Annotated in this window: 54 protein-coding genes (2 of these 54 running past the window's edge); 41 read left to right on the top strand and 13 right to left on the bottom strand. The window is 63.7% G+C overall.

The window, feature by feature from the left end; genetic code table 11:
• The 5 genes from mpl to mtgA form a co-directional block, all read left to right on the top strand.
• Positions 1-45, top strand: the 3' end of a protein-coding gene (gene mpl / locus FQ755_RS35580; RefSeq protein WP_144162668.1) for a UDP-N-acetylmuramate:L-alanyl-gamma-D-glutamyl-meso-diaminopimelate ligase. 1,365 nt of this gene lie to the left of the window's left edge; 45 of the gene's 1,410 nt are visible here — the last part of the coding sequence; the start codon falls outside the window, past its left edge; it ends in the stop codon at positions 43-45.
• Positions 42-644, top strand: coding sequence for a YqiA/YcfP family alpha/beta fold hydrolase (locus FQ755_RS35575; RefSeq protein ID WP_144162666.1), 603 nt, complete (start codon positions 42-44; stop codon positions 642-644). The genes mpl and FQ755_RS35575 overlap by 4 nt, the downstream gene beginning before the upstream one ends.
• 138 nt (positions 645-782) lie before the next feature.
• Positions 783-2,921: a ribonuclease catalytic domain-containing protein gene (locus FQ755_RS35570; protein ID WP_144162664.1), complete on the top strand. Its 2,139-nt coding sequence runs from the start codon at positions 783-785 to the stop codon at positions 2,919-2,921.
• Positions 2,918-3,865, top strand: coding sequence for a shikimate dehydrogenase (gene aroE, locus FQ755_RS35565; protein ID WP_144162662.1), 948 nt, complete (start codon positions 2,918-2,920; stop codon positions 3,863-3,865). Before FQ755_RS35570 ends, aroE begins: the two co-directional genes overlap by 4 nt.
• Positions 3,866-3,870: 5 nt before the next feature.
• The gene (mtgA, locus tag FQ755_RS35560) at positions 3,871-4,590 is read left to right on the top strand and encodes a monofunctional biosynthetic peptidoglycan transglycosylase (protein WP_144162660.1); all 720 of its coding nucleotides are present in this window, start codon (positions 3,871-3,873) and stop codon (positions 4,588-4,590) included.
• Positions 4,591-4,628: 38 nt separating this feature from the next.
• On the opposite strand, the gene FQ755_RS35555 is transcribed toward mtgA, so the two are convergent.
• Positions 4,629-5,453 (bottom strand): hypothetical protein, encoded by an 825-nt coding sequence (locus FQ755_RS35555; protein WP_144162657.1) that lies wholly within the window; start codon positions 5,451-5,453, stop codon positions 4,629-4,631.
• Positions 5,454-5,780: 327 nt separating this feature from the next.
• Here FQ755_RS35555 and FQ755_RS35550 point away from each other — a divergent pair, with 327 nt between their 5' ends.
• The 12 genes from FQ755_RS35550 to pyrF all read left to right on the top strand — a co-directional run bounded on the left by FQ755_RS35550 (position 5,781) and on the right by pyrF (position 18,602).
• Positions 5,781-6,752 (top strand): glycosyltransferase family 2 protein, encoded by a 972-nt coding sequence (locus FQ755_RS35550; RefSeq protein ID WP_144162655.1) that lies wholly within the window; start codon positions 5,781-5,783, stop codon positions 6,750-6,752.
• A gap of 351 nt (positions 6,753-7,103) precedes the next feature.
• Positions 7,104-8,045, top strand: a complete 942-nt coding sequence (locus tag FQ755_RS35545; RefSeq protein ID WP_144162653.1) for an IclR family transcriptional regulator — start codon at positions 7,104-7,106, stop codon at positions 8,043-8,045.
• Complete coding sequence (locus FQ755_RS35540; protein ID WP_144162651.1) at positions 8,042-9,160, top strand: 2-dehydro-3-deoxygalactonokinase; 1,119 nt, start codon at positions 8,042-8,044, stop codon at positions 9,158-9,160. Before FQ755_RS35545 ends, FQ755_RS35540 begins: the two co-directional genes overlap by 4 nt.
• 35 nt (positions 9,161-9,195) lie before the next feature.
• Complete coding sequence (locus tag FQ755_RS35535; RefSeq protein ID WP_144162649.1) at positions 9,196-9,876, top strand: 2-dehydro-3-deoxy-6-phosphogalactonate aldolase; 681 nt, start codon at positions 9,196-9,198, stop codon at positions 9,874-9,876.
• The gene (locus FQ755_RS35530) at positions 9,873-10,667 is read left to right on the top strand and encodes an SDR family oxidoreductase (RefSeq protein WP_144162647.1); all 795 of its coding nucleotides are present in this window, start codon (positions 9,873-9,875) and stop codon (positions 10,665-10,667) included. Before FQ755_RS35535 ends, FQ755_RS35530 begins: the two co-directional genes overlap by 4 nt.
• A gap of 190 nt (positions 10,668-10,857) precedes the next feature.
• Positions 10,858-11,856 carry an arabinose ABC transporter substrate-binding protein gene (locus FQ755_RS35525; RefSeq protein ID WP_144162645.1) on the top strand — a complete coding sequence of 333 codons (999 nt, stop codon included), beginning with the start codon at positions 10,858-10,860 and terminating at the stop codon, positions 11,854-11,856.
• Positions 11,857-12,052: 196 nt separating this feature from the next.
• Complete coding sequence (gene araG, locus FQ755_RS35520; protein ID WP_144162643.1) at positions 12,053-13,582, top strand: L-arabinose ABC transporter ATP-binding protein AraG; 1,530 nt, start codon at positions 12,053-12,055, stop codon at positions 13,580-13,582.
• A 64-nt stretch (positions 13,583-13,646) separates the two neighbouring features.
• The gene (araH, locus tag FQ755_RS35515; protein WP_144162641.1) at positions 13,647-14,663 is read left to right on the top strand and encodes an L-arabinose ABC transporter permease AraH; all 1,017 of its coding nucleotides are present in this window, start codon (positions 13,647-13,649) and stop codon (positions 14,661-14,663) included.
• 42 nt (positions 14,664-14,705) lie between these two features.
• Positions 14,706-15,506: an SDR family NAD(P)-dependent oxidoreductase gene (locus FQ755_RS35510; RefSeq protein ID WP_144162639.1), complete on the top strand. Its 801-nt coding sequence runs from the start codon at positions 14,706-14,708 to the stop codon at positions 15,504-15,506.
• Complete coding sequence (locus FQ755_RS35505; protein ID WP_144162637.1) at positions 15,503-16,429, top strand: SMP-30/gluconolactonase/LRE family protein; 927 nt, start codon at positions 15,503-15,505, stop codon at positions 16,427-16,429. Before FQ755_RS35510 ends, FQ755_RS35505 begins: the two co-directional genes overlap by 4 nt.
• Before the next feature lie 209 nt (positions 16,430-16,638).
• A complete protein-coding gene (locus FQ755_RS35500; RefSeq protein WP_144162635.1) occupies positions 16,639-17,694 on the top strand; it encodes an aldose 1-epimerase in 1,056 nt (351 codons plus the stop codon).
• Positions 17,695-17,786: 92 nt separating this feature from the next.
• Positions 17,787-18,602, top strand: coding sequence for an orotidine-5'-phosphate decarboxylase (gene pyrF / locus FQ755_RS35495; RefSeq protein ID WP_144162633.1), 816 nt, complete (start codon positions 17,787-17,789; stop codon positions 18,600-18,602).
• A gap of 43 nt (positions 18,603-18,645) precedes the next feature.
• On the opposite strand, the gene FQ755_RS35490 is transcribed toward pyrF, so the two are convergent.
• Genes FQ755_RS35490 through thiL form a run of 4 tightly spaced genes read right to left on the bottom strand, consistent with a single transcriptional unit; the run spans position 18,646 to position 21,328 of the window.
• Positions 18,646-19,164, bottom strand: coding sequence for a cupin domain-containing protein (locus FQ755_RS35490; protein ID WP_144162631.1), 519 nt, complete (start codon positions 19,162-19,164; stop codon positions 18,646-18,648).
• 55 nt (positions 19,165-19,219) lie between these two features.
• Positions 19,220-19,720, bottom strand: coding sequence for a CinA family protein (locus FQ755_RS35485; protein WP_144162629.1), 501 nt, complete (start codon positions 19,718-19,720; stop codon positions 19,220-19,222).
• A 26-nt stretch (positions 19,721-19,746) separates the two neighbouring features.
• Positions 19,747-20,343 (bottom strand): phosphatidylglycerophosphatase A, encoded by a 597-nt coding sequence (locus tag FQ755_RS35480; protein ID WP_144162627.1) that lies wholly within the window; start codon positions 20,341-20,343, stop codon positions 19,747-19,749.
• On the bottom strand, positions 20,333-21,328 hold the full coding sequence (thiL, locus tag FQ755_RS35475) for a thiamine-phosphate kinase (RefSeq protein ID WP_144162625.1): 996 nt from the start codon (positions 21,326-21,328) through the stop codon (positions 20,333-20,335). Before thiL ends, FQ755_RS35480 begins: the two co-directional genes overlap by 11 nt.
• A gap of 165 nt (positions 21,329-21,493) precedes the next feature.
• On the opposite strand from thiL, the gene FQ755_RS35470 reads away from it, so the two are divergent.
• From FQ755_RS35470 to FQ755_RS35460, 3 genes are all read left to right on the top strand, one after another.
• A complete protein-coding gene (locus tag FQ755_RS35470; protein WP_144162622.1) occupies positions 21,494-23,833 on the top strand; it encodes an NADP-dependent malic enzyme in 2,340 nt (779 codons plus the stop codon).
• 380 nt (positions 23,834-24,213) lie between these two features.
• The gene (locus tag FQ755_RS35465; protein ID WP_144162620.1) at positions 24,214-24,630 is read left to right on the top strand and encodes a ribonuclease; all 417 of its coding nucleotides are present in this window, start codon (positions 24,214-24,216) and stop codon (positions 24,628-24,630) included.
• A gap of 7 nt (positions 24,631-24,637) precedes the next feature.
• Complete coding sequence (locus FQ755_RS35460) at positions 24,638-25,207, top strand: barstar family protein (RefSeq protein WP_186308751.1); 570 nt, start codon at positions 24,638-24,640, stop codon at positions 25,205-25,207.
• Positions 25,208-25,338: 131 nt separating this feature from the next.
• Here the strand turns inward: FQ755_RS35460 and FQ755_RS35455 are convergent, their stop codons facing one another.
• From FQ755_RS35455 to speE, 3 genes are all read right to left on the bottom strand, one after another.
• Positions 25,339-26,079 carry a 16S rRNA (uracil(1498)-N(3))-methyltransferase gene (locus tag FQ755_RS35455; protein ID WP_144162616.1) on the bottom strand — a complete coding sequence of 247 codons (741 nt, stop codon included), beginning with the start codon at positions 26,077-26,079 and terminating at the stop codon, positions 25,339-25,341.
• Between the two features lie 19 nt (positions 26,080-26,098).
• Entirely contained in the window at positions 26,099-26,512 is a 414-nt protein-coding gene (locus tag FQ755_RS35450) for a VOC family protein (protein WP_144162614.1), read from the bottom strand.
• 98 nt (positions 26,513-26,610) lie between these two features.
• Entirely contained in the window at positions 26,611-27,480 is an 870-nt protein-coding gene (speE, locus tag FQ755_RS35445) for a polyamine aminopropyltransferase (RefSeq protein ID WP_144162612.1), read from the bottom strand.
• A 322-nt stretch (positions 27,481-27,802) separates the two neighbouring features.
• On the opposite strand from speE, the gene tkt reads away from it, so the two are divergent.
• Together tkt and gap are read left to right on the top strand one after the other, a co-directional pair.
• On the top strand, positions 27,803-29,824 hold the full coding sequence (gene tkt / locus FQ755_RS35440) for a transketolase (protein WP_144162610.1): 2,022 nt from the start codon (positions 27,803-27,805) through the stop codon (positions 29,822-29,824).
• A gap of 99 nt (positions 29,825-29,923) precedes the next feature.
• Positions 29,924-30,934: a type I glyceraldehyde-3-phosphate dehydrogenase gene (gene gap / locus FQ755_RS35435; protein ID WP_144162608.1), complete on the top strand. Its 1,011-nt coding sequence runs from the start codon at positions 29,924-29,926 to the stop codon at positions 30,932-30,934.
• A 206-nt stretch (positions 30,935-31,140) separates the two neighbouring features.
• On the opposite strand, the gene fur is transcribed toward gap, so the two are convergent.
• Entirely contained in the window at positions 31,141-31,569 is a 429-nt protein-coding gene (gene fur, locus FQ755_RS35430) for a ferric iron uptake transcriptional regulator (RefSeq protein ID WP_144162606.1), read from the bottom strand.
• A gap of 162 nt (positions 31,570-31,731) precedes the next feature.
• On the opposite strand from fur, the gene FQ755_RS35425 reads away from it, so the two are divergent.
• From FQ755_RS35425 to FQ755_RS35385, 9 genes are all read left to right on the top strand, one after another.
• Positions 31,732-32,550 carry an outer membrane protein assembly factor BamE gene (locus tag FQ755_RS35425; RefSeq protein ID WP_144162787.1) on the top strand — a complete coding sequence of 273 codons (819 nt, stop codon included), beginning with the start codon at positions 31,732-31,734 and terminating at the stop codon, positions 32,548-32,550.
• Between the two features lie 109 nt (positions 32,551-32,659).
• Positions 32,660-33,457 (top strand): 4-hydroxy-tetrahydrodipicolinate reductase, encoded by a 798-nt coding sequence (gene dapB / locus FQ755_RS35420; RefSeq protein ID WP_144162604.1) that lies wholly within the window; start codon positions 32,660-32,662, stop codon positions 33,455-33,457.
• 82 nt (positions 33,458-33,539) lie between these two features.
• Positions 33,540-34,268 (top strand): MotA/TolQ/ExbB proton channel family protein, encoded by a 729-nt coding sequence (locus FQ755_RS35415; protein ID WP_260859024.1) that lies wholly within the window; start codon positions 33,540-33,542, stop codon positions 34,266-34,268.
• Positions 34,269-34,333: 65 nt separating this feature from the next.
• Entirely contained in the window at positions 34,334-34,774 is a 441-nt protein-coding gene (locus tag FQ755_RS35410; RefSeq protein WP_144162602.1) for an ExbD/TolR family protein, read from the top strand.
• Between the two features lie 152 nt (positions 34,775-34,926).
• Positions 34,927-37,518 carry a leucine--tRNA ligase gene (gene leuS, locus FQ755_RS35405; RefSeq protein WP_144162600.1) on the top strand — a complete coding sequence of 864 codons (2,592 nt, stop codon included), beginning with the start codon at positions 34,927-34,929 and terminating at the stop codon, positions 37,516-37,518.
• A gap of 106 nt (positions 37,519-37,624) precedes the next feature.
• Complete coding sequence (gene lptE, locus FQ755_RS35400; RefSeq protein ID WP_144162598.1) at positions 37,625-38,176, top strand: LPS assembly lipoprotein LptE; 552 nt, start codon at positions 37,625-37,627, stop codon at positions 38,174-38,176.
• A 24-nt stretch (positions 38,177-38,200) separates the two neighbouring features.
• Positions 38,201-39,301 carry a DNA polymerase III subunit delta gene (gene holA, locus FQ755_RS35395; protein ID WP_144162596.1) on the top strand — a complete coding sequence of 367 codons (1,101 nt, stop codon included), beginning with the start codon at positions 38,201-38,203 and terminating at the stop codon, positions 39,299-39,301.
• A gap of 61 nt (positions 39,302-39,362) precedes the next feature.
• Positions 39,363-40,634 carry a glutamate-5-semialdehyde dehydrogenase gene (locus FQ755_RS35390; RefSeq protein WP_144162594.1) on the top strand — a complete coding sequence of 424 codons (1,272 nt, stop codon included), beginning with the start codon at positions 39,363-39,365 and terminating at the stop codon, positions 40,632-40,634.
• 130 nt (positions 40,635-40,764) lie between these two features.
• On the top strand, positions 40,765-41,181 hold the full coding sequence (locus tag FQ755_RS35385) for a CopD family protein (RefSeq protein ID WP_144162592.1): 417 nt from the start codon (positions 40,765-40,767) through the stop codon (positions 41,179-41,181).
• 112 nt (positions 41,182-41,293) lie between these two features.
• Here the strand turns inward: FQ755_RS35385 and FQ755_RS35380 are convergent, their stop codons facing one another.
• On the bottom strand, positions 41,294-42,139 hold the full coding sequence (locus tag FQ755_RS35380) for a MurR/RpiR family transcriptional regulator (protein WP_144162590.1): 846 nt from the start codon (positions 42,137-42,139) through the stop codon (positions 41,294-41,296).
• 288 nt (positions 42,140-42,427) lie between these two features.
• Here FQ755_RS35380 and edd point away from each other — a divergent pair, with 288 nt between their 5' ends.
• The 4 genes from edd to FQ755_RS35360 all read left to right on the top strand — a co-directional run bounded on the left by edd (position 42,428) and on the right by FQ755_RS35360 (position 47,177).
• Positions 42,428-44,335 (top strand): phosphogluconate dehydratase, encoded by a 1,908-nt coding sequence (gene edd / locus FQ755_RS35375; RefSeq protein WP_144162588.1) that lies wholly within the window; start codon positions 42,428-42,430, stop codon positions 44,333-44,335.
• Positions 44,336-44,337: 2 nt separating this feature from the next.
• Positions 44,338-44,979 carry a bifunctional 4-hydroxy-2-oxoglutarate aldolase/2-dehydro-3-deoxy-phosphogluconate aldolase gene (gene eda, locus FQ755_RS35370; RefSeq protein WP_144162586.1) on the top strand — a complete coding sequence of 214 codons (642 nt, stop codon included), beginning with the start codon at positions 44,338-44,340 and terminating at the stop codon, positions 44,977-44,979.
• 304 nt (positions 44,980-45,283) lie between these two features.
• Positions 45,284-46,669, top strand: coding sequence for a GntP family permease (locus tag FQ755_RS35365; protein ID WP_144162584.1), 1,386 nt, complete (start codon positions 45,284-45,286; stop codon positions 46,667-46,669).
• A 10-nt stretch (positions 46,670-46,679) separates the two neighbouring features.
• The gene (locus FQ755_RS35360; RefSeq protein ID WP_144162582.1) at positions 46,680-47,177 is read left to right on the top strand and encodes a gluconokinase; all 498 of its coding nucleotides are present in this window, start codon (positions 46,680-46,682) and stop codon (positions 47,175-47,177) included.
• Between the two features lie 156 nt (positions 47,178-47,333).
• Here FQ755_RS35360 and purB read toward each other — a convergent pair whose 3' ends face one another.
• Both purB and FQ755_RS35350 read right to left on the bottom strand, forming a co-directional pair.
• Positions 47,334-48,722 carry an adenylosuccinate lyase gene (gene purB, locus FQ755_RS35355; RefSeq protein ID WP_144162580.1) on the bottom strand — a complete coding sequence of 463 codons (1,389 nt, stop codon included), beginning with the start codon at positions 48,720-48,722 and terminating at the stop codon, positions 47,334-47,336.
• A 139-nt stretch (positions 48,723-48,861) separates the two neighbouring features.
• A complete protein-coding gene (locus FQ755_RS35350; RefSeq protein ID WP_144162578.1) occupies positions 48,862-49,614 on the bottom strand; it encodes a glycosyltransferase family 2 protein in 753 nt (250 codons plus the stop codon).
• 311 nt (positions 49,615-49,925) lie between these two features.
• Between FQ755_RS35350 and FQ755_RS35345 the strand changes: the two genes are divergently transcribed.
• The 4 genes from FQ755_RS35345 to FQ755_RS35330 all read left to right on the top strand — a co-directional run bounded on the left by FQ755_RS35345 (position 49,926) and on the right by FQ755_RS35330 (position 54,488).
• Positions 49,926-50,882 (top strand): LysR family transcriptional regulator, encoded by a 957-nt coding sequence (locus FQ755_RS35345; protein WP_144162577.1) that lies wholly within the window; start codon positions 49,926-49,928, stop codon positions 50,880-50,882.
• 203 nt (positions 50,883-51,085) lie between these two features.
• A complete protein-coding gene (locus tag FQ755_RS35340; RefSeq protein WP_144162575.1) occupies positions 51,086-52,390 on the top strand; it encodes a Glu/Leu/Phe/Val family dehydrogenase in 1,305 nt (434 codons plus the stop codon).
• Positions 52,391-52,731: 341 nt separating this feature from the next.
• Positions 52,732-53,625, top strand: a complete 894-nt coding sequence (locus FQ755_RS35335) for a glutamate/aspartate ABC transporter substrate-binding protein (protein ID WP_144162573.1) — start codon at positions 52,732-52,734, stop codon at positions 53,623-53,625.
• Positions 53,626-53,762: 137 nt separating this feature from the next.
• A complete protein-coding gene (locus FQ755_RS35330) occupies positions 53,763-54,488 on the top strand; it encodes an amino acid ABC transporter ATP-binding protein (protein ID WP_144162571.1) in 726 nt (241 codons plus the stop codon).
• A gap of 128 nt (positions 54,489-54,616) precedes the next feature.
• On the opposite strand, the gene FQ755_RS35325 is transcribed toward FQ755_RS35330, so the two are convergent.
• Entirely contained in the window at positions 54,617-55,555 is a 939-nt protein-coding gene (locus tag FQ755_RS35325; RefSeq protein ID WP_144162569.1) for a class II glutamine amidotransferase, read from the bottom strand.
• Between the two features lie 168 nt (positions 55,556-55,723).
• Between FQ755_RS35325 and pyrC the strand changes: the two genes are divergently transcribed.
• Both pyrC and FQ755_RS35315 read left to right on the top strand, forming a co-directional pair.
• Complete coding sequence (pyrC, locus tag FQ755_RS35320; RefSeq protein ID WP_144162567.1) at positions 55,724-56,785, top strand: dihydroorotase; 1,062 nt, start codon at positions 55,724-55,726, stop codon at positions 56,783-56,785.
• Positions 56,786-56,793: 8 nt separating this feature from the next.
• Positions 56,794-56,908, top strand: partial view of a DUF3025 domain-containing protein gene (locus FQ755_RS35315; protein ID WP_313957491.1) — the 5' end (the start) only. 728 nt of this gene lie beyond the right edge of the window; 115 of the gene's 843 nt are visible here — the first part of the coding sequence; its start codon is at positions 56,794-56,796; the stop codon falls past the right edge of the window.

Here is a 56,908-nt window from a genome sequence, read left to right as displayed (position 1 = left end):
GCGCTGTCGGCGCGGCCGGCTTCATCCAGGCGAGGCGAGGCGTGATCCTTTATCTGCACGGTTTCCGCTCGTCGCCGAACTCGTTCAAGGCGCGCGTGATGGCGGCGCGGCTCGCCGCGCTGGGCCGCAGCGCGGAATGGTGCTGCCCGATGCTGCCGGTCTCGCCGCTGGCCACCATCGCGCTGGCCGAGTCGCTGGTGGCCGCGGCGGCGCCGCAACGGATCACCGTGGTTGGCAGTTCGCTGGGCGGTTATTTCGCCACGCACCTGGCCGAGAAGCATGGCTGGCCGGCGGTGTTGCTGAATCCGGCGGTCGTGCCGCAGCGTGATCTCAGTCAGTACCTCGGCGAGCAGCCGCTTTGGCACGGCGGCGGCAGTATCGTCGTCGAGCCGCATCATCTGGATGAGTTGCGCGCGCTCGGGGTCGCATCCATCACGCGGCCCGAACGCTATTATTTGATAGCGGCCACCGGCGACGAAGTGCTCGATTACCGCGAAATGCTGGCCCATTACCCGGGCGTGCGCACCACGCTGATCGAAGGCAGCGACCACGCGATCAGCGAGTTCGAGCAGCATGTCGACGACGTGCTGGCCTTTTGCGACGCAGAGGACCTGGAACCGCCGGCGCCGCGTGCGGCGACCTGATCCGCTGCACCCTTGATTCATGCCGCCCGCGCCCAGCATGCGCGCGCGGATCCACCACCACGAACACGTTGCCGACGCGCGGGCCGAATTCAACCGCCAGGCGCCGCGGCAGATGCAAAGTCAGAACGAGAGTATTGAGTGAACGTTTTCTTTGAGGAATCGGGCAGTTTCAAGGCGGGCAGCGTGCTGTCGCGCCAGGGCGATGCATTCCAGGTCGAGCTGCCGGGCGGCCGGCGCGCGAAGGTGCGCGCCAAAGACGTGTTGATCGAATTCGAAAAGCCGAGCGCTGGCGATCTGATCCAGCAGGCGGACGCGGCCGCGCAGGAGATCGATCTGGACTTCCTGTGGGAATGCGCGCCCGACGACGAATTCCCGTTTGCCACGCTGGGCGCCGATTATTTCGGCGCGTCGTTTGGTCCGGTGGAGCGGGCCGCGCTGGTGCTGCGCATGCACAGCGCGCCGGTCTATTTCCGCCGCAAGGGCCGCGGCCAGTATCAGCGCGCGCCGCAGGAGCAACTCAAGCTGGCGCTCGCCGCGCTTGAGCGCAAACGTCAGCAAGGGCTGGTGCAGGCCGGATACGAAGAAGAGCTGAAAGCGGGCCGGCTGCCGGAAGCCTTCGCCGGCAAGGCGCTGGGTCTCCTCACCAGGCCGGACAAGAACACCATCGAATACAAGGCGCTCGAAGCGGCGGCCGCCGCGCGCGGCATTTCGCAGGCGCGGCTGATGCTCGAATGCGGCGGCATTCCGTCGGCGCGCGCGCTGCATGAAGCGCGTTTCCTGTCGGAATTCTTCCCGCACGGTACGGGCTTCCCGGCGGTGACGGTCGGCGCGCTACCGGAGGATTTGCCGGAGGCTGATGTACAGGCCTTCTCGATTGACGACGTCACCACCACCGAAATCGACGATGCGTTTTCGGTCGAGCATCTGGCCGATGGCCGCGTGCGGATCGGCGTGCACATCGCGGCGCCGGCGCTGGGGATTACGCGTGGCGACGAGATCGATGCGATCGCCCGCACGCGTCTGTCGACGGTCTACATGCCCGGCGACAAGATCACCATGTTGCCGGATAGCGTGGTCGAAGCCTTCACGCTCGCCGAAGGCGGCTTGCGCCCGGCGCTGTCGTTGTATGTGATCGTCAACCGCGAAACCCAGGAGATCGTCGCCAGCGAGACCCGCGCCGAACGCGTGTTCGTGAAGAACAACCTGCGGCACAACACGCTCGACGAACTCGTCACCGAAGAGGCGCTGGCCGCCGGCAGCGGCGAGTATCCGCATAAGGACGATATCGCGGTGCTGTGGCCGTTCGCCCTCGCGCTGTTCGAAAAGCGCCAGCAGGCGCGCGCCGGTTACGGCCTGCGCCGCGAAGTGCAGCGTAATACGGACTTCAACTTCTACGTCGACGGCGAGCACATCACCATCACGCCGCGCCGCCGTGGCTCGCCGCTCGATACGATCGTCGCCGAGCTGGCGATTCTCGCCAATTCGTCGTGGGGCGCGTTCCTGCACGATCACGGCGTGCCGGGTATCTACCGTTCGCAACGGGCCTTCGGCGCGCCGGTCGGTCCGAAGCGCACGCGCATGCAGACCACCGCCGCGCCGCACGAAGGACTTGGCGTCGCGCAATACGCGTGGAGCACGTCGCCGCTGCGCCGCTACACCGACCTCGTGAATCAATGGCAGTTGCTCGCCTGCGTGCAGCATGGCGTCACGGCCAAGCTGGCGGCGCCGTTCAAGCCGAAGGACGCCGATCTGTTCGCCGTCGTCCAGGGCTTCGACGACACCTACTCGGCCTACGCCGATCACCAGCGCCGCATGGAGTACTTCTGGTGCCTGCGCTGGCTGAAGCAGGAGGACAAGAAGCAGGTGGTGGCGACGGTGGTGAAGGACGACCTGGTGCGGCTCGAAGAAATTCCGCTGCTGCTGCACGTGCCGGCGCTCGGCGTGCATGCACGCGGCACGCGTTTGCTGATGGAAGTGATGTCGATCGACGAACTGACCGTGGAAGCGTCCGTGCGGATGCTGCACGTGCTCGACGCGCCGACGGTCACGAGCGGCGCCGAGCCCGAGGAAGCCGAAGACGTCGAAGACGACGGCGGGGGCGAAGAAGAATTGCTCGACGCCGCGGACGATTCGGCGCAGAGCGAGGCGGAAGCCGAGGCCGAGACCGAGACCGACACCGAGGCGGGTACGGAAGAGGCCCCTGAGGAAAACGGCGACGACGGTGCGAACGAAGAAGACACGCCTGCGGGTCAGCAGGTGGAGGAGCCGGGTCAATGAGCCGGACTCCTTCGGCGTCTGCGTCGACGGCTTTGCCAGGCGTCACGCAGCAGACCCTGAACCAGACGACGGATCGGGCGATTGCCGCTGCCGGCCCGCGTGACCGCTATGCAGTGGTGGGCAATCCGGTCGCGCACAGCAAGTCGCCGTTCATCCACGCGCGCTTCGCTGAGCAGACCGGCGAGCCGGTCGAATACACGCATCTGCTCGCGCCCATCGACGCCTTCTTGCCGCAGGTGCGCGCGTTCGTCGAAGCGGGCGGACGCGGTCTGAACGTGACGGTGCCCTTCAAGCTGGAGGCGCACGCGCTGGCCACGAAGCTCTCGCCGCGCGCCGCGGCTGCGGGCGCGGTGAACACCTTGCGCTTCGAGCCGGGCGAGATCTACGGGGACAACACGGACGGCTTCGGCCTCGTGCGCGATATCGAAGTCAATCTGGCCACGCCGCTCAAGGGCGCCCGCATCCTGCTGCTGGGCGCGGGCGGCGCCGCGCGTGGCGTGGTGCTGCCGATACTGGAGCGCGCGCCGCATACGCTGACCATTGTCAACCGCACGGCGGCGAAGGCGAGCGAGCTGGTCGACCAGTTCGGCGCGGCGGCTCACGCAGCCGGCTGCCGCCTGAGCGGCGGCAGCGCGGCAGCCATCGAAGCGGGCGCATACGACGTCATCGTCAACGCGACGGCGGGCAGCCTGGACGCCGCCTTACCCGAATGCGACGACGGCGCGTTCGGCAGCGCCACGCTCGCCTACGACATGATGTACGGCGCGCAACCGACCGTCTTCATGCAGCACGCGCAAACGCTAGGGGCGCGCGCGGCGGACGGGTTGGGCATGCTTGTCGAGCAGGCGGCCGAGTCGTTCTACATCTGGCGCGGCGTGCGTCCCGACGGCGCGCCGGTGCTGGCGCAACTGCGCCAGATGCTGACGGCGCCGGGCGCGGCGTGACGGTGATGATGCGAACGAGGAAAGCCAGCCGGCCGGGACCGACCCGCTGGATCCTTTACGTGGGCGCGGTGGTTGCGATCGCCTGGATCGCGACACAGTTGTTCTACTTCGTGCAGATCGGCATCTGGAACTACGTGAATCCGCAGTCGACGGCGTTTATGCGCTCGGACGCCCGGCGTCTGGCCGACGATCGGCCTGATCTGTCGATTCAGCATACCTGGGTGCCATACGAGCAGATTTCGCGCAATCTCAAACGCGCGATCATTGCTTCTGAGGACGCGAACTTCGTCAACAACAACGGCTACGAAACCGACGCGATCCTGCAGGCGTGGGAGAAGAACAAGGCGCACGGCAAAATCGTGGCGGGAGGTTCGACGATTTCGCAGCAACTGGCGCGCAATCTGTTTTTATCGCGCCAGAAGAGTTACGTCCGCAAAGGCCAGGAGCTGATCATCACGTGGATGCTCGAGACCTTGATGGACAAGGAGCGCATCTACGAGCTTTATCTCAACTCGGTCGAGTGGGGTAACGGCGTGTACGGCGCCGAGGCTGCCGCTCACTATTACTACAAGACTTCGGCGGCGAAACTGACGGCGTCGCAATCGGCACGCCTCGCGGTCATGCTACCGAGGCCTCAATATTTCGACGAGCACCGCAACTCGCCATACCTGGCGCAACGCGCGGGCGTGATTAGCCGGCGGATGGGCGCGGCTGAACTGCCGTAACAAGCCGCCGCCGTGTTCGCGGCGTGTTCATATTGGCCTTACTGAACAGGCTCGCTGACGTTTTCCTGGGCTTGCGGTGCGCGAAAGCGAAGGCTGATTTCGTCCGACGCGCCATTCTCGTTATGCAGCCGAAAAGTGAGATCTTTGGTGTTGGCGGCCAAATGGAGAATCCCAATTGTGGCGTGCGGAAAGTACGGTTCGCAGAACTTACGAGTGCCAGGATCGATGTGAGGTAGTGCAAGGTGGCACAGCCAGTTGCAAATGGAAGGCAATGGATGCACAGGCAGTGACCGAGACCCTATAGCGTGGTTGAGAGCGGTCTGATCGCAGACCACGGTGCCGGCCGTTGCGTCTAACCCGTGTGCGAAACTTTCGGCCCAATGGCTCCAATGCGGCGCATCCCCTCTGAGGGCGAATACGCCGGCGTTATAGTAATTTCGAGCGCCGATCTGCTGCGCGGCATTGTCGCCGTAGTACCGGCGCAACCGGTCAGCTCGCCATGCGGAGGTGAGTGTCTTGTCGTAAGACCGGTCCAGCTCGGGCACGATGCTCAATGCACCGCTTGCCGCCGTGCGGGACAGCCATTCCAGAACGAATTGCTCCCGCACCCACGCGTCGCAATCGATCCAGATATACACGTCGTATCCGGGGAAATAGTCAGGAAGGAAAGGACGGGCGGTAAGCGCGCGCAGATGCGGCGCGCGCCCGCGCAGCGCTGCATCGACCGGTAAATCCCATTTGGGTTCGACAATGCCAATACCCTCGGAGCAAATCCAGGCGCGATTCTGAGCATTCAAACCGACATCGAGACATCCGATATCTGCCAAGGGCAACTGGTTTTCAAACAGGCTCAATGAGTTCACGAGCCCACGCAATAGAGGCATGAAAGTGTCGTCCGAGGCAGTGACTATTATCGTGCGCATTTTGAAAGGCATTTTGGTGTATAAAATACATTCATTATGGGGTTCTTGAAATTAATAATCTATGAGACGATTCTTAATCTGCTTTTTTGATTGATGAAGATATTGTGAGCGCCGGTTTGAAAAGCCTTCGAGACAAAGGTGGCGTACAATTAAATGTGGCTGAGCGTCCCGGAGCACAAGCGTTTTGCTTTTAATTTATGTTTAACAGCGATGCGTGGGGCGCTATTTATCATTCAATAAAAGTGAATTATATTTGGCATTATTATTATGTCGAGCATCAAAAGACCGGATGAAGCAGTTTCGCCGCCCATTCCCGCTATTTCAGTGGTCGTGCCGCTCTATAACCACGCCCAATACATCGAGTCGGCGCTCGACAGCGTTTTGTCGCAAACGTCTCCGGCCGACGAGATCGTTCTGATTGACGACGGTTCGTCGGACAATGGTTTCGAACTCGCGCAACGCAAGCTGGCCAACCTGCCGCATGTGAAGACTTTCCGGCAGGAGAACGCCGGAGCCCATACCACCATTAACCGGGCTATCGGGATCAGTCGCGGCGACTACATTGCCGTGCTCAACTCGGATGACGTATTCGCGCCGACCAAACTCGAACGTTGCCGGGCGGTGATTCGCGAGCGGCCCGGCGTCGGCCTTGTCGCGGGCAATCCCGGCATCATGGACGGCCAGGGCGTGCGGCTGAACTCGGGGTTTGCCTTCGACTGGATGCGGCGTGCGCGGCACTTTCTGGAGCAGACGAAACTACCGCAACTCGCCTTGCTGAACGAGAACTTCGTCGCGACGACATCCAACATGGTTTTCACGCGTGGACTATGGGACGAGGCTGGCGGATTCCAGCCTCTTCGCTATTGCCATGATCTCGATTTCCTGATGTTTGCCTGCGCCCATAGCGCGGTGTTCCTTGACCTCGAACATGAGCACATCGTCTACCGGGTACATGACAACAACACGATCTGGGAAGACCACGACAAGGTGCGCGTGGAACTCGCGGCCGTGATTGCGCAGGCGCTGTCCGCGTCCGGCCCGCGCTTTTTCTCGGCTGATCTGGGTGAGCAGGATCTGGCGGCCTACCTGCTGTTTTTGCGGAACCGGCGGTTGACCGAAATGCTGAGCTTCTTTCAAACCGTGCGACCGGCCTTTCCTTCCCGCACGGCCTTCTACGCCTATGCCGCGGATCCCCGCCACGCCTCGGCCTTCCGCGCCGCCGTGGCAGGCGGACCTTGACGCATCACCGGTCCCGTTCCAGCGCCTTCGTTCTCCTATATCCCAATATATGAGCGACACATTCACATATTGGAGATTCCCCGGGAAACGCCCTACAATTCGGAGCACCAAGCCCGTCAGGCACCGTCGCAAGGCACGCGAGAAGCGCTAGCCGGGCCGCCAGCGAGGCAAAAAAGGTCGCAGCAATCCCCGCACGAGCACCGTGCGGCCGGCGCAGACCATACGATCGGAGACAACCAGCCATGCCCATTACCGTCAGGCAGAAAGCACGCACTTGCCGTGCTCCGTCCCGTTTCTCTGGCCGCCACGCCGGCCCCGCGCGGTAACACCCCAACTAATCGCCCAATCGCCATGAATAAAGCGATGTCCACTCACGCCGCAGCCGATCCCGGCTCCGATGCCGTGGCCCAACCGCGCGCCCGCTCGCTCAACGGCGCGGCCGATTCCCGCGCATCCGGCGACGAAATCGCGCTGCCGAGCACGCTGCTCGACGTCACGCCGCAGCAAGCCGGCACGCAAACCCTGCTGCGCGGTCTCGCCATTCTCGAAGCGGCCGCCGCCGGCGTGCGCGATCTGCGCACCTTCGGCGCCGCGCTCGGCACGACTCGCAGCACCACGCATCGGCTCGTCAGCAGCCTGGTTCAGGCGCGCTATCTGCGTCAGGTGCAGGGCGGCTATCTGCTCGGCCCGAAGCTGATCGAACTCGGCACCATCGCGCTCGAACAGATGCCGCTCACCACCGTGGCGCGCCAGCATCTCGAATCGCTCGCCGAACAGACGCTCGATACGATCCACCTCGGCGTGCGCGACGGCGACGACGTGCTGTACATCGACAAGATCTCCGGCACGCGTGGCCTCGAAATGCGTTCGCGGGTCGGTCACCGGATGCCGCTGGCGTCGACGGGGATCGGCAAGGCGATGATGCTCGACCTCACGCCGGAGTCCTGGCAGTCGCTGTTCGACGCCTCGCGCCGTGCGCTCGCCGGCGTCAGTTTCAAGCCCGACAACCGTCCCGACATGCCGACCTTCATGCAGCGCATGACCAGCTATTCGGCCGGCGGCTACACCTTCGACCTCGAAGAAAACGAGGCTTCGATCCGCTGCGTCGCCGCGCCCGTGCGCGATGCGTCGGGTGCGATCGTGGCCGCGCTGTCGGTGGCGAGCACGATCCCGTATATGTCGCTTGAACGGATGGACGAACTGATTCCGGTCGTGCAGCGCGAAGCGCGCGCCATCTCGGAAGACCTCGGCTGGCGTGTGCCGCAGCCGGCGACGCGCAGGATCAAACGATGACGCAAGCGGGTTCTCCCATGCCGGTCGCTCAGGTCGCCGAAGTCTCAAACCTTGCACGCGAGGTCAATGCCGCCGCGGCGCAAACCCAGCCCGCCGGTTTCGATCAGGCCGCGTTGATCGCGCTCGACTGGGGCACGACGGCCCTGCGCGCCTATCTGTTCGACGCCGCCGGCAACGTGCTGGACACGCGCGAATCGACCGCAGGCATCATGAATTTGCCGCGTCCGGCGGCTGAAGGCGGTTTCGACGCCGCCTTTGAAGCCGTTTGCGGCGGCTGGCTCGAACGTGCGCCTCACGTGCCGATGATCGCCGCCGGCATGGTCGGCAGCGCGCAAGGCTGGCTCGAAGCGCCATACGTCGACGCGCCGGCGAGTGCCGATGCGCTGGTCGCGGGCATCGTCCGGGTACAGACCGCGCGCGGCGCGACGTTGCATATCGTGCCGGGCGTGCTCGAACGCGGCGAATTGCCCAACGTGATGCGCGGCGAAGAAACGCAGATTTTCGGCGCGCTCGGCGACGGCCCTGCCGCGTCGGACGACAGCCAATATGAACTGATCGGTCTGCCCGGCACCCACGCGAAATGGGTGGTGGTACGCGGCGGCCGGGTCGAGCGCTTTTATACGTTTATGACCGGCGAGGTGTTTGCCGCGCTGCGCGACCACACGATTCTCGGCCGCACGATGGTGACGCCCGATCATCTGGATACCGAAGCATTCCTGCGCGGCGTGAATATCGCGCGCGAGAAAGGGCCGGCCGGCGTGCTGGCGACGATCTTCAGCACGCGCACGCTCGGCCTCACCGGCCAGCTTGGCGGCCAGCAGCAGCCCGACTATCTGTCGGGTCTGCTGATCGGCCACGAGCTGTCTGGCCTCGACGCGGTGCTCGCCCAGCAGCAGACCGGCCTCGCCGGGCACGCGCTGCGCCTGATCGGCAATGAAGCCTTGTGCGCGCGCTATCAACTGGCGCTCGGCCAGTTCGGCTGTACCGGCACGGCGCTGGTCAAGCGCGCCACCGAACACGGCCTGTGGCGCATCGCGACGCAGGCAGGATTGGTCACACCCGTGGCAACCGCGGCAGTTAAGCCGGCGGCGCCCGGCGCCGCGCGCGCCAGCTAAGGCGCCGCCGCGCACGACACAGACAAGGAACCGACATGCAACCTCACATCAATCTGCCTGCTCCCTATTCGCCCCACGCGGGGTTGATGGCGGCCTTCGACGCGTGTCCCCTGATAGCGATTCTGCGCGGTGTCACGCCCGCCGATGCCGCCGATCACGGCCAGGCGCTGTACGAAGCGGGCTTTCGCATCGTCGAAGTGCCGCTCAATTCGCCGCAACCGTTCGACAGCATCTCGGCGATCCGCAAGGCGCTGCCGGCCGACGCGATCGTCGGCGCGGGCACGGTGCTGCATCCGAGCTTCGTCCACGACGTGAAGTCGGCGGGTGGCGAACTGATCGTGATGCCGCATAGCGACGCGGATGTGGTGATCGCCGCGAAGGCGCAAGGGCTCGCCTGCTCGCCCGGCGTGGCGACGCCGAACGAAGCGTTTCTGGCGCTGAAAAACGGCGCCGATGTGCTGAAGATGTTCCCCGCCGAACAGCTCGGCTGCCAGGTCGTCAAGGCATGGCGCGCGGTGATCGCGGCGGAAGTGCCGCTGGTGCCGGTCGGCGGCATCACGCCGGACAACATGGGGCCGTTTCTGAGCGCCGGCGCGAATGGTTTCGGGCTCGGCTCGGCGCTGTACAAGCCGGGGCAGAGCCCGGCGACCACGGCTTCGCATGCACGGGCCTATATCAACGGCCTGCGCATTGCCCGGGCAGGCGCGAAGAAATGAACCGGCTCGCCAACAAGGTCGCGTTGATCACCGGCGCCGGTCGCGGCATCGGCGCCGCTATCGCGCTGGCGTTTGCGCGCGAGGGCGCGGCGGTCGTGCTGGCGGAACTGGATCTTGAAACCGCGCAACGTACCGCGCGGGATATCGAAGCGGCGTGCTCGCAGGCAGGCATCGACGGCGCAAGAGCCCTCGCGGTCCAGACCGACGTCACGCAATCCACCTCGGTGCAGCACGCCGTGAGCGAAGCGCAAAGCGCGTTCGGCGCGCTCGACGTGCTGGTGAACAATGCGGGCATCAACGTGTTCTGCGATCCGTTGACGATGTCCGACGACGACTGGCGCCGCTGTTTCGCCGTCGATCTGGACGGCGTCTGGAACGGTTGCCGCGCGGTACTGCCGGGAATGGTCGAACGTGGCGCGGGCAGCATCGTGAACATCGCCTCGACACACGCGTTCAAGATCATTCCGGGCTGCTTCCCGTACCCGGTGGCGAAGCACGGCGTGATCGGACTGACGCGCGCGCTCGGCATCGAATACGCGCCGCGCAATGTGCGGGTCAATGCGATTGCGCCGGGCTACATCGAAACGCAGTTGACGCACGACTGGTGGAACAGCCAGCCCGACCCGGCGGCGGCCCATCAGGCAACCCTGGATTTGCAGCCGATGAAACGCATCGGCCGCCCGGAAGAAGTGGCGATGACGGCGGTGTTCCTCGCGTCGGACGAGGCGCCGTTCATCAACGCAAGTTGCATCACGGTGGATGGCGGGCGCTCGGTGCTGTATCACGACTGAGCCACCGTCTGCAGAAACAGGGCGGCGCACCGTGGAAAGCGCGCCGCCGTGCAGCAAATACAAGCGTAGCGCCATCGAGCGCCGCGCACAGTTTCAGCCGGTTGACGCGCTGGCCGCGTGTGTCAGGACCGGATAAGAAGACGCGGCCGATACCTTCTCGTTATCTACTAATTAGTCAGGAGACTGCAACATGAAACGTAGAATTTTCCTCACGCTGGCAGCCGCAGCAGCAGGTGTGCTGTTCAACGCCCCGGTCGTTCAGGCCGCGGACGAGGTCAAGATCGGCTTCCTGGTGAAGCAGCCGGAAGAGCCGTGGTTCCAGGACGAATGGAAGTTTGCTGAGATCGCTGCGAAGGAAAAGGGCTTCACGCTGGTGAAAATCGGCGCACCCTCGGGCGAGAAGGTGATGAGCGCGATCGACAACCTGTCCGCACAAAAGGCACAGGGCTTCATTATCTGCACGCCGGACGTCAAGCTCGGACCGGGCATCGTCGCCAAGGCGAAGGCTGACGGCCTGAAGATGATGACGGTCGACGACCGTCTCGTCGACGGCGCGGGCAAGCCGATCGCTTCGGTGCCGCATATGGGCATCTCGGCGTTCAACATCGGCAAGCAGGTGGGCGAAGGCCTTGCTGCGGAAATCAAGAAGCGCGGCTGGGACATGAAGGACGTGGGCGCGATCGACGTGACCTACAACCAGCTGCCGACCGCGGTTGACCGCACGGGCGGCGCGACGGAAGCACTCGTGGCGGCCGGCTTCCCGAAGGCCAACATCGTCGAGGCGCCGCAAGCGAAGACCGATACGGAAAACGCGTTCAACGCCGCCAACATCGCGCTGACCAAGAATCCGCAGTTCAAGCACTGGATCGCTTACGGTCTGAACGACGAAGCGGTGCTGGGTGCCGTGCGTGCAGCGGAAGGCCGTGGCTTCAAGGCTGACAACATGATCGGTATCGGCATCGGCGGTTCGGACTCGGCTCTGAACGAGTTCAAGAAGCCGACCCCGACGGGCTTCTACGGCACGGTCATCATCAGCCCGAAGCGGCATGGCGAAGAAACCTCGACGCTGATGTACGACTGGATCACGCAAGGCAAGCAACCGCCGGCGCTGACGCTGACGACCGGCATGCTGGCGACGCGTGACAACGTCGCGGACGTGCGCGAAAAGATGGGCCTGGCGTCGAAGTAAGCCGTCAGGGCAAGGCAGCGGGCCGGACAGCCGGAGTTTGATGCCGGCGGTCCGCTCCGTCTGAGGCGGCGCGCGCAGGACGTGGATGAAATGCGCGCGCCGGCAGGTGCAACATCAGTTGAGACAGACCGTCGTGCCGGCAAGCGGCAGCAAGCCGTCCGGTGCCTGCGGTTCACAGGATGCAACAGGAGGCGAAGTGTCAGCGACGCTGCGTTTTGACAATATCGGTAAGGTCTTTCCAGGCGTGCGTGCGCTCGACGGCGTGTCCTTCGACGTGAACGTCGGCCAGGTGCATGGCCTGATGGGCGAGAACGGCGCGGGGAAATCGACCCTGCTGAAGATTCTCGGTGGTGAATATCAGCCGAATTCCGGTCGCCTGCTGATCGACGGCAATGAGGTGCGCTTCGGTAGTGCGGCCGCGTCGATTGCTTCGGGAATCGCCGTGATTCACCAGGAACTGCAATACGTGCCGGATCTCACGGTCACGGAAAATCTGCTGCTCGGCCAGTTGCCCAATTCGCTCGGCTGGGTGAACAAGCGCGAAGCCAGGCGCTTCGTGCGCGAACGGCTCGAAGCGATGGGTGTGGCGCTCGATCCGAACGCGAAGCTCGGCAAGCTCTCCATCGCCCAGCGGCAGATGGTGGAAATCTGCAAGGCGCTGATGCGCAACGCGCGCGTGATCGCGCTCGACGAACCGACCAGTTCGCTCTCGCACAGCGAGACCGAAGTGCTGTTCAAGCTGGTGCGCGATCTGAAGGCCGACAACCGGGCGATGATCTACATCTCGCACCGGATGGATGAAATCTACGAACTCTGCGACGCCTGCACGATCTTCCGTGACGGCCGCAAGGTGGCGTCGCATCCGTCGCTTGCCGAAGTCAAGCGCGAGACGATCGTGGCTGAAATGGTCGGCCGCGAAATCTCCGATATTTACAGCTACAAGCCGCGCGAACTCGGCGAAGTGCGCTTCGCCGCCAAGGCGATCGAAGGCCATCCGCTCAAGGAACCGGCTTCGTTCGAAGTGCGGCGTGGTGAGATCGTCGGCTTTTTCGGTCTGGTGGGCGCGGGCCGCAGCGAACTGATGCACCTCGTGTACGGCGCCGACAGCAAGAAGAACGGCGAGATTGTGCTGGACGGCAAGACCATCAAGGTGCGCAGCGCCGGCGAAGCGATTCGCCACGGCATCGTGCTGTGTCCGGAGGACCGCAAGGAAGAAGGCATCGTCGCCATGGCGACCGTGTCCGAGAACATCAACATTAGCTGCCGGCGCCATTACCTGCGCGGCGGCTTCTTCCTGAACCGCAAGAAAGAAGCGGAGACGGCGGACCGTTTTATCAAGCTGCTGAAGATCAAGACGCCGAGCCGCCGCCAGAAGATCCGTTTTCTCTCCGGCGGCAACCAGCAGAAGGCGATCCTGTCGCGCTGGCTCGCGGAGCCCGATCTGCGCGTGGTGATTCTCGACGAACCGACGCGCGGCATCGACGTCGGCGCCAAGCACGAGATCTATAACGTGATTTATCAGCTGGCCGAGCGCGGCTGTGCAATCGTGATGATTTCGTCTGAATTGCCGGAAGTGCTCGGCGTGTCGGACCGGGTCGTGGTGATGCGGCAAGGCCGCATCTCCGGCCAGTTGCCGCGCAGCGAGGCCAACGAGCAGGCGGTGCTGAGCCTCGCTTTGCCGCAAAGTTCGACCGACCCGGAAACCGTCGCCGCGCAGGCGGCCTGAATCTGACCGGACGCAAGTCCCCAATAACCCGTCAGCCCGTGACGAAAACGGGAGGAGTGATCAAATGCAAGCCAGAGAAAACCTCGCGCAGCAGGCCGCCAAAAGTGCCGCCGAAGCGCTGATTCCGCAGAGCAACGACAAGCAGAAATGGTGGCAGCAAGTCACCGACTACAGCCTGATCGTGATCTTCGCGATCATGTTCATCACGATGTCCCTGACCGTCGATCACTTTTTCTCGATCGAAAACATGTTGGGGCTCGCGCTGTCGATTTCGCAGATCGGCATGGTCGCCTGCACGATGATGTTCTGTCTCGCCTCACGTGACTTCGACCTGTCCGTGGGTTCCACGGTCGCGTTCGCCGGCGTGCTGTGCGCGATGGTGCTCAACGCCACCGGCAATACCTTCATCGCCATCATCGCGGCGGTGGCGGCCGGCGCGGTGATCGGCTTCGTCAACGGCGCCGTGATCGCGTACCTGCGCATCAACGCGCTGATCACCACGCTCGCCACCATGGAAATCGTGCGTGGCTTCGGCTTCATCGTCTCGCATGGCCAGGCGGTGGGGGTGTCGTCGGATACGTTTATTGCACTGGGCGGCCTTTCGATGTTCGGCGTCTCGCTGCCGATCTGGGTGACGCTGCTGTGCTTCATCGTGTTCGGTGTGATGCTCAACCAGACCGTGTATGGCCGCAATACGCTGGCGATCGGCGGCAATCCGGAAGCGTCGCGTCTGGCCGGTATCAACGTCGAACGCACCCGCGTATACATCTTCCTCGTGCAGGGCGCGGTGACCGCGCTGGCCGGCGTGATTCTCGCCTCGCGGATCACTTCGGGTCAGCCGAATGCGGCTGAAGGCTTCGAACTGAACGTGATCTCCGCGTGTGTGCTGGGCGGCGTGTCGCTGCTCGGTGGCCGCGCGACGATTTCCGGCGTGGTGATCGGCGTGCTGATCATGGGTACGGTCGAGAACGTGATGAACCTGTTGAACATCGACGCGTTCTATCAGTACCTGGTGCGCGGTGCGATCCTGCTTGCCGCCGTGCTGCTCGACCAGTTGAAGAACCGCGGCTCGCGCGATTGATGCGCGGCGCCTGAAATATCTGCTTTTCTGAGGAAACGAACGATGTCGTCACCGGCCAATGCGAACGCCCGCCAGGCGGACAACGTCTATGCACGCTATCCGAGTCTCGAAGACCGGACCGTGCTGATCACGGGCGGCGCGACCGGCATCGGCGCGTCGTTCGTCGAACACTTCGCGGCGCAGGGTTCGCGCGTCGCGTTCTTCGATATCGACGCCAGCGCCGGCGAGGCGCTCGCCGATGAACTCGGCGATTCGCGTCACAAGCCGCTGTTCCTGCCGTGCGACCTGACCGACATCGACGCATTGCGCAAAGCGATCGCCGACGTCAAGGCCGCGCTCGGCCCGATCGAAGTGCTTGTGAATAACGCGGCCAACGACAAGCGTCACAAGATCGAAGAGGTGACGCCGGAGTCGTTCGACGCGGCGATCGCCGTGAACATCCGTCATCAGCTGTTCGCGGCGCAAGCCGTGATGGACGATATGAAAGCGGCCGGCCGCGGCTCGATCATCAACCTCGGTTCGATCAGCTGGATGCTGAAGAACGGCGGTTACGCGGTCTACACGATGTCGAAGTCGGCGGTGCAGGGGCTCACGCGCAGTCTCGCGCGCGATCTCGGCCACTTCAATATTCGCGTCAATACGCTGGTGCCGGGCTGGGTGATGACGGAAAAGCAAAAGCGTCTGTGGCTCGACGATGCGGGCCGCCGCGCCATCAAGGAAGGCCAATGCATCGACGGTGAACTGTTGCCCGACGATCTGGCCCGCATGGCGCTCTTCCTCGCCGCCGACGACAGCCGCATGATCACGGCGCAGGACGTCATCGTCGACGGAGGCTGGGCGTGAGCGCGACGGGCCGGATCACGCGCGCCGCGCTGCTGGTCGACGCGAAGTGCACGCTCGGCGAAGGCGCCACCTGGTGCTCGCGCAGCGGGCGCTTTTACTGGACCGATATCGAGGGCGCGAAACTCTGGCGCTACGATCCGCGCGACGGCAGCCGCATCTCCTGGCGCATGCCGGAGCGGCTCGCCACCTTCGCGCTGTGCGCCGATCCGCATTACCTGTTGCTCGGACTCGCCAGCCGCCTCGCCTTCTTCGACCTGGCGACGGGCGAGACCCAGCATATCGTCGATGTCGAGCCGGGCATGCATACGCGTGTCAACGACGGCCGCTGCGATCGTCAAGGGCGTTTCGTCTTCGGTACGAAGGATGAGGGTTCGCCCTTGCGCGCGGTGGGCGGGTTCTATCGTCTGAATCGCGATCTGTCGCTCGAACGTTTGCCGTTGCCGGCGCCCGCCATTTCGAACAGCATCGCGTTCAGTCCGGACGGCACGACGATGTATTACTGCGACTCGCCGACCCGCGAGATTCGCGCGTGCGATTACGCAGCCGACGGCACGGTCGCCCGCGACCGTCTGTTCACGACACTCGCCGACGCAACCGGCGAGCCCGATGGCTCGACCGTCGACCGCGACGGTGGCCTGTGGAATGCGCAGTGGGGCGGCGCGCGCGTGGTGCGCTACGGCGCGGATGGCGCGGAAACGGCGCGCGTGACGGTGCCGACCGCGCAGCCGAGTTGCGTGGCGCTCGGCGGCGACCGGCTCGGCACGCTTTACATCACGAGCGCGCGCACGGATCTCGATGCCGCCGCACTCGCCGGCGACCCGCATGCGGGCGGGGTATACGTGGCTGTTGCTGGCGCGCGCGGCTTGCCTGAGGCCGTCTTCCAGGGTGGACCCGCCTTTCGCAACATGAGTGAGTTGAGCTAACTTTCATACGGCACGCGAATGCGCGCCGCGGTGCTTGAGCAACTGGGCCGCAATGGGCCCGGCAACATGACCCACGCGCGTAGCGTGCTGCGGCACGCAAGCGCCGACCGATTCCAGATTCAAGGACACAAAGAGGCGGCCAGGCAAGGCGCCCGTATAACATCCGGCGGTCATGCCGGAACGTCCCTCGCCTCTCGATGGAGCCTGATATGACTGTTGCGAATCTCGTTTCCAGTTCGCCCACCACGCCCACTTCACAGACGCGTCGCGCCCGGCTCGCTGCCGCCGCCAATCCGGTGCTCGCGGGCCCTAGCACGTCGGCGGTGGCCGTCGGCGAGGGCAGTGCGGGCGAGTTCGCGTGCATCACGCTGGCCAATGCGCAATTGCGGCTCGACGTGGCGCCGTCGCTGGGGGGCGGGATTACGCGCTTCGACTGGCGCAGCGACGGCGCGCTGGTGCCGATTTTTCGCCGCTGCGGCCATATCGCCGCCGACACCGATCCGAACCAGTTGGCCTGCTATCCGATGCTGCCCTATTCGAACCGCATCGGCGGCGGACATTTCGGCGTGGGCGGACGGCGCATCGACGTGCCGCGCAATCGTGCCGCCGAACCGCTGCCGATTCACGGCGACGGCTGGCTGGCACACTGGCAGGTTGCCGCAAGCGACCAGGACAGCGTGCGCCTGACGCTCGACCGCAGCGACGGCAAGCCGTATGCCTATCGCGCGACGCAGACTTACGCGCTGGAGGGTCCGAGTCTCGTGATCACGCTCGAAGTCGAAAACACGGGGCGCGATGCCTTGCCGTTCGGGCTCGGCATCCATCCGTTTCTGGTGCGTGACGCGCAGACCGAATTGTCGGCGGCTGCGGCGGGCCTGTGGCTACAGGGCGACGACTGGCTGCCGGTGCGTCATGTGCCGGCGCCGCCGGCCTGGCAGTTCGGCGTGGCGTATCCGCTGCCGGAGACGATCGTCAATCACGCCTTTACCGGCTGGAGCGGGCAGGCGGCGGTGGTGTGGCCCAAACGCCGCCTGTCGCTGACGATCGCGTCGGATGCCGATTACTACGTGCTCTACACGCCGCCCGGCGCGGATTTCTTCTGCTTCGAGCCGGTCGATCATCCGATCAATGCGATGAATCTGCCGGGCGGCGCGGCGACCCACGGCATGACGATGCTGGCGCGCGGCGAGCGCCTGAGCCGCTCGTTCCGGTTTACGGTGGAGCGGACCGGTTTGCGTTCATCGGCGGGCGGCCGGCGGCAATGAGCATGGCGGTACGGCGTGCAGCGGCATGCCGTCGTGGCGAGGACGGGTAAAATACGCGCCACTTCCCCTATCGACCCGCCGCGAAACCCATCATGTCCACTTTCATCCAGACCCTCAACGACGCCTGGCAGCGCACCCACTCGCTGCTGTGCGTCGGCCTTGACCCCGAGCCGGCGAAATTTCCGGCCGCGCTCGCGGGCCGCGCCGACGCCGTCTTCGAGTTTTGCCGCACGATCGTCGACGCGACCGCGCCGTATGCGTCGTCATTCAAGCCGCAGATTGCCTACTTCGCCGCTCATCGCGCGGAAGATCAGCTCGAACAGTTGATCGCGCATATTCATCGGAATCATCCGGGCGTGCCGGTGATTCTGGACGCGAAGCGCGGCGATATCGGCAGCACCGCCGAGCAATATGCGCGCGAGGCGTTCGAGCGCTATCAGGCGGACGCGGTGACGGTGAACCCGTACATGGGTTTCGATTCGATCGAGCCGTATCTGGAGCATCCGGGCAAGGGCGTGATCGTGCTGTGCCGGACTTCGAACCCGGGCGGCTCGGATCTGCAGTTTCTCGACACGGCGGGACGACCGTTGTATCAGGTGGTCGCGCAACTGGCGGCCGATAAGTGGAATGCCAGCGGCCAGCTCGGCCTCGTGGTGGGCGCGACATTCCCGAAGGAGATCGAAGTCGTGCGCGGGATCGTGGGCGACATGCCGTTGCTGATTCCGGGGATCGGCGCGCAGGGCGGCGACGTCGAGGCGACCGTGAACGCGGGCCGCACGGCGGCGGGCACCGGCATGCTGATCAACTCGTCGCGCGCGATTATTTATGCCGGCAAGGGCGAGGACTTCGGTGCTGCCGCGGCGAAGGCGGCGCAGGAGACGCGGGATCGGATCAACGCGTATCGGTGAGGGTGGGGCGGCGGCGTCCGATTGGCTGCCAGTCCATGCTGTTTTAAGCGGGCCGGGCCGCCGGTCCCAATCGCGCAATCATCTCAGCCTGTGCGGGATACGCGCGCGCTAGCGCGTCGGCCCCGGCCAATTCAAATTCGCTGAACTCGAATCCCGGCGCCACCGTGCAACCCACCAGCGCGAACGTCGCCGGGTCTTCGCACTCCGCCGCGAACCACAGGCCGGCCGGCACGACGGCTTGAAATACGCTACCAGGATCGGTCAGCGGATTGCCTAGCCGATGCGTGACCAGTTCGCCCGCTTCGTCGAGCATGTGTACCAGAAGCGGCGCGCCGGCATAAAAATGCCAGACTTCGTCCGATTTGATCCGATGCCACGCGGAATGCGCGCCGTCGCAGAGCAGATAGTAAATTGCCGTCGACGCCGCGCGCGTTTCTCCGCCGCCTTCGCGTTTCACCAGCGCCGCCGAGCGATACGTCTCGCGAAAAAAACCGCCCTCGGGATGCGGTTGCAGATCGAAGCGGCGAATCAGATCGTCTTTGGCAAGGTCGGGCGTGGACATGTGGGTGCGGAAGGTGGGTGCGAGAGGTGGGTGCGAAAACCAGCCGCCAGTCGCCTCACCGCTCGCGCCCGTCGAGCAACGTCAGTATGCCGCGCAGTGCATGCGCGGTGGCCTGGGTGCGGATTTTTTCACGGTCGCCCTTGAACACCTTGGTTTCGACGGCCGTATGCAGACGGTTGCTCCAGCCAAACGAAACGGTGCCCACCGGCTTGCTCTCCGTGCCGCCGCCAGGACCGGCCACGCCGGTAATCGACAGCGACACCTGGGCCCGGCTATTGCGCAGCGCGCCCTCGGCCATCGCGCGGGCGACGGGTTCGCTGACCGCGCCGTGCTTGTCGATCAGATCGGCCGGCACGCCGATCATCTCGCTCTTGGCCTGATTCGAATACGTGACGAAGCCACGCTCGAACCAGTTGCTGCTGCCCGAGATGTCGGTGATCGCCGCCGCGACCATGCCGCCGGTGCACGACTCGGCGGTCACGAGCATCAGGCGTTCGTCGCGCAGCCGGTTGCTCACCCGGATAGCGAGTTGATGGACGACGGAATCGGTAGCCATGCGTAGGTCCGGGAAACGTGAGGCGGTCAGACCGCCATGCGCCACAACGCGATCACCAGCAAGGTGAAAAACGCCGCGACCAGATCGTCGAACATGATGCCAAAACCGCCTTTGAGTCTGCGGTCGAAGTAACGGATCGGCGGCGGTTTCACCATGTCGAAGAAGCGGAACACGACGAATGCCCATGCCTGTCCGGTGACGCTCACCGGCGTCACCATCACCAACACCAGCCAGAACGCGACGACCTCGTCCCACACCACCGGGGACGGATCTTCGATGCCGAGCCTGGTGGCGGTGAAGCCGCTGATCGAAATGCCGGCCACGAAACCCACCGCGATCAGCACGCCCCAGTCGAGCACGGTCAGATAGCGGTTGAGCAGCGCGAACGACGCCCAGCCGAACAGCGTGCCCATCGTGCCCGGCATGATCGGCGAGAGGCCGCTGCCGAAGCCGAGCGAAATCATGTGCAGCGGATGCGACAGCATGAAGCGGGCGGTCGCGCGGCGCGGCGGCGAGGGGCGCGGGTTGGGGGTGTGGCCCGATGGGCCACCGTGCGACGGACCGGTGGCCGGACGGCTGCCCTGAAAATCGTCGGCGGGGCCGAGCGCGGATTCAGTCTGCATGAAAGTGGTCGAAGCCTTGCAAGGTCAAGGTGAGCGGATGGCCGGCTGCATCGAGCCAACGGATGGCGGGCTGCTCCGCAGTCGATTGGCGAGCACTCATTGTACCGATGCGGGTGAGCGGAATATTCACTTCGCGACCCGCGGCTTGGACGTCCGCGCGGCACGCGGCGGGCGCCGTGAAGCACAGTTCGTAGTCGTCGCCGCCGGCCAGCGTGCAGCGGCGCTGCACCTCGACCGGCAGACGGCGTAGTGCGGCCGAGCGCGGCACCGCGTCGACGTCCACCTGCGCCTGTAGATTTGAGCGTTCCAGAATGTGCAGCAGATCGCCGGCGAGGCCGTCGGAGAGATCGAGCGCCGCCCGCGCGATGCCGCGCAGCGCAAGGCCCAACGCGACGCGCGGTTCGGGGCGTTCGAGGGCGCGGCGAAATGTCGCAGCATCGGCCGCGTCGGCGCTCCACTCGCCGCGCTGCACGCCGAGGCCGGCGCGGGCGTCGCCGAGCGTGCCAGAGATCCAGATGTCGTCGCCGGGTTGCGCCGCATCGCGCCGCAGTGCCTGGGCAGGCGGCACGCTACCGAACACGGTAATGCACAGATTGAGCGGCCCGGCGGTGGTGTCACCACCGATCAGGGCGCAATCGTAGTGCTCGGCCAGTTCGAAAAGCCCGTTGCTAAAGGCCGCGAGCCAGTCTTCACTAGCCTGCGGCAGCGCGAAGGCCAGCGTGAATGCCTGCGGCCGCGCGCCCATCGCGGCCAGATCCGACAGATTCACCGCCAGAGCTTTGTGGCCAAGCGCATAGGGATCGACATCTGTGAAGAAATGGCGGCCTTCCACCAGCATATCCGTCGAAATGGCCAGCATCTCACCCGGACGCGGCGCGAGCAGCGCGCAGTCGTCGCCGATGCCCAGCGAGCCGTCGTCGCGGGCGCGTGCGGCGCCGGCGCGGCGCGCGAAAAAACGGTCGATCAGCGAAAACTCGGAAAGCATGGTTTGGAGTCCGTGCACGGAAAAGCGTCTAACGGCGTGCATTGTAGGGTGAAAATGCTGCGTTGCCGCATTTTCTCGCTAAAGGCGATTTGCCGCCGTTGGCACTGTTTTGGTCTCGGCACCTGTGCCCCGATTGAAGGAATCGCGTCAGGGATTGGCGCTACAATGCCGTCGAGTACCTATTCTAATCCGCCCTCCCAAGCCCGCCTTATGTCGAATCCCGTCAATAGCAAACTCCGCGAAGCCGCTCTCGATTATCACGAGTTCCCGACCCCCGGGAAGATCGCCATCGCGCCGACCAAGCAGATGATCAACCAGCGCGACCTCGCGCTGGCGTATTCGCCCGGCGTGGCGTTCGCGTGCGAGGAAATCGTCGAGAACCCGCTGAATGCCGCCCGTTTCACCGCGCGCAGCAACCTGGTCGGCGTCGTGACGAACGGCACGGCCGTGCTGGGTCTCGGCAACATCGGCCCGCTTGCCTCGAAGCCGGTCATGGAAGGCAAGGCGGTGCTGTTCAAGAAGTTTGCCGGCATCGACGTGTTCGATATCGAGTTGAACGAGTCCGATCCGCACAAGCTGGTCGAAGTAATTGCCGCGCTCGAACCGACTTTCGGCGGTATCAATCTGGAAGACATCAAGGCGCCGGACTGCTTTATCGTCGAGCGCGAATGCCGCAAGCGCATGAAGATTCCGGTGTTTCACGACGACCAGCACGGCACGGCTATCGTCGTCGCGGCGGCGATTACCAACGGCCTGAAGGTGGTCGGCAAGGACATCCGCAACGTCAAGCTGGTCTCGTCGGGCGCGGGCGCTGCGGCGCTGGCCTGTCTGGATCTGCTGGTGGACATCGGCCTGCCGCTCGAAAACATCACCGTGACGGATCTGGCCGGCGTGGTCTACAAGGGCCGCACCGAGTTGATGGACCCGGACAAGGAGCGCTTTGCCCGCGAAACCGAAGCCCGCACGCTGGCCGAAGCGATCGGCGGCGCGGATATTTTCCTTGGCCTCTCGGCTGGCGGCGTGCTCAAGCAGGACATGGTCAAGCAGATGGCGGACAAGCCGCTGATCCTCGCGCTGGCCAATCCGAATCCGGAAATCCTGCCGGAACTGGCGCTCGAAGTGCGTCCGGACGCCGTGCTGTGCACCGGCCGCACGGATTACCCGAATCAGGTCAACAACGTCCTCGTGTTCCCGTTCCTGTTCCGCGGCGCGCTCGATGCGGGCGCGACTACCGTGACGCGCGAAATGGAAATCGCCGCGGTCAATGCGATTGCGGAACTGGCGCGCCAGGAACAGAGCGACATCGTCGCCACGGCTTATGGCATTCAGGACCTGTCGTTCGGGCCGGCTTATCTGATTCCGAAACCGTTCGATCCGCGTCTGATCGTCAAGGTTGCGCCGGCCGTGGCCAAGGCCGCGATGGATTCGGGCGTCGCCGAGCGCCCGATTGAGGACATGGAGGCTTACGAGCAGCATCTGCAGCAGTTCGTCTATCACAGCGGTACGACGATGAAGCCGATTTTCCAGCTGGCGCGCGGCGTCGAACCGGAGAAGAAGCGCATCGTATTCGCGGAAGGCGAAGAAGAGCGCGTGCTGCGGGCGCTGCAGATCGTCGTCGACGAAAAGCTGGCCAAGCCGATCCTGATCGGCCGTCCCGCCGTGATCGAACAGCGCATTGCGCGTTACGGCCTGCGTCTTGTCAACGGCCAGGATTACACGGTGGTCAACACCGACCACGACGAGCGGTATCGCGATTTCTGGCAGTCGTATCACAAGCTGATGGGGCGCAAGGGTATCAGCGCACAGATGGCCAAGCTCGAAATGCGCCGCCGCACGACGCTGATCGGCGCGATGCTGGTGAACAAGGGCGAAGCCGACGGCATGATCTGCGGCACGGTCAGCACCACGCACCGCCATCTGCACTTCATCGACCAGGTGATCGGCAAGAAGGCCGGCTGCAACGTCTACGCGGCGATGAACGGTCTGGTGCTGCCGGGCCGGCAGATTTTCCTTGTCGACACCCATGTCAACGTCGATCCGACCCCCGAGCAACTCGCCGAGATCACCATCATGGCGGCCGAGGAAGTGCGCCGCTTCGGCATTGAGCCGAAAATCGCCCTGCTGTCGCATTCGAGCTTCGGCACCAGCAACGCGCCGACCGCGCAGAAGATGCGCGATACGCTCGAGATCCTGCGCGAACGCGCGCCGGATCTGGAAGTTGACGGCGAAATGCACGGCGATGTCGCACTCGACCAGAACCTGCGCCGCGAGGTGATGCCGGAATCGACGCTGGAAGGCGACGCAAACCTGCTGGTGATGCCGAATATCGACGCCGCCAACATCTCCTACAACCTGCTGAAGACGGCGGCCGGCAACAACATCGCGATCGGCCCGATCCTGCTGGGCGCGGCCAAGCCGGTGCATGTGCTGACCGCTTCGGCCACCGTGCGCCGGATCGTCAACATGACAGCCCTGCTGGTCGCGGACGTAATCGCCGCGCGCTAAGCGCAATTCAGGCGCGGCTCAACCCGCGCGTCATCACGACAATCACCCGGCAAAAAAAAGGCGTGCCCGCAACGGGCACGCCGCAGGGCGAACAGGGGATTGTCACCCTAAAAGGCTTGAAACGACGGTTTCCACCTCCGAGGCTTCCGGAGTCGAGCGAACCAGTTACGCTCATTTCCGATCTCAACCGCCGAGCTAATTTTAGCTCGAACGAGATAAAATAATCTGTCAAGAGTTGTCAATTCTGCGTGGACGGGGTTTCGCCGCAACGCCGGAACCCGTCGTTCGCCGGACGAACGTTGATTCCAGGGGCCATTAGCGATACCCTTACGTCTTTCATGGTCGTCAAACTCGTGATCTAACAGCGGGAATCCTGCTTCATGGCACGCAAGTGGCTCCGCAGCGGCGTGCTCATCGGCGCCCTGGCGTTTGGCAGTTTGTGCGGGAGTGTGGTCAGCGGCGCGTATGCGCGCGACTATTCGTCCCCCAGCGACAGCAGCAATCAGGTGCAGGGCACCATCGCGGTGGCGCAATTGCCGCGTGAAGCAGTCAATACGTTGAACTTGATTGCCGCAGGCGGGCCTTACCCGTATGAGAAGGACGGCATCGTATTCGGCAACCACGAACGGCTGCTGCCGCCGCACCGGCGCGGCTATTATCACGAATACACCGTTCCTACGCCGCGTGCCCACGATCGCGGCGCGCGTCGCATTGTCTGTGGGGGTCCGCTACAGCGGACCGATAACTGCTTTTACTCGGACGACCACTACACGAGTTTTAATCGTATTGTTGAATGACATCGGGATGAACGGCATGAGCGACAACGTCTACGCGCACGACTCCGGAGTCGCGACGGATCTTTTCGCGGCCGGCGACGGCAATCTGTTTCAGCGCGTCATGCAGATGCGCACCGCCGGTGACGGACGGGATACCCAGAGCGAAGCCAGCACTGTGCTTTCATCGAACGAGGGGCCTATGAGTCTTTTCAAGACCGTACGACCGAACATCGTACAGTCGATCCGCGCATTTCGCGTTCAGGATCTCGCTGACGAAGCCAGCCAGCTGGGCCAGCATTTCCTGTATGCGCATTGCGCGAATGCGCAGTCGAAGCAGGAAGTCCTCGAAACGATTGCGACTTCATTTCTGTTTCCAAAGCATTTCGGCAAAAATTACGACGCACTCTACGACTGCCTGACCGACCTGGTCGCCAAGGCCGGCGCGCAGCCCGGCTTCGTGATCGTGCTGGAGGCGCTGCCGGTGGCGCAGAAATTCGACAAGGAAGGCCGCGAGACGCTGCTCGACGTGTTCCGCGAAGCGGCGGAATTCTGGGCCGAGCGTAAGGTGGCGTTCCGGGTGTTTTATTCGTTCGCCTGAGCCAGGTGAGAGCGGCCTGGTCCGATACGGATAGTTGAACCAGGTAAAAGCAAAAGGCCCGCCAAATCGGCGGGCCTTTTGCTTTTGGGTAACGCGGCGAGCGGGCGGATCGAGGGCCGGCCTTACCAACCTTACCAACCGCCCCAGCGTGCGGCCAGCGCGGCTAGCACGGCGATCCCGGCGGTTTCCGTGCGCAACACGCGCGGCCCCAAACCCACGGCGGAGAAACCGTGGCTGGTGGCCGCCGCTTCTTCCGCCGACGAGAACCCGCCTTCCGGTCCGATCAACAGCAGGACGCGGCCTGTCGGCGCCGTGGCGGGCAAGGCCGAAAAGCTGATGTTCGCGCGCGGCGACAGCAGCAGGCGCAACTCGCCTTCTTCCGCTTCACGCGGCAGCGCGCCAAGCCACGTGGCGATTTCACGTACCGACGCGATGTCGGGCATGCGATTGCGCCCGCATTGTTCGCACGCGGCGCGCACGATGCCTTGCCAGTGCGCGTGGCGGCGTTGTGCCCGCTCGCCCGACAGCCTCACGACACTGCGCGTGGTGGTAAGCGGCACGAAACTGGATGCGCCCAGCTCGACGGCCTTTTCGATCAGCCAGTCCATTTTGTCGCCGCTGGCAATGCCTTGCGCAAGCGTCAGGCGATACGGCAGTTCCACCTCGATATCGCGGAATTCGCGGATCTTGACGGTGCTCGAGCGGCGTTCGACTTCGATGAGTTCGGCGCTATATTCGCCGCCTTCGCCGTTGAACAATACGATCGAGTCGCCGGCCTGCAGACGCAGGACATGGACGTGCCGGGTGACGTCATCGGGAAGCTGCAGGATGTCGCCGGGTTTGAAGGCGGTACCGACGAAGAAGCGGGGCATCAAAAAAATACTCATTGGTTCACGAAAGGTGGCGAGCGAGTGCCCAGCGGTAACCGTCCAGATCTTCGACCTGGGCAAAGCGGTCACCCCAGAACTGATCCTGCGGCTCACTCAGCGATTTCGCGCCGGCCACGAGGGCCCGCGCATAAACCGAGTCGACATCGTCGACATAAACATAGAACGATTGCGGCGCAATCGCGCCCGCGCTTTTGGGTGTCTTCGCCGTCGAGCCGAACGCGCCTTCCGGCGCGAACATCACGATCAACTGGCCTTGATAGACCATTTCGACGTGCATGACCACGCCGTCGTCCTGGACACTCTCGCGCACCTCGAAGCCAAAGGCCGCCTCGAAGAACGCGATCGCGGCACGTGCGTCGCGAACCGTCAGATAAGGGGTCAACCAGGGCACACCGGCTGGGCGAGAGGCGGTCATGGAGTTCTCCGGATCTAGGGGACGGCGGGCGCGTGCAGCTTGGCCAGGGGCCGGCGCATTGACGCCGCGCTGACCGAATCGCACATTCTGCCGTCGCGTTACCGTGATGGCTTTAAGAATTGACTTAGTTTATCGCGCACCACGCGAGAAGCCGAGAAGAGTCCGGCATGGGCGTCGGCGTCGTACCACGCGAGGTCCTTGACTTGCCGGGCCGTGAGACGTCCGGCGAGCTCGGCCGGGGCGAGCGCCGCCGGGTCGAGCGTGTCGCTGGCGGTGGCCATCGTCCATAGCGAGCCGTATAGCGGCACGAACGCGCTCATCGTGCGGACCACCGCGAACGCCTCGTTCAGCCCGTCGAGCAGCGTGGCGGCCCGCGCGGCATGGTAGTACGGCGCGCCCAGATGCATCGACAAAGCCGCGCCGGGGCGCATCACGCGTTTGAGCTGCGTGTAGAACGCGCCCGTGTAGAGGCTGGCGGCCGGGGAGTCGGGCGGCGTCAGGTCGAACACCACCAGGTCGAACTTCTGCTGGGCGGTGGCGACGAAATCGGCGGCGTCGCCGATCACCAGTTCGACGCGCGGGTCGTCGAAGGCGCCGCCATGCACCTGCGGCAGATATTCGCGGGTCAGGCGCACGACCTCGGCGTCCAGCTCGGCGACGACGATTCGAGTGATCTCAGGATGCCGCAGCAGCTGCCGTGCCGTGCCACCGTCGCCGCCGCCCAGCACCAGCGCGCTATGCGGCGCCGGGTGAGCCAGCGCGGTCGGATGCACCATGCATTCGTGATAGATGAACTCGTCGCCGACGGAGGCCATGGGGCGGCCGTCGAGCGTGTAAAGCCGCCCGAGTTGCGGGGTGTCCCAGACTTCGATCAATTGATGCGCGGAGGCGTGGCTCGTAAGGCGCCGCGCGTTTGGGAAGCCATACAGGGCGTACGGAGTCGGCTGGAATAGCAGCGGAGCGCTCAAGGTCGGCGGTGCGCGGGCGGGCGCAATCGGTTGGCGATGTGTCGATTATAAAGTCGAAGCCGGGGCCGCCTCAGCAGCGCGTGGGCTGCTGTAGCAACGAGGCTGCAAGCCGCGCCGCAACCCCTGCGGATCATGCGGTTTCCGGGCTGGAAGGCCACAACCATCTGTTAGAATATGACGCTTTGCAGCCTTGTCCGTTTGCTCTGCCCGTATCGCGTCTCCAGGCGCCGCACCGTGCGCCCTAGCAGACTGAGACTGCCCGCCGAGCTTCCGGACCCGCCGCCCGCGCCCCGCTTTTTGGACTCGTTCTCCGGAACTCGACATGACGACCCCGTCTCCCGCTCCCACCTCCCTGATGGCCAATGCGATCCGCGCGCTGGCTATGGATGCTGTTCAACAAGCGAACTCCGGTCACCCGGGCATGCCGATGGGCATGGCCGAGATCGGCGTTGCCCTGTGGTCGCGCCATCTGCGCCACAACCCGAAGAACCCGCAGTGGGCTGACCGCGACCGCTTCGTGCTGTCCAACGGTCACGGCTCGATGCTGCTGTATTCGCTGCTGCATCTGACCGGCTACGACCTGCCGATCGAAGAGCTGAAGAATTTCCGTCAGATGCATTCGAAGACGCCGGGCCACCCGGAATACGGCATCACGCCGGGCGTTGAAACGACCACCGGCCCGCTTGGCCAGGGTCTGGCCAATGCAGTCGGCATGGCGCTGGCCGAATCGCTGCTGGCAACGGAATTCAACAAGCCGGACGCGCAGATCGTCGATCACCACACCTACGTGTTCCTCGGCGACGGCTGCCTGATGGAAGGCATTTCGCACGAAGCCTGCTCGCTCGCGGGCGTGCTGAAGCTGAACAAACTGATTGCGTTCTACGACGACAACGGCATTTCGATCGACGGCGAAGTGGTGAACTGGTTCCACGACGACACGCCGAAGCGTTTCGAGGCTTACGGCTGGAACGTGGTGCCGAACGTGATCGGCCATGACGTCGAAGCCGTGGACGCCGCCATCAAGAAAGCCAAGCTGTCGGACAAGCCCACACTGATCTGCTGCAAGACGGTGATCGGCGAAGGCGCGCCGACCAAGGCCGGCAGCCACGATTCGCACGGCGCGCCGCTCGGCGAGAAGGAAATCGCCGGCGCGCGTGAGAAGCTCGGCTGGAAGTGGGCGCCGTTCGAGATCCCGGCGGAAGTCTATGCGGCATGGGACGCGAAGGAAGCGGGCGCGCAGAACGAAGCCCAGTGGAACAAGGCCTTTGCAGCATACGAAGCCAAGTATCCGCAGGAAGCCGCTGAGTTTAAGCGTCGCATGGCGAAGCAGTTGCCGGCCAACTGGGCCGAGAAGGCGCAGGCCATCATCGCCGGCGCGAACGAGCGCGCGGAAACCATCGCCACGCGCAAGGCATCGCAACAGGCTATCGAAGGCCTCTCGACCGTGCTGCCGGAACTGCTCGGCGGCTCGGCCGACCTGACCGGTTCGAACCTCACCAACTGGAAGGCGGCCAAGCCGGTGCGCGTCAACGCGGAAGGCCGCGCGGCGGGCAACTACGTGAACTACGGCGTGCGCGAATTCGGCATGAGCGCCGCCATCAACGGCATCGCCGTGCACGGCGGCTTCAAGGCCTTCGGCGGCACGTTCCTGACGTTCTCGGACTACAGCCGCAACGCGCTGCGCGTCGCCGCGCTGATGAAGGCGCCGTCGATCTTCGTGTTCACGCACGACTCGATCGGCCTCGGCGAAGACGGCCCGACCCACCAGTCCATCGAACACGTCGCCAGCCTGCGCCTGATTCCGCATCTGCAGGTCTGGCGTCCGGCTGACACCGTCGAAACGGCGGTGGCGTGGACGCAGGCTGTCGAACATCACGGCCCGTCGGTGCTGATCTTCAGCCGCCAGAACCTGCTGTTCTCGGAACGCACGGACGCGCAGATCGCCAACGTCGCCAAGGGCGGCTACGTGCTGCGCGACTGGAACGACGAGATCGTCGCGCGCAAGATCATCCTGATTGCGACCGGCTCGGAAGTCGAACTCGCGCTGAACGCGGTCGAGCCGCTGGCGCGCGAAGGCATCGCGGCACGGGTGGTGTCGATGCCGGCCACCACCGTGTTCGACCAGCAAGACGCCGAGTACCGCGAACGCGTGCTGCCCAAGGGCGTGCGCCGCGTGGCGATCGAAGCGGGCGTGACGGATTTCTGGCGCAAGTACGTGGGTCTGGAAGGCGGGGTGGTCGGGATCGACACGTTCGGCGAATCGGCCCCGGCTGGCGTGTTGTTCAAGCACTTCGGCTTCACCGTCGAAAACGTCGTAGCGACGGCCAAGGCCGCACTCGGCTGATTGGGTGTCGGGTCCCGCCGCGAGCGTCTTTCGCCCGGCGGCGCCCGGCCCAGCAGAGCCAAACATGGACGTATTTTTTCAGCCATCAGGAGATAGACCATGACGATTCGCGTCGCAATCAACGGCTACGGCCGGATCGGCCGCAACACGCTGCGCGCCTTCTATGAAAACGGCAAGAAGCACGACATCCAGATCGTCGCCATCAACGACCTGGGCGATGCCAATACCAACGCCCATCTGACGCAATACGACACGGCTCACGGCAAGTTCCCGGGCGAAGTCTCGGTGGACGGCGATTACCTCGTCGTCAACGGCGACCGTATCCGCGTGCTGGCGAACCGCAACCCGGCCGAGCTGCCGTGGGGCGAGCTGAACATCGACGTGGTGCTGGAATGCACGGGCTTTTTCACGACCAAAGAGAAGGCCAGCGCGCACATCAAGGGTGGCGCGAAGAAGGTCATCATCTCGGCGCCGGGCGGTAAAGACGTGGACGCAACCATCGTCTACGGCGTGAACCATCACGTGCTGAAGGCATCGGACACGGTCATTTCGAACGCATCGTGCACGACCAACTGCCTGGCACCGCTCGTCAAGCCGCTCAACGACAAGATCGGCCTCGAAAACGGTCTGATGACCACGATCCACGCGTACACGAACGACCAGGTTCTGACGGACGTGTATCACGAAGACCTGCGCCGCGCGCGCTCGGCCACGCACAGCCAGATCCCGGCGAAAACGGGTGCGGCATCGGCCGTCGGCCTCGTGCTGCCGGAACTGAACGGCAAGCTGGACGGCTACGCGATTCGCGTCCCGACCATCAACGTGTCGATCGTCGACCTGTCGTTTATCGCGAAGCGCGACACGACGGTGGACGAAGTGAACTCGATCATGAAGGAAGCGTCAGAAGGCTCGCTGAAGGGCATCCTCGGCTACAACAAGGCGCCGCTGGTGTCGATCGACTTCAACCACAACCCGGCTTCGTCGACTTTCGATTCGACGCTGACGAAGGTGTCGGGCCGGCTGGTGAAGGTGTCGAGCTGGTACGACAACGAGTGGGGTTTCTCGAACCGCATGCTGGATACGACGGTCGCGCTCATGAACGCGAAGTAATCTGCGTCATTGTTGCCGCGCCTGATTCGATCCGGTCCGGCATCGGCAGAGACAGGAGCCGCTCTTCGGAGCGGCTTTTTTTGCGCTTTTGCACCTTGACGCAAAAAAACCCGATCTGCTTTCGCCGATCGGGTTTCCGTTTCGCGTTTCCGTTTATTACGTCCGCACTTGCGCGCCGTCAGCTACCCGGCCATAGTGCCCGTCAATCAATGTTTGCGATGCGGGCAGTTTTCCTTGGTGCAGACGCCATACAGCGCCAGCGCGTGTTCCTGCAGCTTGAAGCCGCGTTCTTTCGCAATGGTTTGCTGACGGCTTTCAATTTCCTGATCGAAAAACTCCTCGACCAGGCCGCAGTCGATGCACACCAGGTGGTCGTGGTGGGTGCCTTCGTTCAGTTCGAACACGGCTTTGCCGGATTCGAAATTGCTGCGCGACAGCAGCCCGGCCTGCTCGAACTGCGTGAGCACGCGGTAGACGGTAGCGAGGCCGATATCGAGCTCTTCGTGCAGCAGGTTGCGATAAACGTCTTCAGCGGTCAGGTGACGCACCGGGCTGTGCTGGAAAATCTCCAGAATTTTGAGGCGCGGTAGGGTCGCCTTGAGGCCGATATTTTTGAGATCGGTTGGATTGGTCATGGCAAGGGATCCCTAGAGTACAATGCAGGGTTCTAATAGTAATGTGTTTACGCTGTTCAGGTCATCTTCGATGCAACGAAACTCGCGCGGCTCGCTACAGGCAGGGCCCGCACGGTGAGTGAAATGATTTCAAAATCTCTACTGATCTACCGGGGGAGCCGCATGCGGGGTACCTTGATTGCTGCAGCGACTATCGCGGTTCTTGCCGGATGCTCGACATACGATAGCGTGACGCAGCGAATCGCTCAAAGCATAACGCCGTATCGGATTACCGTGGTGCAGGGCAACTTTGTTTCGGCAGAGGCAGCAGCCCAGATGCAGGTCGGCATGTCGCGCGATCAGGTTCGCCAGTTGCTCGGCACGCCGCTTCTCGCCGACATGTTCCACGCAGACCGCTGGGATTATGTGTTCTATTTCAAGCGCGGCAATACGAGTGTCGTGCAGCAGCGCGATTTCGTGGTGAATTTCACGGGCGACCGCGTCGCCAACTGGACGGGCGGCGAAGACCTGCCGTCGAACCTCGAACTGCTTGCCGAAATCGACGGCGACAAGCGCGGCAAGAAGGCCTTTGCAGCAGCGGCAGCCGCCGCCAGTGCGCCGGCCGCCGCTTCGGGCGCCGCTGCAGCTGCCGCGGCCACGCCGCCGGCGGGCGGGGCAGCCACGGCCGGACAATCGATGGACGCGAACGCCGAAGCCGCCCAGGCAGCCAACCGCGCCACCGACGCCGTGCAGGCGCCGAGCGGCAAGATCACGCCGTCGGTGCGGGCCGGCACGCCGACCGCGAACGGTGGCGTGGTGCCGCAAGGCGCCACTTCGCCAGGTGCGCCGCAGTTCCAGTTCACGCGTCCGCCGCCGCCCACGGTGCCGGGCGTGCCGCAAGACAATCCGGTGGGTCCGGCAGGCTCGCAGAGCAACAACGGCCCGACCTACAACGCACCGTTGACGTCGTCCGCTTCGGGCACCCCGGGAACGGGCAGCTAATTCAGCTGTCCCTGACAATGACGGGCCGCGTGCAGAGCGCGAGCCCGTCATTTGTGTTTTTTCCGCCATATCGCGGCGCCTTGTGCGTCGCCTTTTGCACGTGAACGCCATGAACATTGCCATTGCCGGTGCATCGGGCCGTATGGGCCGGATGCTGATCGAAACCGTCCTGAACGATTCTGGCGTCAAACTTTCCGGTGCGCTCGTGCGCGCCGGTTCGCCGCATCTCGGCCAGGACGCCGGGGCATTTCTCGGCAAGGAGACCGGCGTCCTGCTGAGCGACGATATCGAGCAGGTATTCGCCCAGTCCGACTATCTGATCGACTTCACGCGCCCCGCCGGCACCCTCGCGCATCTCGAAGCGGCGCTGCGTCACGACGTCAAGCTGGTGATCGGCACCACCGGGTTCGACAACGAGCAGAAGGCGCAACTGCGTGCGGCCGGCGAGAAAATCGGCGTCGTATTTGCCGCTAACATGAGCGTGGGTGTCAACGTCACGCTCAAGCTGCTCGAATACGCCGCGCGCCATTTCGCGACCGGTTACGACATCGAGATCATCGAGGCGCATCATCGGCATAAAGTGGACGCACCGTCCGGCACCGCGCTCGCCATGGGCGAGGTGATCGCCGGCGCGCTCGGCCGCAATCTCGACGAATGCGCGGTCTATGGCCGCGAAGGCGTGACCGGCGAGCGCGATCCGTCGACCATCGGCTTTGCGGCGATCCGTGGCGGCGATATCGTCGGCGACCATACCGTGCTGTTCGCGGGCATCGGCGAGCGCATCGAGATCACGCACAAGTCGGCGAGCCGCTTGTCTTATGCACAGGGCGCGTTGCGCGCCGTGCACTTTCTCGAAGGCCACGCCAACGGCTTTTACGACATGCAGGACGTGCTCGGCCTGCGCTGAGCGCGCTTGCGTCCCGCGCGCGCCGCATCCGCTCGCGGCGCGCTCCGCTGCATCAGGCCATACTTTCCGACGGCGAGGTCCAATGGCAGGCACCGGCATTCTTCACTACCTGCAATCCAGCGACTCGATCACGCATGCCGTAGCCTATGTGCTGGCGGCCATGTCGGTGGCGAGCTGGTGCTTTCTGATCGTCAAGGGCTGGATGCTGAGCCGCGCGAAGCGCCAGGCGGCGCGCGCGATCGGCCAGTTCTGGCAGGCTCCCACGCTCTCCGAGGGCGTCGCGGTGTTGCGGCGCGCGGACAGCGAGCGGGTCTTTACGCCGCTCGCCGAGGCCGCCTTACATGCTTCGGAAGTGGACATCCCCGGCGCCTTGCTGGCGCGCGTCGAACCCAGCGAACGCGTGCTGCGCGCGCTGCGCCAGGCGCTTGTCGGGTCGCAACGGCGTCTCGAGTTTGGCCAGGTGCTGCTGGCATCGGTGGGCAGCACCGCGCCGTTCGTCGGCTTGCTCGGCACCGTCTGGGGCATCTATCACGCGCTCGGCAGCATCGCCGCGAGCGGCCAGGCGATGATCGAAAACGTCGCCGGCCCGGTCGGCGAGGCGCTCATCATGACGGCCTTCGGGCTCGTGGTGGCGATCCCGGCGGTGCTCGCCTATAACGTGCTTGGCCGCATGGTGCGGCAATTGTCGGAGGAACTGGACGGCTTCGCGCACGATCTGCACGCCTATGTTTGCGCGCCCGCGTCTACGCCCGCTGGCATGCCCGCAGGCGCCGCAGCGCAGGTGAAATCGGCGCAGGCCAGTTCGGTCTAGGTTTCAGCCGGTTTTCAGCTTCTTTCCCAGCTTCACCCCAGCGTCAGTCAGCGAGGAGGATCGACATGGCATTCGGCGGACTCGAAAAACGGCAAGCCGCGGCGCCGATGGCGGAAATCAACATGACGCCGCTGATCGACGTGATGCTGGTGCTGCTCGTCATCTTCATCATTACCGCGCCTTTGTTCACGCACGCCATCCGGCTCGATCTGCCGAAAGTTGCCGCCGCGCCGGTGCGTCAGACCCCGCAGACCATTTCGCTTTCCATCGACGCCGCCGGCAAGATCTACTGGAACGGCGCCGCGCTGACGCTCGAGCAGATGCGCGCGCGCTTCGTCGAGGCGGGCAAACAGCCGGAACAGCCGGAGATCCAGCTACGCGCCGAGCGCTCCACGCGCTACGAGGTCATCGCCCAGGTGATGGGCGCGGCACAGCAGGCGGGGCTCGAACGGCTCGGCTTCGTGACCGATCCGCCGCCGCCCGTGGCGAACCAGTCAAGCCACTGAAGCGCCGCCGCCGTGCCGCGCGGCGCACGGCAGACCCTCCGGCGAACGGTATAATCAGCGTTTTCCCCTGCCAGCGGGGAAACCACGCCATTTCATCAAGCAGAGCACCAGGCCCGGTGCGAAAGCACCGAACCCAGCGATCCCATCACACCATGCACGAAAAATACGTTCCCTCCGACGTCGAAGCCGCCGCGCAAGGGCAATGGCGCGCCGTCGACGCCTATAAGACAACGGAAACCACCGACAAGCCCAAGTTCTACTGCGTCTCGATGCTGCCGTATCCGTCGGGCAAGCTGCACATGGGCCACGTGCGCAACTACACGATCAACGACGTGATGTACCGCTATCTGCGGATGAACGGCCACAACGTGCTGATGCCGATGGGTTGGGACGCCTTCGGCATGCCGGCGGAAAACGCCGCGATGGCCAACAACGTGCCGCCGGCCAAGTGGACCTACGACAACATCGCGTACATGAAGAAGCAGATGCAGTCGATGGGCCTCGCCATCGACTGGTCGCGCGAAGTTACCACCTGCAGCCCCGATTACTACAAGTGGAACCAGTGGCTGTTCCTCAAGATGCTGGAAAAGGGCATCGCGTACAAGAAGACCGGCACGGTGAACTGGGACCCGGTCGACCAGACCGTGCTCGCCAACGAACAGGTGATCGACGGACGCGGCTGGCGTTCGGGCGCGCTGGTGGAAAAGCGCGAAATCCCGATGTACTACATGCGTATCACGCAATACGCCGACGAACTGCTGAACGACCTTGAAGGCCTCGGCTGGCCCGAGCGCGTCAAGATCATGCAGCAGAACTGGATCGGCAAGAGCTTCGGCGTGAACTTAGGCTTCCCGTATGAAATCGACGGCGAGCAGAAGGTGCTGCGCGTATTCACCACGCGCGCCGACACGGTCATGGGTGTGACCTTCTGCGCAGTCGCCGCCGAGCATCCGCTCGCCACACGTCTCGCGCAGGACAAGCCGGAACTGCAGGCCTTCATCGAAGAATGCAAGCGCGGCGGCGTCGCCGAGGCCGACGTGGCGACGATGGAAAAGAAGGGCATGGGCACCGGTTTCTACGTCACGCATCCGCTGACGCAGGAGCAGGTCGAAGTGTGGATCGGCAACTACGTGCTGATGAGCTACGGCGAAGGCGCGGTGATGGGCGTGCCGGCGCACGACGAGCGCGATTTCGCGTTCGCGAAGAAATACGCTTTGCCGATCAGGCAGGTAGTGGCGCTCGAAGGCAAGGAATACTCGACCGAGGCCTGGGAAGAATGGTACGGCGACAAGAACGGCACGCTGGTCAACAGCGGCAAGTACGACGGCATGACCTACACGCAGGCTGTCGACGCAATCGCCGGCGACCTGAAGGATCTCGGCCTCGGCGACAAGCAGGTCACCTACCGTCTGCGTGACTGGGGCGTGTCGCGCCAGCGTTACTGGGGCACGCCGATCCCGATTATCTACTGCGACACCTGCGGCGACGTGCCGGTGCCGGAGCAGGATCTGCCGGTGGTGTTGCCGGAAGACCTCGTGCCGGACGGCACGGGCAACCCGCTCGCGAAGTCCGCAGCATTCGTGAATTGCACATGCCCGAAGTGCGGCGCGCCGGCCAGGCGCGAAACCGACACCATGGACACCTTCGTCGATTCGTCGTGGTACTTCTACCGTTATGCCGCGCCGGACGCGAAGACCATGGTCGACGCCCGCACCGACTACTGGATGCCGATGGACCAGTACATCGGCGGCATCGAACACGCCATCCTGCACCTGCTGTATTCGCGCTTCTGGGCGAAGGTGTCGCGCGATCTCGGCATCGTCAAGTTTGGCGAGCCGGCCAGGAATCTGCTCACGCAGGGCATGGTGCTTAACGAGACGTACTACCGCGAAAACGAAGCGGGCAAGAAGACCTGGTACAACCCGCTCGACGTCACCGTCACGCACGACGACAAGGGCCGCCCGCTCGGCGCCACACTGATCGCCGATGGTCAGCCGGTGGTGCTCGGCGGGGTCGAGAAAATGTCGAAGTCGAAGAACAACGGTGTCGATCCGCAGGTGCTGATCGACCAGTATGGCGCCGACACGGCGCGTCTGTTCGTGATGTTCGCCGCGCCGCCCGAGCAGCAGCTCGAATGGTCGGGCGCGGGCGTGGAGGGCGCGAGCCGCTTCCTGCGTCGCGTGTGGGGCTTCGGTCATGCGAACGAAGCGGCGCTGCGCGAGCGTGCTTCGTTCGACGCTGCGCAACTCGCCGAAACGGACAAGGTGCTGCGCCGCGAGATCTACAGCGTGCTGAAGCAGGCCGATTTCGACTATCAACGTCTGCAGTACAACACGGTGGTGTCGGCGGCAATGAAGATGCTCAACGCAGTCGACAGCGCCAAGGGTGCGCAGCCCGCGGTGCTGCGCGAATGTTATGGCGTGCTGCTGCGCGTGCTGTACCCGGTCGTGCCGCACGCCACCTTCCAGTTGTGGCAGGAATTGGGCTACGCCGACGAATTCGGCACGCTGCTCGACGCGCCGTGGCCGAAGGTCGACGAGAAGGCGCTCGAACAGGCTGAGATCGAACTGGTGCTGCAGGTCAACGGCAAGGTGCGCGGCGCGGTGAAGGTGGCCAAGGACGCGCCGCGTGACGCCATCGAGCAGGCCGCGCTCGCACACGAGATGTTCGCCAAATTCGCGGAAGGCAATGCGCCGAAGAAGATCATCGTCGTGCCGGGCCGTCTCGTGAACATCGTCGTCTGACGGTGCGGCCGGAAATGAGCCGGATGCCGCGCCCGAAGGCAGTAAAGCGCGGCGGCGCCCGGATCGGGTACGGGATTCAGGAATTCACTGCGAACCAGGAGCCAATGTGACTCGCAGATCGTTTTTGACGCTGGCTTGCGGGGTGATGGCGCTGTCCGCCTGCGGCTTTCAGCTACGCGGGCAGCAGAACTATCCGTTCAAGCGCCTTGCGGTGGTCGGTGCGCCGGCGGACTTCGCGGGTCGTTTAACTCGTATGGTCCAGGGCGGCAGCGACACCGTGATTGTCAACTCGACGGCCAATGCCGACGCCGTCCTGCACGTGTCAGAAAGTCTCGGCAATTCCGTCCTGGCAATAAATTCCCTGGGCGTCGTGGAGGAGTATCAACTGACCTATGCGCTGGGCTACACGCTGGTCAGTTCAGACGGCACGGTGCTGATTCCGAGCAGCCTGATCGAACTGAATCGTGCGATGACCTACAGCGACCAGTTTTCCCAATCGAAGAGCGCGGAAGCAACCCTGCTGTACGCGGACATGCGCAACGACGCCGTCGACCAGTTGACGCGCCGCCTGGGCGTCGTGCGCTCGCTGCATCCCGGGCCGGGTGAGGCGGTGCCGGCGGTCGCGCCGCGCGCGCCGCTGCCGCCGCCGCCGCTTTGATGCCGATCTCGGTGAGCTGAATCCATGCAACTGCGACTTGACGCGCTCGAAACGCACCTCGCCAAGGGACTCGCCGGCCTGTACGTCGTGTACGGCGACGAGCATCTGCTTGCGCAGGAAGCGGGCGACCGTATCCGCGCGGCGGCGCGCGCGGCCGGTTATACCGACCGCACCGTTTTCACGGTGGAGCGCGGCTTCGACTGGAGTTCGCTGCTCGGCGCGAGCCAGTCCATGTCGCTGTTCGGCGACAAGCAACTGGTCGAACTGCGGATTCCGTCGGGCAAGCCCGGCAAGGAAGGGGCGGACGCATTGAAGGCGCTCGCCGCCGCGGTGAATCCCGATGTCCTGACGATGATCACGTTGCCGCGCCTCGATTCGGCCACCCAAAAGGCCGCCTGGTTCACGGCGTTGTCCGAGGCGGGCGCCGCGCTGAAGATCGATCCGGTCGAGCGCGCGCAATTGCCGAATTGGGTCGGGCAGCGGCTGTCGCAGCAAGGTCAGCGCGTCGCCGCCGGTGAGGAAGGGCGGCGCGCGTTGCAGTTCATCGCCGAGCGCGTGGAAGGCAATCTGCTGGCCGCGCATCAGGAGATCCAGAAGCTCGGGCTGCTGTATCCGTCCGGAGTGCTGAGTTTCGAGCAGGTCCAGGACGCCGTGCTCAACGTCGCGCGCTATGACGTGTTCAAGCTGAACGAGGCGATGCTGGCGGGCGACGTGGGCCGGCTCGCGCGCATGCTCGACGGTTTGCGCGGCGAGGGCGAGGCCGCGGTTCTGGTGTTGTGGGCGGTGGTCGAGGAAGTGCGCACGTTGTTGCGGATCAAGCGTGGTGTCGCCGCCGGCAAGCCGCTCGCCATGCTTACGCGCGAGAACCGCGTATGGGGGCCGCGTGAGCGCCTGATCGGGCCGGCGTTATCGCGGGTGACCGAGGCGGCGCTGGAGAAGGGGCTGGCGCTGGCGGCCAGGCTGGACCGACAGGTGAAAGGCTTGTCGGGCGGCACGCCGGGCAATCATCGCAACGATCCGCCGCCTGATCCATGGGACGGCCTGTTCGAACTGGCGATGACGGTGGCGTCGCCTGGCAACGCCGGTGCCGCGCGAACCGCGCCTAGCCGGCTTACAATCTCTTGATCTTTCGCTCATTCTGCCTGTCCGCCGCGCATCGAAGACGCGCGACACCACGAGAATCACCATGGATATCGACCAGTACATGACCGACCTCGGCCGCCGCGCGCGTCACGCTTCGCGCGCGATGGCGCGGGCGTCGACGGCGGCGAAGAACGCGGCGCTCGAAGCCATCGGCGGCGCCATCGAACGCGAGGCGGCGCAACTCAAGCAAGCCAATGCGCGCGATCTCGCCCGAGCCCGCGAGAAAGGCTACGACGCTGCGTTTATCGACCGCCTGACGCTATCCGACAAGGCGCTGAAAACGATGGTCGAAGGCCTGCGCCAGGTCGCCGCGCTGCCGGATCAGATCGGCGAGATCAGCAACCTCAAATTTCGTCCGAGCGGCATCCAGGTCGGCCAGATGCGCGTGCCGCTCGGGGTGATCGGCATCATCTACGAATCGCGTCCGAACGTGACGATTGACGCCGCCGCCCTGTGTCTGAAGTCGGGCAACGCCACCATCCTGCGGGGCGGCTCGGAAGCGCTCGAATGCAATACCGCGTTGGCGAAGCTGATTGGCGAAGGGCTCGAGAAAGCCGGGTTGCCGCAGGATGCCGTGCAGGTGGTGGCGACGTCGGATCGCGCCGCCGTGGGCAAGCTCATCACAATGACGGAATACGTCGACGTGATCGTGCCGCGCGGCGGCAAGAGCCTGATTGCGCGTCTGATGGAAGAAGCGCGCGTGCCGATGATCAAGCATCTCGACGGCATCTGCCACGTGTATGTCGACGACCGCGCGGATGTCACGAAAGCGCTGACCGTGTGCGACAACGCGAAGACGCATCGCTACGGCACCTGCAACACGATGGAAACGCTGCTGGTGGCGCGCGGTATTGCGGCTGAAGTGCTGCCGGCGCTGGGCAAACTGTATCGCAGCAAGGAAGTCGATCTGCGCGTGGATGCGGCGGCGCGCGCGGTGTTGTCCGAGGCAGGCGTGGCTCCGCTCGTCGATGCCACCGAGGAAGACTGGCGCACCGAGTATCTTGCGCCGGTGCTGGCGATCAAGGTGGTCGACGGCATCGATGCGGCCATTGAGCATATCAACGAATACAGTTCGCATCACACCGACGCGATCGTCACCGAAGACCACGACCGCGCGATGCGTTTCCTGCGCGAAGTGGATTCGGCCAGCGTGATGGTCAATGCGTCCACGCGTTTCGCGGACGGCTTCGAGTTTGGTCTCGGCGCGGAAATCGGCATTTCGAACGACAAGCTGCATGCGCGTGGGCCGGTAGGGCTGGAAGGGCTGACGTCGCTGAAATACGTGGTGCTGGGACACGGCGAAGGCCGCCAGTAGCCTGCGGCGTGCTTCGACCTGCAATGAACGACTGCACAGGAAAGCGCCGACGCGCTTTCCTTCCCTGGCGCCAGTAACGGACGCGCCACTCTCTGCATTAATCCGCCGCACAAGAACTGAAGGACCGCTCATGCTTTGGGTAAAGACGTTTCACATCGTACTGGTTGCCTCCTGGTTTGCCGGCCTGTTCTACCTGCCGCGCATCTTCGTCAATCTGGCGATGGAAACGGAAGCCGCGGCCACCGCACGGCTTTTAACCATGGCGCGCAAGCTGTACCGCTTCATGACCTTCATCGCGGTGCCGGCGCTGGCATGCGGACTCTGGCTGTGGCTCGTGATCGGCATTGGACGCGGGCAGGGCTGGATTCACGCGAAGGTGGGCGTGGTGGTGCTGCTGATTGTCTATCACGCTTATTGCGGCGTGCTGCTGCGGACTTTCGAGCGTGGAGAGAACCGTCGCTCGGACAAGTGGTATCGGATGTTCAACGAACTGCCGGTACTGGGGATGCTGGCGGCGGTGGCGCTGGTGGTGATCAAGCCGTTTTAGACAGCGCGGCTGGCCGGGTTGCCCGGTTGCCCGGTTGCCGGCTCGAACGGTGATACCTGTAGTTAGAACATGAAGGCCTGCCGTCGCGCAGGCCTTTTTCGTTCCCGGCTCTTCAACCTTCGCCGTCGATCCTTAACCGGCCAATCGCCCCTTTCGCCTGCCCCAATCGCTCCACGAGTTCAGGCCCGCGCCTGAGCGCGACACCGACCGCCAGAATGTCGCCGATCGCCAGATGCGACATGCGTGAGGTCATCGGCGAAAACACGTCGTTTTCCTCCACCACGTTCGAGAACAGACAGATCGAAGCGACCCGCGCCAACGGCGAGCTGCCGTGCGTAATCGCAATCACCTTGGCGCCGCGGGCCAGCGCCGAGCGCGCGGCATCGATGATGTCGCGGGTGCGGCCGGTATTCGAGACGATCACCACGGCGTCGCCGGACCCGAGGAGCGCCGCCGACATCGAATAGGTATGCGGATCCGAATACGCGACGCTTGGCATGCCAAGCCGGAAGAACTTGTGCTGGATGTCCTGTGCGGCAATTCCCGAGCCGCCCGCGCCGTAGAACTCGATACGCGCCGCATTCGCCAGCAGCTCGACCGCCGCTTCGACGCTGTCCGGCGACAAATTATTGCGGACCTCGATCAGCGTGCCGATGGTTCGGTCGAATACCTTGGCGATGAGGCCGGGCGCCCCTTCATCCGGCCGCACATCCCGATAGACGGTGGGCACGCCTGACGCAATGCCCTGCGCCAACCGGATCTTGAACTCCCGAAACCCCGAAAAGCCCAGCGCCCGGCAAAAGCGCGCGATGGTCGGCTGGCTCACGCCAGCGCGCGCGGCCACCTCGTTCATCGACAGGTCGAGCACCTCGCGCGGCGCTTCGATCACGTAGTCGGCCAGCTTGCGCTCCGAGGGCCGCAACTGGTCGCGCATCTCTTCCACTTGGGACAGCATCATTGGAAAACTCGCACTATGCTGAAGAATGCGTGGACTATAGCTGATTGGCGGATATGTACAAAAACTACATATTGCGCTGTAGGGGTATTCCCTATCCTCGCACGATAATCGCCCTGACCCGCTCGATATGATGCGTTGCGGCGAATCGAAAGTCGCCGGACTGTTGCGCTTGATGACATTGCGATCGTGTAGTTTTTCTACTAAACTCTCGCTGTCGGCTTGATCCGACGTCCCCGATCCCACCTGGCCCCGCGCGTGTCCGCTGCAGCCAGCGACGAAGGAGCTTCGATGGTTTCCCCGCATTCGCAATTGCTCAAGGTCACGCAACGCGTGATCGAACGCAGCAAACCCACCCGTGCTGCTTATCTGGCCCGCATCGACAAGGCGCAAGGCAAGTTTCCGGTACGCGGCGCGCTGTCCTGCGCCAATCTCGCGCACGGTTTCGCCGGCCTCGAGGGCAACGACAAACTCGTGATCAAGCAGATCCGCGAGCCGAACATCGGCATCGTGTCGTCGTATAACGAGATGCTCTCGGCCCATGCGCCGTACAAAAACTACCCCGACATCATCAAGCAGGCCGCGCGTGAAAACGGCGGCGTCGCGCAGTTCGCGGGCGGCGTGCCGGCCATGTGCGACGGCGTCACGCAGGGCAACGCGGGCATGGAGTTGTCGCTGTTCTCGCGTGAAGTGATCGCGATGAGCACGGCGGTGGCGCTCACGCACAACATGTTCGACGCGGCGCTGTGCCTCGGCATCTGCGACAAGATCGTGCCGGGTCTGTTGATCGGCGCGCTGCAGTTCGGCCACATTCCCACCATTTTTGTTCCGGCCGGCCCGATGACGAGCGGTCTGGGCAACGACGACAAAGCCAAGGTGCGCCAGCAGTTCGCCACCGGTCATTGCGACCGCGGCGCATTGCTCGAAGCGGAAGCCGCCGCGTATCACGGCCACGGCACCTGCACCTTCTACGGCACGGCCAACAGCAATCAGATGCTGATGGAAGTGATGGGCCTGCATCTGCCGGGCTCGGCCTTCGTGCATCCGCATACGCCTTTGCGCGACGCCCTCACGGCGCAGGCCGCGCGTCGCGTGCTGGACCTGACGGTCGAGCGCGGCAATTACACGCCGATCGGTCACGTGGTGGACGAGAAGGCCATCGTCAACGGCATCGTCGCCTTGCTGGCGACGGGCGGTTCCACCAATCACACGCTGCACCTGGTGGCGATCGCGCGGGCGGCGGGCATCGTGATCGATTGGGACGACTTCGATCAGTTGTCGCAAAACGTCCCGCTGCTGGCGAAGATTTATCCGAACGGCAAGGCCGACGTGAATCATTTTCACGCCGCGGGCGGCGTGGCGTTCCTGGTCCGCAACCTGCTGGAAGGCGGTTTGCTGCACGAAGACGTCAACACCGTGGCTGGCAAAGGGCTGCACCACTACACGGAAGAGCCGAAGCTGCTCGACGGCAAGCTGACCTGGGTGCCGGGCGTGACGGAAAGCCAGGAAACGGCGGTGCTGCGTGGCATCAAGGAACCGTTCCAGCCGGACGGCGGGCTGCGTCTGATGCAGGGCAAACTCGGCCGCGGTGTGATCAAGATTTCGGCCGTGGCGGCGGCGCATCGCAAGGTGAAGGCGCCGGCAATCGTGTTCGATTCGCAGGAAGCGGTGCAGGAAGCCTTCGACAAGGGCGAGCTGAAGCGTGATTTCGTCGCGGTCGTGCGCTTCCAGGGCGCCCGCGCAAACGGCATGCCCGAACTGCATCGTTTGACGCCGCTGCTGGGCGTGTTGCAGGATCAGGGTTTCCACGTCGCGCTGGTCACCGATGGACGCATGTCGGGCGCCTCGGGCAAGGTGCCGGCGGTGATCCACGTGTCGCCGGAAGCGTTGCTCGAAGGGCCGATCGGCAAGGTGCGCACGGGCGACATGCTGGTGATCGACGCAGAAGCCGGCGTGCTCGACATCGAGATCGATGCGGCCGAATGGGCGGCGCGGCCCGAAGCCATTCCGCAGCATCAGGCGGACAACGAAGTCGGCTTCGGCCGCGAACTGTTCGGCGTGTTCCGCGCGGCCGCTGCGCCGGCGGAACTGGGCGCTTCGGTATTTGGTCCGATGGTCGGTGAAGTTCACGCGGGCACGCATGCCGGCGCGCATGCAAGCATCCACGCAAACCACGAACTGCAGAAACAAGGAGTCTGACTATGACGGCAAAGAAAGTAAGCGAGATCGTGCGTCTGGGTCCGGTGATTCCGGTCCTCGCCTTCGATTCGGCGGAGCAGGGTGAAAACGTTTCGCGCGCGTTGCACGCGGGCGGCGTGAAGGTGCTGGAGATCACGCTGCGCACGGCGGCCGGTCTCGAAGCGATCGAGCGGGCGAGTCAGCTGGCGGACGACATCGTCGTAGGCGTGGGCACGATCACGAAGCCGGAGCACTGCGCGCAGGCCAAAAAAGCCGGCGCACAGTTCGGCGTCTCGCCGGGTCTCACCAAAGACATGCACAAGGCCGCGCAGGATGCGGGCTTGCCGCTGCTGCCAGGCGTGATGACGCCGAGCGACATCATCGTTGCATTGGAACTCGGCTATGAGATCGTCAAGTTCTTCCCGGCGCAGCAGGCCGGCGGCGTGCCGATGCTGCAAGCCTTCCACGGTCCGTTTCCGACGCTGAAGTTCTGCCCGACCGGCGGCATTTCGGCCGAGACGGCGCCGAATTTTCTCGCCCTGCCGAACGTCGTCTGCGTGGGCGGTTCGTGGCTTACGCCGAAGTCCGCGGTTGCCGCGCAGAACTGGGACGAGATCACGCGCCTCGCGCGCGCGGCGAGCGAACTGGCCGCGCCGGCGCATTGAGTCTGCGCAGGTTGTCGCTCTAATCCTGAGCGAGCCTACGTCAGGGTTGGCGGCGGCCCGGCAAATGAGTGACACCGCCCCCGGTCCGACTATCAAGGAGCCTCGTCGTTGCAGCCGTTCAGGCCGCGACAGCGAGGCTCTTTTATATGCGTGGCCGTTTTACACGCTTGCTATGCAAACAAACAGTAAAATTCAGCGTCCGCGCGGACATCCGGAGCACGCCGGTTGCGCGTGAGGCGTAGAGACAGGCAGCGCGACAGATTCAGCGGTCGCTCATAACCAACAATCCAGAAGGAGGAGCTCCATGGGAGCTAACCATGGCAGCTTGCTGCTGATTTACGCGGTGATCGCCATCGCCGCGCTGATCCTGTTGATCACGCGCTACAAGGTTTATCCGTTCCTCGTCCTGATCATCGTGTCGTTGTTGCTGGGTCTGATAGCCGGCATGCCGATGGGCACCATCGTCAAGTCGTTCGAAACAGGCAATGGCAACACGCTCGGCCACATTGCCATCGTGGTGGGTCTGGGCACCATGCTCGGCAAGATGATGGCCGAATCCGGCGGGGCGGAACGCATTGCGACGACGCTCATCGACAAGTTCGGCGAAAAGCACATTCACTGGGCGATGATGCTGGTGGCGATCATCGTCGGCCTGCCGGTGTTTTTCGAAGTAGGCTTCGTGCTGCTGATTCCGATTGCCTTCAACGTCGCGAAGCGCACCGGCAAGTCGCTGTTGCTGATCGGCTTGCCGATGATCGCCGGCTTGTCCGTCGTGCACGGACTGATTCCGCCGCACCCCGCCGCGATGCTCGCAGTGCAGGCGTATCACGCCGACATCGGCAAGACGATTGCGTATGGCCTGATTGTCGGCGTGCCGTGCGCGATTGTCGCGGGACCGCTGTTTGCGCTGCTGGTCAGCCGTTACATCAAGCTGCCGGAGAACAATCCGCTGGCCGCCCAGTTCCTCGGCTCGGCCGGACAGGATAAGGATAAGGCCAAGGAACAGGCCACGAAGCGCGAACTGCCAGGCTTCGGCATCACGCTGTTCACGATTTTGCTGCCGGTGATCCTGATGTTGATCGGCAGTTGGGCGAACCTGCTTTTCGCCCCTAAAACCTTGCCGAACGATCTGCTGCAATTCATCGGCAATTCAGACGTGGCGCTGCTGATCGCGGTGCTGGTCAGCTTCTGGACCTTCGGCGCGAAACGCGGCTTCAACCGCGAGCAGATCCAGAAGTTTTGCGGCGAATGTCTGGCGCCGATCGCCGGCATTACGCTGATCGTCGGTGCGGGTGGCGGCTTCGGCCGGGTGTTGATGGATAGCGGCATTTCGAAGGAAATTGTCAATGCGGCAACTGCGGCGCATCTGTCGCCGCTGGTGTTCGCCTGGTGCGTGGCCGCGCTGATCCGGCTGGCAACGGGCTCGGCTACCGTCGCCATGACGACGGCCTGCGGCATCGTCGCGCCTATCGCGGCGGCAGGCGGCGCGCAGGTGCGGCCGGAACTGCTGGTGTTGGCCACCGGTTCGGGTTCGTTGATTTTTTCGCACGTCAACGACGGCGGTTTCTGGCTGATCAAGGAATACTTTGGAATGACGGTGGGGCAGACGTTCAAGACATGGTCGCTGCTCGAAACCATCATTTCCCTGATGGGTTTGGGTTTGACCTTCGCGCTCGCGACGGTTTTGTAAGGAGTAGAAAATGATTTTGATCGCAATGGGCGTCTCGGGCGCCGGCAAGACGCGGATTGGCGAAATGCTGGCGGAGCGCCTCGCGTGCACCTTCACCGACGGCGACGCATTCCACAGCGCCGCCAACAAGGAGAAGATGCACAAAGGCATTCCGCTCACCGACGAAGACCGTTGGCCGTGGCTCAAAACCATCCGCGCCGCGATCGAGGAAAAGCAGCATGCGCGCGAGACGGCCGTGTTCACGTGCTCGTCGTTGAAGCGCTCGTATCGCGACATCCTGCGCGGCGGCGACAAGGACGTGGTGTTCGTCTATCTGAAGGGCTCGTACCAGGTGCTGCACGAACGCCTGCAGACGCGCACCGGGCATTTCTTCGATCCGTCGCTGCTGCAAAGCCAGCTGGATACGCTCGAAGAGCCGGGCGCGGATGAGGCGATTACGGTGAGCATCGAACTGTCGCCGGAAGCGATTGTCGATGAGGTGCTGGTGCAGATGAAGGCGCGTGGGTAGTCTGCGCTTTTTCGCGCATTTCCCGCGCATCGCCGTAAACGCAAATGGCGCTCCGATCCGGAGCGCCATTTTTCATTTCAGGTAGCGACGCAGCGCTGCAGCGATACAACGACGCTCGCAGCGCGCGAACGGGTCGCGCGCCTGACGGCTTCCTGCTTAAGCGATTCGCTTCGCCAGCTCGATTGCCTTGCCGACATACGACGCCGGCGTCATCGCGAGCAGACGTTCCTTCGCGTCCGCGGGAATGTTCAGGCCGCCGATGAAAGTCTGCAGCGCCTCACGCGTGATGCCCTTGCCGCGCGTGAGTTCCTTCAGTTGCTCGTAGGGATTCTCGATGCCGTAGCGGCGCATCACCGTCTGCACCGGCTCGGCCAGCACTTCCCAGCAGTTATCGAGGTCTTCGTCCAGGCGCGCCGGATTGACTTCCAGCTTGTCCAGGCCGCGGATCAGCGCGTCATACGAGAGCAGCGAATAGCCGAACGCGACGCCGATATTGCGCAGCACCGTCGAATCGGTGAGATCGCGCTGCCAGCGCGAGATAGGCAGCTTGTCGGCCAGATGGCGCAGCGTGGCGTTCGCGAGGCCGAGGTTGCCTTCCGAGTTTTCGAAGTCGATCGGATTGACCTTGTGCGGCATCGTCGACGAACCGATTTCGCCGGCCTTCAGACGTTGCTTGAAGTAGCCGAGCGAGATGTAGCCCCACACGTCGCGGTCCAGATCCAGCAGGATCGTGTTGGCGCGCGAGACGGCGTCGAACAGCTCGGCCATGTAGTCGTGCGGTTCGATCTGGATGGTGTACGGATTGAACTTGAGCTTCAGACGCTTCTCCACCACGTCACGCGAGAATGCTTCCCAGTCGAACTCGGGATACGCGGACAGATGCGCGTTGAAGTTGCCCACCGCGCCGTTCATCTTGCCGAGCAATTCGACTTTCTCGATGCGCTCGATGGCGCGTGCCAGGCGCGCCGCGACGTTGGCGATTTCCTTGCCGAGCGTGGTCGGGCTGGCCGGTTGACCGTGCGTGCGTGACAGCATCGGCTGCGCGGCTTGCGCGTGGGCCAATGCGACGAGGCGCGCATGCACCGAGCGCAGCGCCGGCACGATCACGTGTTCGCGCGCGCCGGCCAGCATCAGGCCGTGCGAGGTGTTGTTGATGTCTTCCGAGGTGCAGGCGAAGTGGATGAATTCGCTCGCGCGTTCCAGTTCCGGCTGACCCTTCACCGATTCCTTGAGCCAGTATTCGACGGCCTTCACGTCGTGATTCGTGACGCGCTCGATTTCCTTGATGCGGGCGGCGTCGTGCGCGGTGAAGCGCTCGGCCAGTTGCAGCAGGAATTGTTCGGATGCTTCGGAAAAACGCGGCACTTCGGCGAACCCGGCGTGCGAGAGCGCAATCAGCCAATGGATTTCGACCGTCACGCGATGGCGCATGAACGCGGCTTCCGAGAGCCAGTCGCGCAGGGCTTCGGTTTTCGACGCATAGCGGCCGTCGAGCGGGGAGAGCGCGGTGAGCGCGAACAGGGTTTCGGGACGGGTGTCGGACATGATGGAGGCGTGAGCGCTCGGTGAGCGGATCGGAAACGGAGGGAATCCGCGATTTTACCACCGGGCGGTGGCGCCCCGATTTCCGCTGCGCCGTTCCCGGCCGCGCTCGGCCAGGCCACCGTCGACCCGCGCGACGCCTTCAGTCCGGGTAACCTTCGTAGCCGGGAAACAGCTTGGGCAGCAGGAATGGCGGAATCGAGTAACGCGAGAAACAGCGCGAGGTCGAGGCCGGATGGATCAAATGCAGGCAACTGTGGTTTGGGTCGTCGGCTGTCATCACCTTGTGGCCGGCCTTCACCACGCCCTTGATGAAGCTCGCGTCTTCACCCAGGTCGATGTCGTCGAAGCGCGACGCGGCGGTCAGTGCCTTGCGGTAGACATACGAGAAACCATAGAACAGGATGAAATCGGCGCCGATCTGCTTTTTTTCGTGGAATTCGACCGCGTTCACCGAACTGCCGCTCAGTTCATAGTGATGACCCACCTTGGCTCGAAGGTCCATATAGCCGAGAAACTGCGTAAGCGGTGCATACATGAAGAAGGCCGACAACTTGATGAGATCGGACTGGCTTTGCTCCATCAGCGCGACCATGCCGGACAGATAGTGCGGCGCGTAGTAATCGTCGTCGTCGAAATGCGCGATGAGCGTGCCGCGCGCTTTCGCGATCAGAAAGTTGCGCTTCGCGCCGATCGTCATGCGCGTGCTCGAGTGATAGTAGTGAATGCGCGCGTCGGTGGCTACGAGTGCCTGCATGTGCGCGCTGGGCGTGGGGCTGTCGTCGAGTACCAGCCATTCCCAATCGACCTTTTGGCGCTGAACGCAACGGGCGATGGCCGGCAGCAGACGCTCGCGGTTCGCCGTGGGCGTGAGGATGGAGATGAGTTCGGACATGGGGTCTTGGTCACTCAGACAAGCGACCGTTCCTTGCGAATGTGGTGCGCGGCGGCGATCCGACGCCGCCCGGAACGACCGGCGATAGATGGCGTGCGAGCAACCGTCGAGGTTGGCGGCCCGCGCCATGCGCTGCGGCTTCGGCCAGGCTTTCAGACAGGATAGGGGCGTACACGCGATGAGAGAATCGGCGCAATCCGATTCTTGCGCCGCATGGACAGGGCGGCAGTCAGGCGAGCGCGTGGCCATGCATTTTTGCGCCGCCGATCTAGAATGCTGACTTCTCCTCTCCTGCCGCCCGCACGCCCCGCATGGAACTGAAATGGCTCGAAGACTTCGTTTCGCTGGCGGAGACCCGCAGTTTTAGCCGTTCCGCGGAACTGCGGCATGTCACCCAGCCGGCGTTTTCGCGCCGTATCCAGGCGCTGGAAGCATGGCTCGGCACCGAACTGATCGACCGCTCGGTATATCCGACGCGTCTCACGGCGGCGGGGCAGATCTTTTATGAGCAGGCGCTGGCGATGCTCTCGCAGTTCCACGAGGCGCGCACGCTTTTGCGCGGCCACATGGCGACGCCGGCGGCCACTATCGAATTCGCCGTGCCGCACACGCTGTCGCTCACGTATTTCCCGCGCTGGCTGCAGCGCATCGAGGCGCAGCTCGGACCGGTGCATACGCGGCTGCGCGCCCTGAACGTCCATGACGCAGTGCTCTCGCTGGTGGAAGGCGGCTGCGATCTGGTGATGGGCTACCATCATCCGAGTCATCCCGTCGCGCTCGACCCGGCCCGCTACGACATGCTGACGCTCGGCATCGAACCGATCAGTCCGTTCTCCGCGCCCGGCCGTGCGGGACGCGCGCGCTACACGCTGCCGGGCACGCCGGACGAGCCCGCGCCGTACCTGTCGTACACGCCGAACGCGTATCTGGGCCGCATGACCGAGGTGATCATCGCCAATGCGCCGGGCCGCCTGTATCTCGACCAGCTTTACGAAACGGACATGGCCGAAGGCCTGAAAGCGATGGCCCTGGCCGGCCACGGCATCGCGTTTCTGCCGCACAGCGCCGTCGAAGACGCGGTGGCGGACGGCAAGCTGATTCGCCTCGATCGTGCATCGCGCGGCACGCCCGAAGGGCAGTTCACGCTGACCATGGAGATCCGCCTGTACCGTGACAAGCTGGCCGCGCAGGGCGACGATGCGCGTCACGTGCTGGTGCGGCAGTTGTGGGACGCCGTGAGCGCGGAGCTTGCTCAAAGCGCCGCGTAGGCTCGCTGGAAGCCGCGCCAGGCCTCGCTTTGGGCGCGACGGGATGAGCCCGGCGAAAGCCGATTATTGCGCCCCATACGACAGTTTTTTGCGGATTTTCAACGTTATGCAAGAAAAACATAACGGGATGAACAAACGGCATTGGATTTCAAATTGGCGTTTTTCGACAATGTCGTCATTCGGTCAAAACGCTTGGAGCGTTCATGTCATCCCAACCGCAGTCCGCATCGTCGTCGCAATCCGTCCCGTCGTATCTGAATAGCGACAATCTCGGCCCCTGGGGCAACTATCTGCGTCAGGTCGACCGCGTCGCGCCGTATCTCGGCTCGCTGTCGCGCTGGCTCGAAACCCTCAAGCGGCCGAAGCGCATCCTCATCGTCGACGTGCCCATCGAACTCGATAACGGCACGGTGGCTCATTTTGAAGGCTATCGGGTGCAGCACAACGTGTCGCGCGGTCCGGGCAAGGGCGGCGTGCGTTATCACCAGGACGTGACGTTGTCGGAAGTGATGGCTTTGTCGGCATGGATGTCGGTCAAGAACGCGGCCGTGAACGTGCCATACGGCGGCGCCAAGGGCGGCATTCGCGTCGACCCGCGCACGCTCTCGCGTGGCGAACTCGAACGCATGACGCGCCGCTACACCAGCGAAATCGGCATCATTATCGGACCGAACACCGACATTCCCGCGCCGGACGTGAACACCAACGAGCAGGTGATGGCGTGGATGATGGACACCTACTCGATGAACCAGGGCCAAACGGCTACGGGCGTCGTGACCGGCAAGCCGATTACTTTAGGCGGCTCGCTCGGCCGTCGCGAGGCAACTGGCCGCGGCGTGTTCGTGGTGGCGTCGGAAGCGGCGCGCCGCATTGGTGTCGACATCGAAGGCGCGCGCATTGCCGTGCAGGGCTTCGGTAACGTGGGCGGCATCGCCGCACGCCTGTTCCAGGAAGCCGGTTCGAAGGTGGTTGCGGTGCAGGACCACACGGGCACGATTCACAAGTCCACGGGCATCGACGCCGTGGCGCTGCTCGCTCACGTGGCGAAGACCGGCGGCGTGGGCAGCTTCCCGGAAGCGGACGCGATTGCGGCCGAAGACTTCTGGACTGTCGAATCGGACATTCTGATTCCGGCGGCGCTGGAAAATCAGATCACCGAAAAGAACGCCGGCAAGATCAGGACGAAGATCGTCGTGGAAGGCGCCAACGGCCCGACCACCACGGCGGCCGACGACATCCTGCACGACAAGGGCATTCTCGTGATTCCCGACGTGGTGGCGAATGCCGGCGGCGTGACGGTGTCGTACTTCGAATGGGTGCAGGATTTCTCCAGCTTCTTCTGGACCGAAGACGAGATCAACCAGCGTCTCGAGCGCGTGATGCGCGAAGCGTTTGCCGCCGTGTGGCAAGTGTCGAGCGAGCAGAAGGTTTCGGTGCGTACCGCTGCGTTTATCGTCGCCTGCAAGCGCATTCTCGAAGCACGCGAATTGCGCGGCCTGTATCCCTGATCGGGTCGTTTCGGTTTTTCTAAAGTTTCCCCTGTGGTTGTCGCGGCTCGTCAGGCCGCGGGTCTCCTCGACGGGCGGCATCGTTACGATGTCGCCCGTTTTTTTATCCGCGCGTTAATTTCGAGTACTGACATAGTGTCCGCGAGGGCCGTGGCAAGGTACCCTGTCAGGACTGCATCACAGTCAAATTTCAGTTTAATTACAGTTTGGACAAATGCGGGTTCTTTGCTGGGCTTTGCATGGGACCCGGGTAATCGCTGAGGCGATAACTCGGGTCGACCGCTTTGCATGGGACCGGAGTAATCGCTAAAGCGATAACTCGGGTCGACAGGAGATCACCTATGAAGGTTAGGAACGCTGCGCTGCTGGTCGCGATGCTCGGGCTGTTCGCCGCGCGCGTGCATGCGCAGGACGCCGGCACGCTAAAAAAGATCAAGGATACCGGCGTCATTTCTCTCGGCTACCGTGAGTCGTCGATTCCGTTTTCCTATTACGACGACCAGCAGAACGTCATCGGTTACTCGCACGAGTTTCTGGAGAAAATCGTGGAGGCCGTCAAACAGAAGCTCGACATGCCGGATCTGAAGGTCAGGATGACGCCGGTCACGCCGCAGAATCGGATTCCACTGGTGCAGAACGGTACCGTCGACCTCGAATGCGGCTCTACCACGAACAATATCGAGCGCGAGCAGCAGGTCACGTTTTCGAACACCATCTTCGTGATCGAAACCCGTCTGATGACGCGCAAGGATTCGGGCATCAAAAACTGGTCGGATCTGAAAGGCAAGACGGTGGCGACAACGGCCGGCACCACCTCGGAGCGCCTGTTGCGCAAGATGAATCAGGACAAGGGCATGGGCATGAACATCATCAGCGCCAAGGATCACGGCGAGGCGTTTCAGACGCTTTCCGGCGGTCGCGCTTCCGCGTTCATGATGGACGACGCATTGCTCGCCGGCGAGCGCGCCAAGTGGGGCAATCCCGCGCAATTCGTAATCGTCGGGCCGCCGAAATCGGAAGAGGCATACGGCTGCATGATGCGCAAGAACGACCCGGAGTTCAAGAAAGTGGTCGACGCCGAGATTGCCAGGATAGAAACCTCGGGTGAAGCGGATCAGATTTATCGCCGCTGGTTCGAAGCGCCGATTCCGCCGAACGGTCTGAATCTGAATTTCCCGCAAAACGATGCCATCAAGTCGCTTTTCAGGAACCCGAACGACAAGCCCATCGACTAGCCGGGCATCGCGCCGCGAATATTGACCATCGTGACGGCCTGTTTGCCGAAATGGTAAGGTTCGCGGGCGCGTGTCGTTTCGTGGTCTGTGCAAATTGCGGCGAGCCTCGTCAAAGGTCTTCAGATAAAGGTTGCAAGATGATTTCTATCAAGAACGTTTCGAAGTGGTACGGTCAGTTTCAGGTGCTGACCGACTGCTCGACGGAAGTCAAAAAGGGTGAAGTGGTGGTGGTGTGCGGACCGTCCGGTTCGGGCAAGTCCACCCTCATCAAGACGGTCAACGGCCTTGAACCGTTTCAGAAAGGCGAAATCACCATTGATGGTCAATCGGTGGGCGACAAGAAGACCAACCTGTCGAAGCTGCGCGCGAAAGTCGGCATGGTGTTTCAGCACTTCGAATTGTTCCCGCATCTGTCGATCACGGACAATCTGACGCTCGCGCAAATCAAGGTGCTTGGCCGCTCGAAAGACGAAGCCACCGCGAAGGCGTTGAAACTGTTGGAGCGCGTCGGCCTGCGCGCCCACGCGGACAAGTTTCCGGCGCAGCTATCCGGCGGTCAGCAGCAGCGCGTGGCGATTGCCCGCGCGCTGTCGATGGACCCGATCGCCATGCTATTCGACGAGCCAACCTCCGCGCTCGACCCCGAGATGATCAACGAAGTGCTCGACGTGATGGTGGAACTGGCCCAGGAAGGCATGACCATGATGTGCGTGACGCACGAAATGGGCTTCGCGAAGAAGGTCGCGCATCGCGTGATTTTCATGGACAAAGGCTTGATCGTCGAAGACGACCGCAAGGAAGATTTCTTTGCCAATCCGAAGTCGGACCGGGCCAAGGATTTTCTGGCGAAGATTTTGCACTGAGGCGGGTTGCCGGCGCGCAAACAAAAATGGCCGCTCGAAAGAGCGGCCATTTTGCATGTGTTTCGTTCCGGGGAGAGTCCGCTTCGACGGTTAGGATCGGCCTACACGGCGCGGCTTACTTCCTTGCTTCAGGACTCGAAAGCGGCGGCATCGTCCGCGGCTTCGACGTCGAGCGTGACCGGTTCGGGCGATACCACCGCCGGGCGAATGGACGCGGTTGCCATGGTCGCCGAGGCGGACGCGTCCAACGCCGGATTGCGCAGCTTTTCGAGCACGCAGGGCGGCACCGGCACATTCACGCGGCCCACCACCTCGCCGTGCTGGAACATCAGCAGGTCGCCGGGTTTGAATGCGGTCCACACTTCGTTGTCGGTCAGCGGCTGGGTGGCGATGACCGCGACGCGGTCTTCCGGCGTGGTGTATTTGGCGAAATCGATCGACACGTCCGCGTCGACCAGATGCGCGGTCGAAAACGGCCAGCGGCGCACGATGTAGTGCAGGTTGGTCGAGCAGTGGGCGAACAGCGCCTGGCCGTTGGACATCAAAAAGTTGAATACGCCGAATTGCGTGATCTCGCGCGTGAGCGTGCCGAGCACGGCAAACAGTTCGTCGAGCGGCGGCTGGGTAGTCGGAAATGCCTTACGCAGACCTTGCAGCAAGGCGCAGAACGCGAGTTCGCTGTCGGTGGTGCCGACCGGCTGGTAGACGCCGGTCAGGAACGGCGAATGATTCTTGAGGTCGCCGTTGTGCGCGAAGATCCAGTGACGGCCCCACAGTTCACGCATGAACGGGTGGCAGTTTTCCAGCTGGATATGACCTTGCGTGGCCTTACGGATGTGCGCAATGGTGTTCTTCGACTTGATCGGGTAACGCTTGACCATTTCGGCGATCGGCGAGGTGGCCGACGACTGATGGTCAATGAACAGGCGGCAGGCCTTGTCTTCGAAGAAGGCGATGCCCCAGCCGTCAGCATGGTGATCGGTGACGCCGCCGCGCGCCGCAAAGCCGGTGAACGAGAACGTGACGTCCGTCGGCGCGGCGCAGTTCATTCCGAGGAGTTGGCACATGTGCTGATGCGGAGCTTCTTAACGGGGCGACCCGTTACAATGACGATTTCCAAGCATATCACCGAGCCAGGCGCGTCAAATAGCTAAATTGACCTATGTATATACCGCAGCGCTGCGGTTTGCCCATGTCAATGCTGCTGGCGGTGCCGGGTTCGTCAACCTCACGCCATGACTGCTTCCACTGCTTCCCTCGATTCCCTGACGTTCGCCCGCCCCGACGACTGGCATCTTCATGTGCGCGACGGCGCAATGCTGGCGGCCGTACTGCCGGATACCGCGCGCCAGTTCGGTCGCGCGATCATCATGCCGAACCTGAAGCCGCCCGTGACGACCACCGCGATGGCGCAGGCTTACCGCGAACGCATCGTCGCCGCAATTCCGGCCGGCGTGAAGTTCGAACCGCTGATGACGCTGTACCTCACCGACAACACGCCGCCCGACGAGATTCGCCGCGCCCGCGAAAGCGGCTTCGTGCATGGCGTGAAGCTCTATCCGGCGGGCGCCACGACCAATTCGGACGCGGGCGTCACCGACATCATGAAGTGCGCGAAAACGCTCGAAGTCATGCAGGAAACCGGCATGCCGTTGCTGATTCACGGCGAAGTGACGGATGCCTCGATCGACCTGTTCGACCGCGAGAAAGTGTTCATCGACCGTGTGATGACGCCGCTGCGCCGTGCGTTTCCGGCGCTGAAGGTGGTGTTCGAGCACATCACGACCAAAGATGCGGTGGACTACATCCGCGAAGCCGGCGCCGCGCCGGAACTGCTCGGCGCGACGATCACCGCGCACCATTTGCTCTACAACCGCAACGCGATTTTCCAGGGCGGCATTCGTCCGCATTACTACTGCCTGCCGGTGTTGAAGCGCGAGACGCACCGCGTGGCGCTGGTCGAGGCGGCCACCTCGGGCAATCCGCGTTTCTTCCTCGGCACGGATAGCGCGCCGCATCCGAAGGGGTTAAAGGAGCATGCGTGCGGTTGCGCGGGCTGCTACACGGCGCTGCACGCGCTCGAACTGTATGCGGAGGCCTTCGATCAGGCCGGCGCGCTGGACAAGCTCGAAGGGTTCGCCAGCTTTTTCGGCGCCGACTTTTACCGTCTGCCGCGTAACGCCGGGAAGGTCACGCTGCGCCGCGAACAGTGGACGCTGCCGGCGGAATTGCCGGTGGGCGATACGCCGGTCGTGCCCTTGCGCGGCGGCGAGACGATCGGCTGGCGGCTGGTCTGAGGCAGAACGTGGCGGGCGAAGAGGGCAAGCCCGGTTTTGCGGACATCAACTGGTCGTTGCCGTGGTTCGCGCAGTTCAGCGCGCGGGGTGTCCGCTGGCAGCAGGCGGCACTGACGAGCTATG

The organism is Paraburkholderia sp. BCC1885, from assembly GCF_900996235.1.
Classification (GTDB): Bacteria; Pseudomonadota; Gammaproteobacteria; order Burkholderiales; family Burkholderiaceae; genus Paraburkholderia.
The sequence above is the reverse complement of the archived record's forward strand: the minus strand, read 5'-3'. Positions and strand labels throughout refer to the sequence as shown.

Bases quoted from the DNA above. Each gene is read 5' to 3' on its own strand.
- aroE (WP_144162662.1), top strand. From the start codon at position 2,918: ATGAGCCGGACTCCTTCGGCGTCTGCGTCGACGGCTTTGCCAGGCGTC.
- mtgA (WP_144162660.1), top strand. From the start codon at position 3,871: ATGATGCGAACGAGGAAAGCCAGCCGGCCGGGACCGACCCGCTGGATC.
- FQ755_RS35550 (WP_144162655.1), top strand. From the start codon at position 5,781: ATGTCGAGCATCAAAAGACCGGATGAAGCAGTTTCGCCGCCCATTCCC.
- FQ755_RS35545 (WP_144162653.1), top strand. From the start codon at position 7,104: ATGAATAAAGCGATGTCCACTCACGCCGCAGCCGATCCCGGCTCCGAT.
- FQ755_RS35540 (WP_144162651.1), top strand. From the start codon at position 8,042: ATGACGCAAGCGGGTTCTCCCATGCCGGTCGCTCAGGTCGCCGAAGTC.
- FQ755_RS35535 (WP_144162649.1), top strand. From the start codon at position 9,196: ATGCAACCTCACATCAATCTGCCTGCTCCCTATTCGCCCCACGCGGGG.
- FQ755_RS35530 (WP_144162647.1), top strand. From the start codon at position 9,873: ATGAACCGGCTCGCCAACAAGGTCGCGTTGATCACCGGCGCCGGTCGC.
- FQ755_RS35525 (WP_144162645.1), top strand. From the start codon at position 10,858: ATGAAACGTAGAATTTTCCTCACGCTGGCAGCCGCAGCAGCAGGTGTG.
- araH (WP_144162641.1), top strand. From the start codon at position 13,647: ATGCAAGCCAGAGAAAACCTCGCGCAGCAGGCCGCCAAAAGTGCCGCC.
- FQ755_RS35510 (WP_144162639.1), top strand. From the start codon at position 14,706: ATGTCGTCACCGGCCAATGCGAACGCCCGCCAGGCGGACAACGTCTAT.
- FQ755_RS35500 (WP_144162635.1), top strand. From the start codon at position 16,639: ATGACTGTTGCGAATCTCGTTTCCAGTTCGCCCACCACGCCCACTTCA.
- pyrF (WP_144162633.1), top strand. From the start codon at position 17,787: ATGTCCACTTTCATCCAGACCCTCAACGACGCCTGGCAGCGCACCCAC.
- FQ755_RS35490 (WP_144162631.1), bottom strand. From the start codon at position 19,164: ATGTCCACGCCCGACCTTGCCAAAGACGATCTGATTCGCCGCTTCGAT.
- FQ755_RS35485 (WP_144162629.1), bottom strand. From the start codon at position 19,720: ATGGCTACCGATTCCGTCGTCCATCAACTCGCTATCCGGGTGAGCAAC.
- FQ755_RS35480 (WP_144162627.1), bottom strand. From the start codon at position 20,343: ATGCAGACTGAATCCGCGCTCGGCCCCGCCGACGATTTTCAGGGCAGC.
- thiL (WP_144162625.1), bottom strand. From the start codon at position 21,328: ATGCTTTCCGAGTTTTCGCTGATCGACCGTTTTTTCGCGCGCCGCGCC.
- FQ755_RS35470 (WP_144162622.1), top strand. From the start codon at position 21,494: ATGCCGTCGAGTACCTATTCTAATCCGCCCTCCCAAGCCCGCCTTATG.
- FQ755_RS35465 (WP_144162620.1), top strand. From the start codon at position 24,214: ATGGCACGCAAGTGGCTCCGCAGCGGCGTGCTCATCGGCGCCCTGGCG.
- FQ755_RS35460 (WP_186308751.1), top strand. From the start codon at position 24,638: ATGAACGGCATGAGCGACAACGTCTACGCGCACGACTCCGGAGTCGCG.
- FQ755_RS35455 (WP_144162616.1), bottom strand. From the start codon at position 26,079: ATGCCCCGCTTCTTCGTCGGTACCGCCTTCAAACCCGGCGACATCCTG.
- FQ755_RS35450 (WP_144162614.1), bottom strand. From the start codon at position 26,512: ATGACCGCCTCTCGCCCAGCCGGTGTGCCCTGGTTGACCCCTTATCTG.
- tkt (WP_144162610.1), top strand. From the start codon at position 27,803: ATGACGACCCCGTCTCCCGCTCCCACCTCCCTGATGGCCAATGCGATC.
- gap (WP_144162608.1), top strand. From the start codon at position 29,924: ATGACGATTCGCGTCGCAATCAACGGCTACGGCCGGATCGGCCGCAAC.
- fur (WP_144162606.1), bottom strand. From the start codon at position 31,569: ATGACCAATCCAACCGATCTCAAAAATATCGGCCTCAAGGCGACCCTA.
- FQ755_RS35425 (WP_144162787.1), top strand. From the start codon at position 31,732: ATGCGGGGTACCTTGATTGCTGCAGCGACTATCGCGGTTCTTGCCGGA.
- dapB (WP_144162604.1), top strand. From the start codon at position 32,660: ATGAACATTGCCATTGCCGGTGCATCGGGCCGTATGGGCCGGATGCTG.
- FQ755_RS35415 (WP_260859024.1), top strand. From the start codon at position 33,540: ATGGCAGGCACCGGCATTCTTCACTACCTGCAATCCAGCGACTCGATC.
- FQ755_RS35410 (WP_144162602.1), top strand. From the start codon at position 34,334: ATGGCATTCGGCGGACTCGAAAAACGGCAAGCCGCGGCGCCGATGGCG.
- leuS (WP_144162600.1), top strand. From the start codon at position 34,927: ATGCACGAAAAATACGTTCCCTCCGACGTCGAAGCCGCCGCGCAAGGG.
- holA (WP_144162596.1), top strand. From the start codon at position 38,201: ATGCAACTGCGACTTGACGCGCTCGAAACGCACCTCGCCAAGGGACTC.
- FQ755_RS35390 (WP_144162594.1), top strand. From the start codon at position 39,363: ATGGATATCGACCAGTACATGACCGACCTCGGCCGCCGCGCGCGTCAC.
- FQ755_RS35385 (WP_144162592.1), top strand. From the start codon at position 40,765: ATGCTTTGGGTAAAGACGTTTCACATCGTACTGGTTGCCTCCTGGTTT.
- FQ755_RS35380 (WP_144162590.1), bottom strand. From the start codon at position 42,139: ATGATGCTGTCCCAAGTGGAAGAGATGCGCGACCAGTTGCGGCCCTCG.
- edd (WP_144162588.1), top strand. From the start codon at position 42,428: ATGGTTTCCCCGCATTCGCAATTGCTCAAGGTCACGCAACGCGTGATC.
- eda (WP_144162586.1), top strand. From the start codon at position 44,338: ATGACGGCAAAGAAAGTAAGCGAGATCGTGCGTCTGGGTCCGGTGATT.
- FQ755_RS35365 (WP_144162584.1), top strand. From the start codon at position 45,284: ATGGGAGCTAACCATGGCAGCTTGCTGCTGATTTACGCGGTGATCGCC.
- FQ755_RS35360 (WP_144162582.1), top strand. From the start codon at position 46,680: ATGATTTTGATCGCAATGGGCGTCTCGGGCGCCGGCAAGACGCGGATT.
- purB (WP_144162580.1), bottom strand. From the start codon at position 48,722: ATGTCCGACACCCGTCCCGAAACCCTGTTCGCGCTCACCGCGCTCTCC.
- FQ755_RS35350 (WP_144162578.1), bottom strand. From the start codon at position 49,614: ATGTCCGAACTCATCTCCATCCTCACGCCCACGGCGAACCGCGAGCGT.
- FQ755_RS35345 (WP_144162577.1), top strand. From the start codon at position 49,926: ATGGAACTGAAATGGCTCGAAGACTTCGTTTCGCTGGCGGAGACCCGC.
- FQ755_RS35340 (WP_144162575.1), top strand. From the start codon at position 51,086: ATGTCATCCCAACCGCAGTCCGCATCGTCGTCGCAATCCGTCCCGTCG.
- FQ755_RS35335 (WP_144162573.1), top strand. From the start codon at position 52,732: ATGAAGGTTAGGAACGCTGCGCTGCTGGTCGCGATGCTCGGGCTGTTC.
- FQ755_RS35330 (WP_144162571.1), top strand. From the start codon at position 53,763: ATGATTTCTATCAAGAACGTTTCGAAGTGGTACGGTCAGTTTCAGGTG.
- FQ755_RS35325 (WP_144162569.1), bottom strand. From the start codon at position 55,555: ATGTGCCAACTCCTCGGAATGAACTGCGCCGCGCCGACGGACGTCACG.
- pyrC (WP_144162567.1), top strand. From the start codon at position 55,724: ATGACTGCTTCCACTGCTTCCCTCGATTCCCTGACGTTCGCCCGCCCC.